Source organism: Chitinophaga silvatica (assembly GCF_003419895.1).
GTDB lineage: Bacteria > Bacteroidota > Bacteroidia > Chitinophagales > Chitinophagaceae > Chitinophaga > Chitinophaga silvatica.
In genome coordinates this window covers 403,701-461,371 of record NZ_QPMM01000006.1, presented here as the reverse complement: position 1 = coordinate 461,371, position 57,671 = coordinate 403,701, and the positions used below count along the sequence as shown (strand labels likewise).

52 protein-coding genes and 3 tRNA genes (2 of these 55 cut by a window edge) are annotated in these 57,671 nt (G+C 38.4%); 29 read left to right on the top strand and 26 right to left on the bottom strand.

Annotated features, from left to right (window positions below):
- The 4 genes in view from DVR12_RS13050 to DVR12_RS13035 are tightly spaced (at most 35 nt apart) and all read right to left on the bottom strand, a layout consistent with a single transcriptional unit that may run on beyond the window.
- Positions 1–389 carry the start of a proton-conducting transporter transmembrane domain-containing protein gene (locus DVR12_RS13050; RefSeq protein WP_199417097.1) on the bottom strand. Its footprint begins 1,102 nt before the window's first position, so only the first 389 of its 1,491 coding nucleotides appear in the window; it begins with the start codon at positions 387–389; the stop codon falls past the left edge of the window.
- A 35-nt stretch (positions 390–424) separates the two neighbouring features.
- Entirely contained in the window at positions 425–778 is a 354-nt protein-coding gene (locus DVR12_RS13045; protein WP_116976108.1) for a Na+/H+ antiporter subunit C, read from the bottom strand.
- A 1-nt stretch (position 779) separates the two neighbouring features.
- The gene (locus tag DVR12_RS13040) at positions 780–1,193 is read right to left on the bottom strand and encodes a Na+/H+ antiporter subunit B (RefSeq protein ID WP_116976107.1); all 414 of its coding nucleotides are present in this window, start codon (positions 1,191–1,193) and stop codon (positions 780–782) included.
- Positions 1,194–1,196: 3 nt separating this feature from the next.
- Complete coding sequence (locus tag DVR12_RS13035; RefSeq protein WP_116976106.1) at positions 1,197–3,503, bottom strand: putative monovalent cation/H+ antiporter subunit A; 2,307 nt, start codon at positions 3,501–3,503, stop codon at positions 1,197–1,199.
- A gap of 179 nt (positions 3,504–3,682) precedes the next feature.
- Between DVR12_RS13035 and DVR12_RS13030 the strand changes: the two genes are divergently transcribed.
- The 4 genes from DVR12_RS13030 to DVR12_RS13015 are packed head-to-tail and all read left to right on the top strand — an operon-like array spanning position 3,683 to position 6,264.
- Positions 3,683–4,141, top strand: coding sequence for a carboxymuconolactone decarboxylase family protein (locus tag DVR12_RS13030; protein WP_116976105.1), 459 nt, complete (start codon positions 3,683–3,685; stop codon positions 4,139–4,141).
- Positions 4,142–4,192: 51 nt separating this feature from the next.
- A complete protein-coding gene (locus DVR12_RS13025) occupies positions 4,193–4,534 on the top strand; it encodes a YciI family protein (RefSeq protein ID WP_116976104.1) in 342 nt (113 codons plus the stop codon).
- 2 nt (positions 4,535–4,536) lie between these two features.
- Positions 4,537–5,760 carry an RNA polymerase sigma factor gene (locus DVR12_RS13020; RefSeq protein ID WP_116976103.1) on the top strand — a complete coding sequence of 408 codons (1,224 nt, stop codon included), beginning with the start codon at positions 4,537–4,539 and terminating at the stop codon, positions 5,758–5,760.
- A gap of 36 nt (positions 5,761–5,796) precedes the next feature.
- Positions 5,797–6,264: a hypothetical protein gene (locus DVR12_RS13015; RefSeq protein ID WP_116976102.1), complete on the top strand. Its 468-nt coding sequence runs from the start codon at positions 5,797–5,799 to the stop codon at positions 6,262–6,264.
- Here DVR12_RS13015 and DVR12_RS13010 read toward each other — a convergent pair.
- Positions 6,248–7,801: an alpha/beta hydrolase-fold protein gene (locus tag DVR12_RS13010; protein ID WP_116976101.1), complete on the bottom strand. Its 1,554-nt coding sequence runs from the start codon at positions 7,799–7,801 to the stop codon at positions 6,248–6,250. The two genes, DVR12_RS13015 and DVR12_RS13010, sit on opposite strands and share 17 nt — an antisense overlap.
- Positions 7,802–7,956: 155 nt before the next feature.
- On the opposite strand from DVR12_RS13010, the gene DVR12_RS13005 reads away from it, so the two are divergent.
- Entirely contained in the window at positions 7,957–8,481 is a 525-nt protein-coding gene (locus DVR12_RS13005) for a GNAT family N-acetyltransferase (protein WP_116976100.1), read from the top strand.
- 8 nt (positions 8,482–8,489) lie between these two features.
- Here the strand turns inward: DVR12_RS13005 and DVR12_RS13000 are convergent, their stop codons facing one another.
- Positions 8,490–8,927, bottom strand: a complete 438-nt coding sequence (locus DVR12_RS13000; protein WP_116976099.1) for a GNAT family N-acetyltransferase — start codon at positions 8,925–8,927, stop codon at positions 8,490–8,492.
- A gap of 177 nt (positions 8,928–9,104) precedes the next feature.
- On the opposite strand from DVR12_RS13000, the gene DVR12_RS12995 reads away from it, so the two are divergent.
- The 4 genes from DVR12_RS12995 to DVR12_RS12980 all read left to right on the top strand — a co-directional run bounded on the left by DVR12_RS12995 (position 9,105) and on the right by DVR12_RS12980 (position 15,586).
- Positions 9,105–10,778: an N-6 DNA methylase gene (locus tag DVR12_RS12995; RefSeq protein WP_116976098.1), complete on the top strand. Its 1,674-nt coding sequence runs from the start codon at positions 9,105–9,107 to the stop codon at positions 10,776–10,778.
- A gap of 1 nt (position 10,779) precedes the next feature.
- Positions 10,780–13,581, top strand: a complete 2,802-nt coding sequence (locus DVR12_RS12990) for a BpuSI family type II restriction endonuclease (protein ID WP_116976097.1) — start codon at positions 10,780–10,782, stop codon at positions 13,579–13,581.
- Positions 13,578–14,678: a DNA cytosine methyltransferase gene (locus DVR12_RS12985; RefSeq protein ID WP_116976096.1), complete on the top strand. Its 1,101-nt coding sequence runs from the start codon at positions 13,578–13,580 to the stop codon at positions 14,676–14,678. Before DVR12_RS12990 ends, DVR12_RS12985 begins: the two co-directional genes overlap by 4 nt.
- A gap of 191 nt (positions 14,679–14,869) precedes the next feature.
- Positions 14,870–15,586 carry a hypothetical protein gene (locus DVR12_RS12980; protein ID WP_116976095.1) on the top strand — a complete coding sequence of 239 codons (717 nt, stop codon included), beginning with the start codon at positions 14,870–14,872 and terminating at the stop codon, positions 15,584–15,586.
- Here the strand turns inward: DVR12_RS12980 and DVR12_RS12975 are convergent, their stop codons facing one another.
- Positions 15,587–16,309, bottom strand: a complete 723-nt coding sequence (locus DVR12_RS12975; protein WP_116976094.1) for a hypothetical protein — start codon at positions 16,307–16,309, stop codon at positions 15,587–15,589.
- Positions 16,310–16,486: 177 nt separating this feature from the next.
- The gene (locus DVR12_RS12970; protein WP_116976093.1) at positions 16,487–17,170 is read right to left on the bottom strand and encodes a DUF4760 domain-containing protein; all 684 of its coding nucleotides are present in this window, start codon (positions 17,168–17,170) and stop codon (positions 16,487–16,489) included.
- A 385-nt stretch (positions 17,171–17,555) separates the two neighbouring features.
- Between DVR12_RS12970 and DVR12_RS12965 the strand changes: the two genes are divergently transcribed.
- The 3 genes from DVR12_RS12965 to DVR12_RS12955 all read left to right on the top strand — a co-directional run bounded on the left by DVR12_RS12965 (position 17,556) and on the right by DVR12_RS12955 (position 19,944).
- The gene (locus DVR12_RS12965) at positions 17,556–18,605 is read left to right on the top strand and encodes an ankyrin repeat domain-containing protein (protein WP_116976092.1); all 1,050 of its coding nucleotides are present in this window, start codon (positions 17,556–17,558) and stop codon (positions 18,603–18,605) included.
- A gap of 369 nt (positions 18,606–18,974) precedes the next feature.
- Positions 18,975–19,226, top strand: coding sequence for a hypothetical protein (locus tag DVR12_RS12960; RefSeq protein WP_116976091.1), 252 nt, complete (start codon positions 18,975–18,977; stop codon positions 19,224–19,226).
- Between the two features lie 4 nt (positions 19,227–19,230).
- Positions 19,231–19,944 (top strand): hypothetical protein, encoded by a 714-nt coding sequence (locus tag DVR12_RS12955; RefSeq protein ID WP_116976090.1) that lies wholly within the window; start codon positions 19,231–19,233, stop codon positions 19,942–19,944.
- 551 nt (positions 19,945–20,495) lie between these two features.
- On the opposite strand, the gene DVR12_RS12950 is transcribed toward DVR12_RS12955, so the two are convergent.
- Complete coding sequence (locus DVR12_RS12950) at positions 20,496–20,828, bottom strand: hypothetical protein (RefSeq protein ID WP_147323452.1); 333 nt, start codon at positions 20,826–20,828, stop codon at positions 20,496–20,498.
- 511 nt (positions 20,829–21,339) lie between these two features.
- Between DVR12_RS12950 and DVR12_RS12945 the strand changes: the two genes are divergently transcribed.
- Positions 21,340–21,750: a VOC family protein gene (locus DVR12_RS12945; protein WP_116976088.1), complete on the top strand. Its 411-nt coding sequence runs from the start codon at positions 21,340–21,342 to the stop codon at positions 21,748–21,750.
- Between the two features lie 264 nt (positions 21,751–22,014).
- Complete coding sequence (locus tag DVR12_RS12940) at positions 22,015–22,395, top strand: DUF5071 domain-containing protein (protein WP_116976087.1); 381 nt, start codon at positions 22,015–22,017, stop codon at positions 22,393–22,395.
- Positions 22,396–22,478: 83 nt separating this feature from the next.
- Here the strand turns inward: DVR12_RS12940 and DVR12_RS12935 are convergent.
- A tRNA-Pro gene (locus DVR12_RS12935) sits at positions 22,479–22,552 on the bottom strand.
- 171 nt (positions 22,553–22,723) lie between these two features.
- Between DVR12_RS12935 and DVR12_RS12930 the strand changes: the two genes are divergently transcribed.
- Positions 22,724–23,227, top strand: a complete 504-nt coding sequence (locus tag DVR12_RS12930; RefSeq protein ID WP_116976086.1) for a GNAT family N-acetyltransferase — start codon at positions 22,724–22,726, stop codon at positions 23,225–23,227.
- 50 nt (positions 23,228–23,277) lie between these two features.
- Here DVR12_RS12930 and DVR12_RS12925 read toward each other — a convergent pair whose 3' ends face one another.
- Positions 23,278–24,183, bottom strand: a complete 906-nt coding sequence (locus DVR12_RS12925; protein WP_116976085.1) for a glycosyltransferase — start codon at positions 24,181–24,183, stop codon at positions 23,278–23,280.
- A gap of 318 nt (positions 24,184–24,501) precedes the next feature.
- Here DVR12_RS12925 and DVR12_RS12920 point away from each other — a divergent pair, with 318 nt between their 5' ends.
- Both DVR12_RS12920 and DVR12_RS12915 read left to right on the top strand, forming a co-directional pair.
- Positions 24,502–24,846, top strand: coding sequence for a YciI family protein (locus DVR12_RS12920; RefSeq protein ID WP_116976084.1), 345 nt, complete (start codon positions 24,502–24,504; stop codon positions 24,844–24,846).
- Between the two features lie 5 nt (positions 24,847–24,851).
- Positions 24,852–26,099, top strand: a complete 1,248-nt coding sequence (locus tag DVR12_RS12915; RefSeq protein ID WP_233522384.1) for an RNA polymerase sigma factor — start codon at positions 24,852–24,854, stop codon at positions 26,097–26,099.
- Between the two features lie 110 nt (positions 26,100–26,209).
- On the opposite strand, the gene DVR12_RS12910 is transcribed toward DVR12_RS12915, so the two are convergent.
- The 6 genes from DVR12_RS12910 to DVR12_RS12885 form a co-directional block, all read right to left on the bottom strand.
- A complete protein-coding gene (locus DVR12_RS12910; RefSeq protein WP_116976083.1) occupies positions 26,210–26,620 on the bottom strand; it encodes an SRPBCC family protein in 411 nt (136 codons plus the stop codon).
- A 19-nt stretch (positions 26,621–26,639) separates the two neighbouring features.
- Entirely contained in the window at positions 26,640–27,149 is a 510-nt protein-coding gene (locus DVR12_RS12905; RefSeq protein WP_116976082.1) for an SRPBCC family protein, read from the bottom strand.
- Positions 27,150–27,151: 2 nt separating this feature from the next.
- Entirely contained in the window at positions 27,152–27,466 is a 315-nt protein-coding gene (locus tag DVR12_RS12900) for an ArsR/SmtB family transcription factor (RefSeq protein ID WP_116976081.1), read from the bottom strand.
- Between the two features lie 231 nt (positions 27,467–27,697).
- Positions 27,698–28,966, bottom strand: coding sequence for an aspartyl protease family protein (locus tag DVR12_RS12895; RefSeq protein WP_116976080.1), 1,269 nt, complete (start codon positions 28,964–28,966; stop codon positions 27,698–27,700).
- A 365-nt stretch (positions 28,967–29,331) separates the two neighbouring features.
- Positions 29,332–29,405: transfer RNA gene (locus DVR12_RS12890), tRNA-Pro, on the bottom strand.
- Positions 29,406–29,602: 197 nt separating this feature from the next.
- Positions 29,603–31,999 carry an ABC transporter permease gene (locus DVR12_RS12885; protein ID WP_116976079.1) on the bottom strand — a complete coding sequence of 799 codons (2,397 nt, stop codon included), beginning with the start codon at positions 31,997–31,999 and terminating at the stop codon, positions 29,603–29,605.
- A gap of 301 nt (positions 32,000–32,300) precedes the next feature.
- On the opposite strand from DVR12_RS12885, the gene DVR12_RS12880 reads away from it, so the two are divergent.
- Positions 32,301–34,034 (top strand): hybrid sensor histidine kinase/response regulator, encoded by a 1,734-nt coding sequence (locus DVR12_RS12880; RefSeq protein ID WP_116976078.1) that lies wholly within the window; start codon positions 32,301–32,303, stop codon positions 34,032–34,034.
- Here DVR12_RS12880 and DVR12_RS12875 read toward each other — a convergent pair.
- From DVR12_RS12875 to dnaA, 3 genes are all read right to left on the bottom strand, one after another.
- Entirely contained in the window at positions 34,019–34,969 is a 951-nt protein-coding gene (locus DVR12_RS12875; protein ID WP_116976077.1) for a terpene synthase family protein, read from the bottom strand. The genes DVR12_RS12880 and DVR12_RS12875 overlap by 16 nt on opposite strands.
- Before the next feature lie 429 nt (positions 34,970–35,398).
- Positions 35,399–35,487, bottom strand: a tRNA-Ser gene (locus DVR12_RS12870).
- A 481-nt stretch (positions 35,488–35,968) separates the two neighbouring features.
- On the bottom strand, positions 35,969–37,402 hold the full coding sequence (gene dnaA, locus DVR12_RS12865) for a chromosomal replication initiator protein DnaA (protein ID WP_116976076.1): 1,434 nt from the start codon (positions 37,400–37,402) through the stop codon (positions 35,969–35,971).
- Between the two features lie 552 nt (positions 37,403–37,954).
- Here dnaA and DVR12_RS12860 point away from each other — a divergent pair.
- From DVR12_RS12860 to DVR12_RS12845, 4 genes are all read left to right on the top strand, one after another.
- Positions 37,955–38,338, top strand: coding sequence for a DUF3127 domain-containing protein (locus tag DVR12_RS12860; protein WP_116976075.1), 384 nt, complete (start codon positions 37,955–37,957; stop codon positions 38,336–38,338).
- Between the two features lie 111 nt (positions 38,339–38,449).
- The gene (locus DVR12_RS12855) at positions 38,450–40,009 is read left to right on the top strand and encodes an NAD(P)/FAD-dependent oxidoreductase (RefSeq protein WP_116976074.1); all 1,560 of its coding nucleotides are present in this window, start codon (positions 38,450–38,452) and stop codon (positions 40,007–40,009) included.
- Positions 40,010–40,061: 52 nt separating this feature from the next.
- Entirely contained in the window at positions 40,062–41,003 is a 942-nt protein-coding gene (locus tag DVR12_RS12850; protein WP_116976073.1) for an ABC transporter ATP-binding protein, read from the top strand.
- A 14-nt stretch (positions 41,004–41,017) separates the two neighbouring features.
- Positions 41,018–42,328, top strand: a complete 1,311-nt coding sequence (locus DVR12_RS12845; RefSeq protein WP_116976072.1) for an ABC transporter permease — start codon at positions 41,018–41,020, stop codon at positions 42,326–42,328.
- Positions 42,329–42,345: 17 nt separating this feature from the next.
- Here DVR12_RS12845 and DVR12_RS12840 read toward each other — a convergent pair whose 3' ends face one another.
- Positions 42,346–43,293 (bottom strand): NAD(P)H-dependent flavin oxidoreductase, encoded by a 948-nt coding sequence (locus tag DVR12_RS12840; protein ID WP_116976071.1) that lies wholly within the window; start codon positions 43,291–43,293, stop codon positions 42,346–42,348.
- Positions 43,294–43,317: 24 nt separating this feature from the next.
- On the bottom strand, positions 43,318–44,310 hold the full coding sequence (locus DVR12_RS12835) for a sugar phosphate nucleotidyltransferase (RefSeq protein ID WP_116976070.1): 993 nt from the start codon (positions 44,308–44,310) through the stop codon (positions 43,318–43,320).
- A gap of 162 nt (positions 44,311–44,472) precedes the next feature.
- Here DVR12_RS12835 and DVR12_RS12830 point away from each other — a divergent pair, with 162 nt between their 5' ends.
- The 5 genes from DVR12_RS12830 to DVR12_RS12810 all read left to right on the top strand — a co-directional run bounded on the left by DVR12_RS12830 (position 44,473) and on the right by DVR12_RS12810 (position 49,346).
- Complete coding sequence (locus DVR12_RS12830; RefSeq protein WP_116976069.1) at positions 44,473–45,753, top strand: serine hydroxymethyltransferase; 1,281 nt, start codon at positions 44,473–44,475, stop codon at positions 45,751–45,753.
- 875 nt (positions 45,754–46,628) lie between these two features.
- Positions 46,629–47,462, top strand: a complete 834-nt coding sequence (locus DVR12_RS12825) for an ABC transporter ATP-binding protein (protein ID WP_116976068.1) — start codon at positions 46,629–46,631, stop codon at positions 47,460–47,462.
- 7 nt (positions 47,463–47,469) lie between these two features.
- A complete protein-coding gene (locus tag DVR12_RS12820) occupies positions 47,470–48,291 on the top strand; it encodes a hypothetical protein (RefSeq protein WP_116976067.1) in 822 nt (273 codons plus the stop codon).
- 13 nt (positions 48,292–48,304) lie between these two features.
- Entirely contained in the window at positions 48,305–48,688 is a 384-nt protein-coding gene (locus DVR12_RS12815; RefSeq protein WP_116976066.1) for a GntR family transcriptional regulator, read from the top strand.
- Positions 48,678–49,346 (top strand): hypothetical protein, encoded by a 669-nt coding sequence (locus DVR12_RS12810; RefSeq protein ID WP_116976065.1) that lies wholly within the window; start codon positions 48,678–48,680, stop codon positions 49,344–49,346. Before DVR12_RS12815 ends, DVR12_RS12810 begins: the two co-directional genes overlap by 11 nt.
- Before the next feature lie 117 nt (positions 49,347–49,463).
- Here DVR12_RS12810 and DVR12_RS12805 read toward each other — a convergent pair whose 3' ends face one another.
- The 4 genes from DVR12_RS12805 to secA all read right to left on the bottom strand — a co-directional run bounded on the left by DVR12_RS12805 (position 49,464) and on the right by secA (position 55,210).
- A complete protein-coding gene (locus DVR12_RS12805; protein WP_116976064.1) occupies positions 49,464–50,639 on the bottom strand; it encodes a M20 metallopeptidase family protein in 1,176 nt (391 codons plus the stop codon).
- Positions 50,623–51,063: an SPOR domain-containing protein gene (locus tag DVR12_RS12800; protein ID WP_116976063.1), complete on the bottom strand. Its 441-nt coding sequence runs from the start codon at positions 51,061–51,063 to the stop codon at positions 50,623–50,625. Before DVR12_RS12800 ends, DVR12_RS12805 begins: the two co-directional genes overlap by 17 nt.
- A gap of 32 nt (positions 51,064–51,095) precedes the next feature.
- Positions 51,096–51,764 (bottom strand): deoxyribose-phosphate aldolase, encoded by a 669-nt coding sequence (gene deoC, locus DVR12_RS12795; protein ID WP_116976062.1) that lies wholly within the window; start codon positions 51,762–51,764, stop codon positions 51,096–51,098.
- A 122-nt stretch (positions 51,765–51,886) separates the two neighbouring features.
- Positions 51,887–55,210 (bottom strand): preprotein translocase subunit SecA, encoded by a 3,324-nt coding sequence (secA, locus tag DVR12_RS12790; RefSeq protein WP_116976061.1) that lies wholly within the window; start codon positions 55,208–55,210, stop codon positions 51,887–51,889.
- A 540-nt stretch (positions 55,211–55,750) separates the two neighbouring features.
- Here secA and DVR12_RS12785 point away from each other — a divergent pair.
- Both DVR12_RS12785 and DVR12_RS12780 read left to right on the top strand, forming a co-directional pair.
- Positions 55,751–57,037, top strand: a complete 1,287-nt coding sequence (locus tag DVR12_RS12785; protein WP_116976060.1) for an MFS transporter — start codon at positions 55,751–55,753, stop codon at positions 57,035–57,037.
- A gap of 24 nt (positions 57,038–57,061) precedes the next feature.
- A protein-coding gene (locus DVR12_RS12780) for a Gfo/Idh/MocA family protein (protein ID WP_116976059.1) crosses the window boundary here: on the top strand, positions 57,062–57,671 show its 5' portion. It continues 554 nt past the right edge of the window; only the first 610 of its 1,164 coding nucleotides appear in the window; the start codon lies at positions 57,062–57,064; the stop codon falls past the right edge of the window.

Here is a 57,671-nt window from a genome sequence, read left to right as displayed (position 1 = left end):
GAAATAATTATCACTTCAAACCAAACATATAAATTGAAAATATCTCCTGCCAGAAATGCACCATTTAAACCTAACAGCAAAAAATGAAAAATCGGAAAGAAGCCATATTGAATACGTTGCCGGCTTATTCCCACCGTTGAATACATACTTACCGCCAGGCCACTGAAGCCGGTTAATAAAACCATGGTACTGCTAAAGGCATCTGAAACAAAGGTGATTCCAAATGGAGCCTTCCAGTTGCCAGCCTGCATTACCAGATACCCCCAATGCCAGGTCTTCGAAAACAAACCAATACTCAGTACTAATACCACCAAGCTCCCTAATACACTAATAATACGCTGAACAACTACCTTGCGCCAGAAAAAAATCAGTAGCACGGCTGTGAACATCTGAGCTATAATGGGAAGAATTATGTAGCGATCTATCATATACTTGTATCCGGTGTATTAAGGTCGTTCAGGTCATCTGTTTGTATAAGAGCATGTACTCTTTTTAGGAGTACAATGGCAAAAGATTGTAATCCAAAGCTGATTACTATTGCTGTCAGGATTAAAGATTGAGGTACCGGATCTGCATATATGCCTGTAAGTACTTTATCTGCATCTCCGATAATTGGTGGCTTACCTCTGGTAATTCCACCTAAAAGAAAAATCAGCATATTGGCACCATTCCCTAATAGAATCAGCCCTATCAGCAATTTAACCATGCTTCTTCTCAACATCATAAAAATGCCTGTGGCATATAATACTCCCACCAATATTAACAGCAATAGTTCCATATTATAGAATACTTTCAGAAATGGTAAACAATATGGTTAGTGTAACCCCTATCACTACAAAGAAAACACCTATATCAAAGAATAGTGGTGTACCAATAAGCCCGATAATCGGCACCTGAACAGACAACCACTCACCCGACATAAACGGTTTTCCTATGAGCATAGGTGCCAAACCACTCAGTAATGAAATAGCCAATCCCACCGGGATAAAGGCACCCGGAGGATATCGTAATAACTTCCTGGTATTCTGTAATCCATTCGCAAATGAATGTAATACAAATGCTATACTGGCGATTAGTCCACCTACGAACCCCCCCCCGGGCTTATAATGCCCACGCAGCAGAATAAATACTGCAAACAATAGCAAAAGTGGCAACAGGTAATTAGAAGCTGTTTTTAAAATAATACTTTTCATAATCTATTCTTTGGTGGTTGAGCTAACTCTCAGTTTCATTAAGCTATATACGCCCAGGGCTGCAATGGTTAATACTGTAATTTCTACCAGGGTATCAAAGCCTCTGAAATCTACCAGCATTACATTTACTACGTTTTTACCTTTCGCTAATAAATATGCATTCTCTGAGTAAAATTTACTTATATCCTTAGTAGTTGGTTCATTCATTACCTCCAATGCTATTATGGCAATTAATAACCCAAATGCAGTAGCTATTACAGAATCTCTTAGAATCACCCGCCTGTCATTAATTTTCAAAAACGGAGGTAACCTGAAAAGGACCAGTACAAATAATACAACCGTAAGTGTATCGATGGTAAACTGTGTCATTGCCAGATCGGGGGCACTGTATATTACAAATAACAGGCAAATGCAATAACCCACTACACTAAGACTGGCAACAGCGTTGATCCTTGAGGAAGTAGATATACTCTTCCAGATGGCAGCTATAATTATAAGGAATATCACAATGTCGTATGAACGAATATCAGATATATTCGTTTTAATATCGAAATGTACATCCACACCTGTGATTAACTTCATAGCCAGGAGGCAAGTAATAAAGACTATAATCACGCTGACGTATGAACGTAAAAATCCGTTATGGAACAGATTAGTATACCTGTTGGAAAAATGTATGAATGCTCTGCCTAGTCGAACCGTGAGGGCTTCAGGGCTTAAATGCAGCCACTTATCCGTTAGTGGAATATAACTTCTTGATGGTACAAATAAATAATATAACAGGCAGCCTGCAATAATAGTAACTATACTCAGTACTACTACCCAGTTAAAGCCGTGCCACAACAGTAACGGCGACAAAATGGTTGTTTCTCCCAAGGCTGTATACACTGGTCTGATCAGTGGCCCGTCAACCAGTGAAGGCCATATTCCTAATACAACTCCCAGCAATGCCAGTAGTAAGGGCGGAAGCCAAAGCCGAAAGCTGGGAATATGCAAATGCTGATGTACCCCCGATAGTTTTCCGGTGAATGGTCTGATACCTGCCTGGAAGCCGGCATAGAGAATTAATATATTGGTAAATAAAGCAATCAGGGTTAGAATAACTGCGATATATGGAGCATGGAATGTTGACTCATAGATTAGTTCCTTTCCAATAAATCCAAAGGTAAGAGGAATACCAGCACTGGAAAAAGCGGCCAACATACCCGCCAGGGCAACAGGCCACATTACTTTTTTAAGACCTCTTAACATCCCGATATTTCTTGTGCCGGTTTCATGATCCAGAATTCCTGCTACCATAAACAAAGCAGCTTTATAAAGAGCATGCACAAGTATGAATACCGCAGCAGCCAGTAAAGCATTGGAAGTGCCTATACCCAGTAAAAACACCAGGGTTCCTAAGGCTGCTATAGTGCTGTAAGCGAGAATCTCTTTCAAATCTATCCGCTGTAAGGAATGAAAAGCACTGTAGAGCATCGTAATACCGCCAACTATAATGAGCGTAGTACTCCAGGATGTAGTATGGCCCAGGATTGGAGTAAATCTTGCCAGTAAATAAATTCCGGCTTTCACCATTGTGGCCGAATGCAGATAGGCCGATACTGGTGTAGGAGCTACCATGGCCCCGGGCAGCCAGAAGTGAAACGGGAATTGTGCAGACTTCGTGAAAGCCCCCGCGAAGATGAACAAAATCATCCACCCGTATAATGCATGTTGCTGTAAGCTACCACCTGAGGCGATTAAGCTATTTATAGAATAAGTACCCGAAATACTTCCAATAAGGATAAAACCAGCCATTAATAAAAACCCACCCGCCCCTGTTATTGTTAATGCCATCAACGCATTACGGCGCGACTTTTTCTCTTCATTATTAAACCCTATCAGAAAATAGGAACTTATACTTGTAAGTTCCCAGAAGATGAAAAGGATGATCAGATTATCTGCCAGTACCATCCCTAACATGGCTGCCATAAAAATGCTCAGATAGCAGAAAAAACGATCCAGGTATTTGTTTCCTTTTAAATAATAGGAAGCGTATACAAAGATGCAGGTGCCAATACCGGTGATAAGCAAACTAAAAAGCATAGCCAACCCATCCAGCTTAAAATCAAGATCCACCCCCATAGATGTAACCCAGGGATAATGAAACCTAACCGGACCGGCAGCAACTACCGGGATATATGACATGAAATAAATAAAGAGTGCCAGGGGCAACAAAGCAGGAAACCACGACAGGCTATTTCGTACCAGCTTGCCGGATAGTAACGTCAGAAACGCAAATAAAAACCCCGAGAGAACTACTATGAGCATATCGATGTTTTTGGTGCTAGGTTAAATATAACAAAAGACTGCCAGAGTTCCATAAAAAAGAGATTAAAAATCAATTACTTAAATCGAACTTCTATTTTTTTTAAAAAATTTTTCGTCTATCTGTCCTATTTTCTTTTATCCGAGCATCTCCAATGTATAAAAACATAAAAACTAAGATTATGAAACAGAGATTAAATTTTTTCGCAATTGGTGGTCCGGTATTAAAAGCGCTTTATACATTAGGTAATGTTGCCGGTAAAGCAATAGATCAAAAATTGTTACATCTTATATATATAAGAGTGTCACAGCTCAATGGTTGCGGTTTTTGCCTGGATATGCATACGAAAGATTTAAGGGAAATGGGAGAAACAGAACAACGTATGCTCCTATTAGGTGCATGGCGTGAAGCAAAAGTCTATACCAACAGAGAGAAAGCTGCTTTAGCCTGGGCTGAAGCACTTACAAATCTGGCGCCGGACGGTGTATCTGATGAAGTATATAATACAGCGACTGAACATTTTACACCTGAAGAACTGGTACATCTTTCCAGTGCTGTAATCACTATCAATGGGTATAACAGACTTAATGTTGCATTCAGAACACCGGCTGGTGATTATCAACCTGGCCAATATGCCTAAGCTCACCAATTAATTATAATTTAGTATTCTAATACCCTCAAATCCTTAAGAATGGAAGAATTTGCATTACTCTTCAGACAGCAAGAGCAAATCGACAACACAGCATTATCGCCCAAAGAAATGGAAAAACTAGCCCAAAAATGGGAAAGCTGGGTAAGCAATCTGAAAGAACAGGATCGTTTTATTTGTAATACCCGCCTGGCTCCATTTGGGAAAGTACTTAAACCCGGGGGTATCGTAACAGATGGTCCGTTTGTTGAAATAAAAGAAAGGCTTGGTGGATTATTCCTGGTTAGAGCCGAAAATCTTGAAGAAGCCACAACACTGGCACACGGATGCCCAATCCTTGATATAGGAGGAAGTGTAGAAGTAAGACCATTGTTTCAATATTAAGTATGGGATATAACGAATCTCTTAAGCAACTTTTTCAAAAGGAATTTGCGAAAATGGTTGCTGTAATAAGTAAGAAATATGGACTCCAGAATATAACCCTGGCAGAAGATATTATCAGCGAAACATTTCTTACAGCCGCAGAATATTGGGGAATGAACGGAATGCCTGATAATCCAACTGCCTGGTTATATGCTGTGGCCAGGCAAAAATTAGCTTACCAATTCAGAAGGCAAAGTATTTATAATAGTAAAGTACTTCCAGCCATTAAACCCGAAGAGGAAGCAGAAGAAATGCAAACACCTGATTTCTCTCCTGAACAAATACGTGATAGCCAGTTGCAAATGCTTTTTGCCATTTGCAACCCGGCTATTGCCAGTGAATCCCAAATAGGACTTGCACTACGTATCCTTTGTGGTTTTGGAATTGATGAAATAGCCGAGGCATTTCTTACCAGTAAGGATACCATTAACAAAAGATTATACAGGGCTAAAGAAAAATTAAGAGAAGAAAAAGTAGATCTGGCTTTCCCAGATCCGGCGGTTCTACCAGCCAGACTACAAACAGTTTTGCGAATAATATATTTATTATTCAATGAAGGATATTATTCTCAAACTCAAAATGAAATCCTGCGGAAAGAGCTTTGTATAGAAGCCCTCCGGTTAGGATTGATGCTTACAGAGTATGCTCCTACCAATCTGCCGGAAACCCACGCTCTTATAGCACTGATGTGTTTCAATGCATCGAGATTGGATGCCCGTATAAGTAGCGATACCAGTGCTATTCTTTATGAGGAACAGGATGAAGACTTGTGGGATAAACAACTGATCCGCCAGGGGATAAGATATTTAGGATCTGCAACTACAGGCAGTGAACTAACCACCTATCACCTGGAAGCCAGGATTGCTTCCTGGCATATACAAAAAGAAGATACTCCTGAGAAATGGAATAGTATCCTTTGGTTATATGATCAGCTACTGCTACTAAGCTATTCACACTCCATTGCGCTGAATCGACTATATGCATTGTATAAGGCTAAAGGCAAGGCAGCTGCCCTTCCTGAGGTACTGGCACTTAATATGGAAAATAATCACTTTTACTGGCTACTGCTGGCCGAATTGCATCATAATGAACCACTGCAGCGCAGTTATTATGAAAAGGCACTACGTCTGGCCAAATCAGGAATAGAACAACAAGTTATCTCCAAAAAAATAGATCAGCTTTCTTAAAATATTATCTTTGGGCATACCAATATAATTTTTAAGATGTATCCTATCTTATTGGCAATACATTCGCTTATCCGCTGGCTGGTAGTTATATCTCTGTTTGTAGCAATTGTCAATGCATTCATCGGTTGGTTTAAGAACAGGCAGTTTAGGAACAAAGATCTTGCGATTCAACGTATAGCCGTTGAAGTGGCTCAACTTCAAATGCTGATAGGTATAATTCTATATGTCATTAGCCCAGTTGTGCGGTATTTTCTCACACATTTTAAGGAAGCTATCAAATTACGGGAAATCCGGTTCTTTGGACTCGAACATATTACCATGATGCTTACTGCAGTTATCCTCATTACAGTAGGATCATCTGTTTCAAAGAAAAAAACCAACGATTTAGAAAAATTTAAAACAGTAGCAATCTGGTATACAATAGCCTTCTTAATAATATTCTCCTCAATTCCCTGGCAGTTCTCGCCGCTGACGAGCAGGCCTTATTTCAGGGCATTTTTTTAGATGGAGAGCTGACATTATTATACTGAAGCGAAAATGGTATTCCTATAGGTAATTTTGCTAAAGTAGATTTATCCCCGAATGCCTGGTTCAGATAGGTGATAGACAAATTCTTATCTCCACCTTTATGAAGATACTCCAGTTTAAAATGATGGAATCCCTTGGCTAAAGGCAAAACATAAGATTTACTACTAAGCTTATCGGCAGGTTGATTGATAGTTAATAACAATTGGTTATCTACATACCATCTGGCAATATAGTCGGCATCAATAAAAAAAGTATAATAACCCGTATTTAAGCACTTCAGATATCCATCAACTTTACAAGCAAATGGAGTATTACCAGTATAACTATATACACTAAACGAGTTATCAGTAATCCCTTTACTCAGTGGTTTTAATGAATCAATAATCAAGGTAGTTGTGTCGTAATTATAAAAGGTATAATTAAAGCCACCAGCCTCTATTTTCGACGGAGGTACAATTGCCGAAAATATATTTCCTGATTTAAAAATTCCTTTCATCACCTTATCTTCACCATAATTCGAAAATTGTTTCATTGTAAGTATTGCGGGATTAGTTATCAACATCCCATAGTCGTATTTCTTAGAGTGTGGGGTAGGCTCGGCTCCATCTGTTGTGTATCTGATACCGGGATTCATTTGCAGATAGGTACTATACAGATAAATGGGAACAGGTTTATTCTGTGCTATAATTCCTGACAATGGAAAAAAATCAAGCATAAACGAGCTATAGCCAAAGTAGGTAAATTTTAATCCGTCATAGATATTTTTTAGCCTTACTGATCCATGATGTTCATCAGGGTTCTTTACAACCTGCCAACGTAAATATTCACTGGTTTGCTTGTTTAACAGGTCTTCCAGCTTCTTAATTCCAAAAGCTTCAAAGATCTGACCATCGCGGCCCCCGACAAAAAGAGTATGGAGCCTACTTACATTTGGGAAGCTTTGTTCTGCCAGCTTGAGAACAAATCCATCATTCCACCACAGTGCCGGATCTGAAGCTATAAAGCTATCAAAGATATCAGGATTTTTCAGGAACGTATATACAGTAAACAGTCCACCATACGAGTGCCCAAACAGGATATTTTTTCCACTGGTAGCATAATGTGCGTTGATATAAGGAATGATCTCTGAATTAATGACCTTAATAAAGTTATCAGCCCCTCCCGATAATGGAGAGCCCTCTACTTTCTGAGGTAGCAGATCCCGGTCTCTGGAATTTTCATTTTTATCGTACCAGTAAATATTCTTAATACCAATTACGATAACCGGAGGCATAAGTTCATTTTCCTGAGAGAAGGAAAGCACAGGTGGAATAAATCTACCTAACATTTCTCCATCCAATGCATAAACAACATCGTACTTTTTATCTTTACTATAATTGTCTGGCAGATATACTTGCAGGTATCGTTGTTCGCCAAGTATTTTGGAATAAACAGAATCTTCTTTCTCCTGTGCCAATAAATTGCCTTGCCATATTAACATGAAGAACAGAAGAGAAAAACAATAAGATTTCATGTCGATTTGTGCATTTAGTATAAAATGGAGTGGAACAGCAGAAAAGGTCAAATAGTGGTATTACTACAAAGTACAAAAGAATATCTATTTTTTCGATATCCTTTAAGGCTGTATATTTAATCAAGTTTTAATACAGTCATTAACAATTAATTACAATGATCATCAGGCGTGAAGAGCCCAAAGATTACCCAATTGTATTTACTTTACTTGAAGCTGCATTCAGAGATGAAATGCATAGCGATCATAAGGAACAATTTCTGGTCGAAAGATTAAGGAAATCGCAGGCCTTTGTAAATGAGTTATCTATAGTCGCAGAGCAGGATGGAGAAATAGTAGGATATATCCTATTAACAGAAATCGACATTCAGCAGAATGAAGAACTAACTCCTTCCCTTGCATTGGCACCAGTGGCTGTATTACCGACTCATCAATACAAGGGAATTGGAGGCCAACTAATTGAATATGCACATAATAAAGCAAGAAGCCTGGGCTATCAATCTGTTGTGGTATTAGGTCATGAAACCTACTATCCTAAATTTGGGTATCAACCGGCTGAAAATTTCGGGATAAGATTTCCTTTTGACGTACCTGCTGAAAACTGCATGGTACTTGAACTGGTACCAGGTAGCCTTAAAAATGTAAAGGGCCTTGTCAGGTATTCGCCAGCATTTTTTGAGTAGATATTATTTTATAATTCCATAAATAATATAGGAAATGGTTTGCCCATTCCATCTACAGCAGATCGACCAGTTACCTTAAAACCCTCGTGTAGATAAAATCCCACGGCTTGTTCGTTTTGCTCATTTACATCAACAGCATTAATGGCTTTTTCTTTTATCGCATATTGAAGTAATGCCTTTCCTATTCCTTGTCCTCTGACCACCGGATCAATGAACAACATCTCTACCTTGTTCTCAGCAATTCCAATAAAACCCAGAATTTCTCCACTGTCCGATTTCACACAAAATAGCTCTACAGCCTTAAGATATTCATTAAGGATTAGCGGCTTGAAAAACTGGATATCTGCCTCCGACAAAAAATGATGTGTAGCTCTCACTGAAGCTTCCCATACCTCAACTAACGCGATATACTCTTTCTCTGCTACAGTATTAATTATATGGATCATAAATGCAAAATTAATAAACTAAACAGGGTTACTTTTAGTAAGCGCTAAAAAATTTACATTTGTGTTATAAACGAGGTTTGTTTAACTTGAATGAATCAATGATTTTTTGGGAAAATACCAATAAAGTTTACATAGTCAATTTCCAATATATAATTTTAGCTAAAGGGATCACCAAACATGAGAAGGGCAGAAAACAGTACATATAACGAGGTAGGGGAAACAACTTCTTCAGCGATCAACATGGCTATACATTCCAAAAAAGAGGAGCTGCAGCAGTTAGCAAACCTATCTTCTGAGGAAAGAAAAAAGAAATTAGGCCAGGTATTTACGCCCAAAACCATTGCTCAGGTAATGGCTTCTATCATTAAAAAAGATCTGAAACCCAAACAGGGGGTTTTGGATCCTTGCATCGGCCCTAATACTTTTCTATCCTGCTTTTCCGATCTATCGTTTCAACCTTCCCTCATAGGAATAGAAATCGATAAAAATCTGATCACTCCAGCTACTGAAAGTTTTTACAAAGAAAAAAACAGGGAATTGGTATTAGATAACTTTCTAACCTATCCAATATCTCAGAAGTTCGACTATATCATTCAAAATCCTCCGTATGTCAGACAAGAGTTGCTCTCTAACGGGGTAAATACCAAAAAACTGGCAACTGAAAATATCGGAGAAGAATTATCAAAACAGATTCCTACCCAATCTAACCTCTACGTATACTTCCTGATAAAATCGATCCAGCATCTCAAGGATAAAGGAACAATGGTGGCTATTATTTACGATAGTTGGTTATACAGTTCCTTTGGTAAAGAACTGAAAAATATCTTCCTAACCCTTGGTACGCTGAAAAATATATACCATTTTAAACATAATGCGTTTGAGGATGCAGAAGTGGGAGCAACGATAATAGAATTCTGTAAAGAAAAGAAACGAAAAGGTCAGGCTGTTAGCTACTATGCTTTTGATTCTTTTCAAAGCATTACATCCATAAACGATTTTGACGCGTATACGCCCACAATAATACAGGAGAAGGATTTTCCTGATTACAATTTTAACAGTTGGAGATTAAGTAGTATTGATTTTGAAACCTGGATTTTTTCGCAGCTCAAAAGTATTTCGGATCAGCCTATTCAACGAGGCATTGCATCAGGAGTTAATGACTTCTTCCTGCACGACACCAAGCGCTTTGAGGAGTCTGTGCCTATCATCAAGGATGTATCGAAAGTTCCACTATATAGCGCAAAATCTCATACCGATTACTTACTGTCCATAAATGAGGAAGCCACTGGGGAAACAAAATCATATCTGGTTGAAGTGAAAGATATTATTACTAATTCAGAAGATAAGTATAAAGCGGTAAAGGATAAGATCAAGAGTGGTAAGAATTGGTATAAGATCAATCTGAAGAAGCCTGGTAACTTCATTTTCAACTATTACCTTCGAAAAAATATTGATTTCATTCTGAATGAACAACAATATTATGCCTCAGATAACTTTTATATTATGCAAATTCAGGAAGAGCCAGATGCACATCTTGCCATTCTGAATTCAAGCTTTACCAGAATCTCAGTATTACAAAAATCGAGAAGCCAGGGGAACGGATTGCGTAAAATTCAGTTATATGAATTTGCCGATGTTCCGGTTATGAATATCAATAAGCTTGCCCAGGATACTATCTCAAAATTAAAGTCTTCCGGCACTGAACTTAGGAACCAAAATCGCTACACCGGAAGAAACCACCAGTTAATAAGACAGATAGACGAAATACTGCTTGCAGAGTACAATCAGGTAGCATCAAATAAAATTACGTTGGAAGATTTGGAAACGGAATTAAAAAAATATATAAGTTGATATGCCACAATTATGGTACAATTATGACGAGGTAGCAGACTTCCATCCTCTTGTTGAGCAAGCCCTGCAAAATGCGCTGGTTAATAAGGGGTATAATAACATTGCCGAAATTGTTCATCATCCTTCTATCCCAAATAGTAGCATTACCCCCGACTTTGCAATAAGATTAAAGTCGAACCATCATTACATTTTTATCTGCGAAGTAAAGAGAACCGAAAGAGATGTTGAATCGCAACGCTACCAGAACCAGACAAGGTCTTATGTCACAGATGCCGGTCCGCACTGGGCGGTAGGCTACCATAAATATTTCTGTATTACAAATATTGAGCGGTTAATTCTCTTGGCCGATAGAAACGGGCCACTAATGTCCTGTGTCTTAAGGAATAATCCAATACAGAATCCTAAATTCAATCCGGCTACTCATGATGCAACAGACGCCGTAGCTGGTTTGCAAAATGCCTTTGAAACAATACTTCCTGTTATTTTCAACAGAACCAATCCAGACTGGGATAATAATTGGGAGCATATTATCGAAACATTCCATAGTAATTATATAGGTCTAAAAAGTACTCTTCATGGAAATTCAGAGCTTCCATTGTATGAGCTTTTCAGGCTCTTGGCTTATGCATACCTGAAAGACTACTATCAACAAAGGAATAGCCCTAATTCGGCATATTTCCGCAATTTCCCAACTGCTGGTACCAGCCTTTCCGACTTCATCAGGATATTGAGTACTAATTACACAAGGATAATGCAACTGGACTTTCGTCAGATTTTCTCTGATCATCCCAGTCAAAATCAGCGCATTTTCCCTAATAATCTTACCGATCAGCAGTTACAATATTTCAAGAATCTGATTCAGTGTCTTATCAACTATAATAGCCATGCTGTTGCCAACAACGATTCTCCTTCCTACTTTTTCAATTTACTGACATCCGGAATTTATGACAGAGATGAAATGCATAGTGAAGGAAAAATAATGTCGGACAGTGAACTGTCTAACTTACTGGCAGCACTGTGCATTGACTCAGATACCGCCAGGGTTTTAGATCCGGGATGTGGGGATGGGGCTTTATTGGATGCTGCATATGATCAGATTAGCCTGATTGCTTCTACAGCCAATAGAGTTAAGTCACATAATGAAATATTGTCGCAAGTCGACGGACTTGAAATAGATCCGTTTTTATCTCAGCTTGCAGCTTTCAGACTTCTGACTAAAAACCTGACCCAGGTAAATAATACAACCCAGGCAAACATCCAGATTGGGGATATCTTTCAAAATAGCAGGCCTTTACAATATGATGTGGTGCTTATGAATTCACCATTTCTCAGAAATGATAATCATAAAACCTCCATTTCGGGCGCTCGTAAAACAGCCATGATAAATGCCATACAGGCCACGGGTGTCAACTGTTTTGTATCTGATGCCCAGCAACCGAATTTATACTTTTACTTTGTAAATTATATATGGCACTATCTCAACAACAATGGGAAAGCCGGCATCATTTTAATGGCTAAATTTCTGAACAATAAGGATGGGGAGCATCTAAAAGCCTTTCTTTTAGATAAAGCCGAAGCTATTATTACCTATCCCCGTAAGTATTTCCAGGACTTTGCAGTAACTACCGCCATTGTGATCCTTAAAAATGGAAATAATTCGGCCAATATTTCCTTTCTCAAAATTGCTGACGAAAACATTTTATTAAATCCGGAAAGCGTTAAGTCGATCTTAAACACGCAGCAGGATACCGTTACCGCCTCCTACAAATTAAGCGTAGTACCAAGAACATCGCTCAATGCTGCCGATAATTGGAAGAACTATATTAATGACAGAAGGTATGAAGATGTTTACAATCTGCCATTGTTCAGAAATATAGATCATCATTTTTCGGTAATAGCCAGAGGAAATGCAGAATCCAATGGTGCATCCACTATTATTTTTCCAACCAGAGATAATCGCACTTCCAGCTACAAAGGGTATGGTAAACGGCCAGGTACCGCGCAGGCGAGTCAACCAAGAACCGAAATTACACTGCCAACTGCCCTGAATGGCCAAATAGGACACGGTATTCAAAATAATATGGTAAGGAGAAATTTTAGTCTCTCCTTAAACGACCTTAGTATTGATGAAGCATTTCATTTTCCGGGGAAATTCGACGACACTCAACCTTATGGCTTATTGCCACACCTGCAGGGTAATTCGGCGTTCGTGGAGTTCTACAATGATTGTATAACAGAGTTTACCGAACCAACCTGGAAGAAGGTAGTTAATAGTGCATTTAACAATACCCTAATACCAAAGATACTAATACCGCGGGCCGACAGAACCAAGCATGTTGTTTATTATAATCCACATGCCGTGAATATAACCCTGTCGAGCAATTTCTTTTATTGTAACGATTTACAGAATCATAATGTGAATGTAAATGATGAATTGCAATATCAATTTGTATCTTCGTTTTTACTTTCAGTATTTGGGCAGATTCAGTTCGAATTAAATGCTAGTAACCAGGAGGGTCTTCGCAAGCTCGAAGGTTTTCAGATCAAGCGATTCAGGATTCCGGATTTATCGAGTATCACGCAATCAGAAATTGATAATGTTGTTAACGAATTTCTTAGTCTGAATGCGGCAAATATTGAATTTAGTGGTGATGAAGGAACTAATACCCCAAGAAGAAACCTTGATATTGCTATAGGAAGCATTATATTTTCTCGTGATCATCTTGGTTTTAGAACTGTGGAAGAAATGGTAGATTATTTTGAATTATTCTTAGCAGATTTAGTAGAGGATAGAAGAATATGAATACGATAAAAGTAGTAAGTTTATTTGCAGGATGTGGAGGTTTGGATCTGGGCTTCAAACAGGCCGGATACGATATTATCTGGGCTAATGATTTCCTCAAGGATGCCTGTGAAACTTATAAGAAAAATATTGGTGATCATATCGTACATGGAGATATCAACACTGTAGATGTAAATAGTATTCCACAGGCAGATGTAATGATTGGAGGGCCTCCCTGCCAGTCTTTTTCTTTAGTAGGGAAACGCGATCCGAAAGATGAAAGATCCAATCTTGTTTGGTCGTACCTGAAAGTACTGGAGCATGTAAATCCGAAAATATTTCTGTTTGAGAATGTTACAGGCATTTCATCGGCTAAAAATCCTGATGGCACCAGAGTAATTGACAATCTGGTAAAAGCTTTTGAACAATTGGGTTACAGCATTACAGTAAATAAGCTGAATGCAGCAGATTATGGTGTACCACAAAGAAGGCAAAGGGTTTTTATTGTAGGTAATAAGATTGGGAAAACTATTGAAAAACCAGTTCCTACCAATTCGGAAGAAGGCGAAAAACTGCCAGGTTGGGTAAGTGCATATGATGCATTATCAGATTTATCGGAAACTTCAGAAACAGGTGTTTGTAAGTATATTCAAAGCCCGGTTTCGGAATATCAGAAATTAATGCGGCTTGCCACTACAGATAGCTATTCCCTTCATGTTACCCCATACGCCAGTGCCAAGGATAAAGAACTGATTAGTCATATACCTCCGGGTGGCAACTATGTAAATGTACCTGATAGTGTGGCAACCAAAAGGATTTTAAACTTCAAGAAAACAGGAGGCCGTACTACCACATATGGCCGTTTAAGTGAAGATAAGCCTTCATATACGCTAAATACACATTTCAACAGACTTAATGTAGGTTGTAATATTCATTATAAAACAGAAAGACTGATTAGCTTAAGAGAGGGCCTTAGAATTCAATCTTTTCCTGATGATTTTGAAGTGCTTTCTTCCAACAAACGTAATTATTATGTTCAGATTGGAAATGCAGTACCGCCAATGCTGGGAAAGGCGTGGGCTGACTATTTTAAGCTGTTTTTATCTTCTAATAAATAAAGGTTTTAAACTGAAAAAGCCAGGATGGTGTTCTACTATCCTGGCTTTTTTGTTGCCTGATTATCGAGCCCTGATCTTAGGTAATTGATAAAATAATAATTCTTACTTTAGTTGACCACAAATATGACAGAATCCCTGATTTAGAAAAAAATCGATTGGGAATGGTTAAATGAAGGAGACCAATAAATCTAATGATAAGAAATATATTCACTTTAGCAATACTCACATTGTTTTTTGTTGCTTGTAATTCTCAGGTAACATCAACCGTAAAACTTCAGCCAACTAGTGTAATTGATAAGCACCAGGGTGCCATTGATAAATTTTGGAAATGGTTTGAATCAAATGAAAAGGAACTACGAAATTTCCAGCGCAATCCCGACAAATATCTGGGGCAGGTTCTTGATAGTGCAGAAAACATCGAAGGTGGCCTGGCAATTGAATTTGAGCCACCTGCCAATAACACCATTAATGTAACAATTTCAGCAGATGGTAATAGAGACTTATTTCCTGTTGTTCAGAAAATAGTAGAAAGTGCCCCTAAAATTAACGGCTGGACCTTTGTAGCATTCAGGCAAAGAATACCAATAGAAAAAGTTAAAGGGATGAATTTTGAGGTGAAGGGTACAAAACTGAGCCCGGACAACATGAAATTCTACCCGATCATTACAGGCGATACACTCGACCTTATTATCTATGCTAATAACATCACTGAAGAAAACTATAACCAGGCAGCATATTCGAGCCTCCTGCTTGTAGACAATATTTTAGGCGAGTACGATTGTGTTATGAAGGTTCGACATTTCGATTTGCAGAATACACCAACAAAAAAAGAAGAGCTGAAAGACTTATTACCGTTACTCGACCTGGCGGAATTTGTTGATAATTTTCAAAAAACTAAACGTCCGTAATTACTTTACCTCCATGTATTTTACGTCCATGGCATTGCACCAATCCTTAACTTGTAAAGGTTTAACTTTAGGATTGGTGTAAACGCTGTCGATATACTTAAACTGCTCGTCCGATAGTAATATTATTTTCCCATCATTTCCTCCACCTACAGGATATAAACGATCTTCTTTATTTTGTTGTGCTAACTGATCATTTATAATCTCTACAAATCGTTGTACTGCTTCATTCCAACCATACCCTTTAAATCCTTTAAAGACGGTATATTTTACCCTATTAATTGTAATTGTTTGATCTGAAGACAAAGAAATTTGGTTGTAACATTCATAGTGATCATTTACTTCAATGGTTAATCCAATTTTTGCAAATATTGGTTTCAAATCATTAAGCATACTAATGAACCCACCATGTTCAAAAAGATCTTCATTATCGCAGAAGTAATATCTGTAATCTTTAGCACGCGGCAGTACATCATCCCAGATCATTGGAAATTCACCTGCCGGATCATACTCTTCAATCATATTCTTTTTAAGAGAATCCACATCTTTTGGATCTGCATATTTGAAATATCCAAGCTCGGCAAGTCGGTTTATGAATTCTGTAGCCTCTTTATTGGATTGAATGGTTATTGAAGGTTGATCATTTTTTGATTGTTTACGTTTAATGGGCCATAGGTAGAAGACAATAATTAGTATGGCTATTACAAAGTATAATATTGAATTCATAGGGCGATTCTTTGGCCGATTCAAATTTCAATTGGATGAAATAATACGCATGTTTTCAAAACAATAGTAAAAAAGGCAAGAATTGGTGTTCCCAATTCTTGCCTTAAAGAATTTATCTGAAATGATAACAATTTTTATATTTTATCACCTACAGTCATATTAATTTAATTGAATAAATTAAGAAATAATTGTCGATTTTTTTACGCCTACTTCAACCTCAGATTGGAGATTTGGCCACCACTCCTCTGCTAAATTAGTAAAATTTATCCAAATAGTGTCTCTGTTTCTTTTTCTTCTATAATATTGGATAAAATAATAATAATCAACATAATATATTTCAAATATATAAGAGAAAAATTCAAATATGAATTGTTTGTCTATTAATCCCTTATGTACTCCTACTGAAGTACTTTCAAAAAAGTTAAAAATTCCTTTTAGAGAGGCTCTGAATTCCTGTTCACCTTCAAAGTATTTATCAAAAGCCTCAACAGACCTCTCAGCCATAGCCATAAACCTATTTTCAAAGTCTATGCTTGTTTTCTGATAATCTCTGAGCGGGGCCTTGTGCCATTCATTAGCAGTATTAAAAGTCAAAATATCCTTTGCTGTTTTATAATCATTTATGGTTTTGGATGCAGAAAATTCATAGTTCAGAGCAGTAAAAAAAAGAGTGATTGTAAGCAATAGACTTGTACAAATTTGAAAGGTATCTTTTGCTATCCACTTACAAGAGAAATATACATAACATCCCAATATCGCAATTGCAAATATTACAAATGCACAAATGATATAACGATTCTTGAGCACCCATGGGCCTATTTTCTCATACCACCTTGGGGTAACTTTATTTACTGAGCTCATAACGTAAAAACTAGTAAGTATTTGAATAAATGATATTGAATTCTCGTTACTGGGGAAATTTATAACTGATAAGAATATATTGCATTACTCTTTGTACGCATAGTCATCTAATATCAAGAAGTTAAGGGATTAACTTCGCTATTAAAGATACTATTTAGTTTTGATAAACCAGAGCTCAAATACATCATTTAAATATGATTGCAGATTGCGAATATTCTATATTTCGTTTTGATCCATCAATTAATCATTTGTAATGATTAATTGATGGATCAAATAATAATCCTCACCGCATCAAATTAAGATTATATTATGCATTATATAAATGCTCTAGTTTTCTTTTTATTACTATTTAAAACAATTATTTTTCGGGAACAGACATTTTAATATGGCAAAGAAAAAAATAACACTGCCCAAAGATTTCGAGGAGCTTCTTAGTAAAGGCGACCTTCAGGAGCTGAAAGAGGTTTTTAATAAATGTGAAATAGATGCACGTGGAGGCTATGGAAAACAAACAGCATTGGCATATGATAATTGTCCACATTCTCTCGCAAAATGGTTAGTGGAACAAGGTGCAAACTTAGAAGCTACAGATACCTGGGGCAATACTGCTCTTCACAATCGTTCCCGTAGTTACTTTGGTAATATAGAAAGCTTATTGGAATTAGGAGCAGATGTCAATAATGGCGGTAGTTCTGTGGGTACTCCATTACATGCCGCCGCAGATTCTCATAACGTTGAAAACACGAAACTTCTGCTGGCTCATGGTGCAAAACCAGATACTCTAAATTCAGATAAACATACTCCCTTAGATCAAGCACTGAAGACTTGTAGCAATATAGATATTGCCAATACCGTTAAACTGGCTCAAATATATCTGAATACCGGAATTCGAATTACTTCCCAAATGCAGGAATCTGTTATAGAAATCGGCAGCCGATTTGAATTCCACAGAGCTAATTTTAATAAGGCTGATGTTGATGAAGTAAGTAATGCACTGGAGGAGTTATACAAACTTTTTGAAGTGAGCCCAGTTCCCAAACGTATTATGCATGACGGCAAGTCTTTAATTACAATAAAAAAAGAAGCCTGGCAGGATCAGCATCAGGAACTTTGGGAACTCTTGGTTCCTTCCAGTGGTGCTACTGAAACTATGCAAGGCGAAGTTACCAGAATCTCAGGGAAAATTGCATATGAATTGGAAGACAATGGAGGAGTAAACTGGGATAGTGATTATAAAAAAATGGCTGATGCTTTTCTTTCATTTTTAAGGCAAGGAAAACAACTTCCTGCTAAAGAACTGGCCGAAGCTGAAGAAATAGTAGCAGCAATTAAACGAAAAGCAGGCAACTCTGCCAGACTATGTGAACTTGGAGTAAAATGGGTAATAGAAAACCCAATGCCAATAAAACTTCCAAAGATGGAATATAAACGATAAACATTGTAATGACGGTATATAGCAGTCGAAGGCCTATATTTCTTTAGTCACTTATAGGCATTGATCTAATAAACCAGGAATGGGAATCTCAACATCCAGAGCAACCTATTTCTGGTTTTTTATTTAATTGGGAACCTTGAAAAAAAGTCTATTATTTACCACTAACCTACCAGATAAAAAGCAGATCTTTGTAAAAAGACCCCTGTGTGGTTTGGCCCCAAAAATCAGAACAAATCAAAGATCACTATAGCTCCATAAAAATTCAGCAGATCAAATCGTTACATAAATTTTGTTTTCTAATCAACATCTTTCAGTATATATTTTTCACATTATTTCAATTATATGTAATCATTTAAATTATAAAATTTTATGAAAAAGGCGATTTGTTTATTGATGTTAATGACAGTATTTGTTTTTAGCTGGTCATCTGCCCAAACAATTAAAAAATATAAATCAACAGCACAGGATTCATCGAGTCGTCAGATTGAACGGAAGGGAGGTGACAAGCAATCAAAAGTATCGAAAGCATCTGAAGTTGAACTAAATCCACAGCCTTTGCCTCCTGTAGCTCCGGATAAGAATAAGAACAAGCAAAATAACAAAAAGAAAAAAACAATGTAATAAAATGAAATCAAATACCGCTATACCTTACAGCCGTATAAGTATGTTATTTGTACTTATACTGGTTGTGCTTACCTGGGGTTTTTACAATACTTATCTTATTTTCTTTCCTTCTTTTAAAGGATTTAAATTTATACAACATTTCCATGGAGTTATAATGTTGGCATGGATGATCATGCTGATCATCCAGCCGCTTCTCATCCGTTTTGGTAAGCTATCACTTCATAGAGTAATCGGGCGGTCGAGTTTTCTCCTTGCGCCACTAGTAGTAATCTCTATATTTTTATTAGCAAAAATGGGCTTCAACAGGTCAGAACCTCCTCTGCCCTATAGCGTGAAAATAGGAGATATTGTGTTACCTATACTAAGTATGCTCGCTTTCGCTCTGTTTTATAGTCTTGCGATCATCAATCGTCGTTTTACGTACAATCATTTACGTTATATGATTGGTACAGGTGTTTTGATGATTGGGCCTGGACTGGGCCGGGCGCTTACAATTTATTTTCATATTTCATTTCCAATGTCGGTTACCTATGTTTTATTGTTGATAACTGTAATTACTGTAGCGCTGTTACTAAACGATCTATTAAGGAAAAATAACTATACTGCGTTCGCTGTTATGTCTGTGGTTAATCTGATCGTATTTCTTACCTACGAGCTGAGAATGGAACAACCGTGGCAAAGCATTGGAGGATTTATAGCAACAAACTTTTTTTAATGGTTAGCGGAAGAATTATTTCTTTTTACTTATTTTACAATATATCCCTAAGTTCAATTACCATATGTACATATTATGGTTGCAGGTTTTCGCCTACTATTTATCTGAAGCAATATTTCTAATATGAATATTAACGATAAAAATATAGAAGTACAACTAAATAATGGTGATATCTTTCTGGTTAACTTAAGGTGGTTTCGCGGAGCGAGCCGATACAACAATGGAGCTACTCGTTTTAACAGAAAATATCAGTGCCGGTTAATAATAGGAAGGGCGAAACAACTTAGTATTAAAAGATTACAACCTTGTTAAGTTGTGCAAGATTTATTTTACTAATACACAATTGACAATCGAAATATAAAAGCTACTAGCATCATTCCTTATACCTTTGTTGAAAATAGCATTCACAGCAGAAAGCTTGAGATAAACAGGCTTTCTGCTGCGAAAGAAAAAGAGTAGCAAGTAAAATAATAACCGTTAAATGCTACACCACTCCCTGAAGAAAAAGTACCCCTTCCCTCAGCTGATACCTTCTCTTCGCTTCGTTCTCCTCACCAATTAAACTCACCATTTGGTTTAATGTCAGTGGTTGTTTGCCATAGTTCCTTATCACCTTCCGTAACAACCTGATGGAGGTTAATAGGATGTTCCGTACCAGTTGTTTTAGTAATCTGTAAACGGTTAGTAGCTCCTACTGAGTACTGCTTTTCTATTTCCGTCTGCGTCCACCGTTCACCTTTTACAAAAAGAATCTCCTGGCGACCGGGCCATACAGAAATTCTTGCGTGAAAATTAAGAGGTCTTGCCTCGAGTGAAATAATAAAATTGCCCTGCCGTTCAATGTGGATGCGGGCCATTGGGGTATAATGCTTGCTATTTGTCATAGTTAAAATGGAGGGGTTAAAAAATGTATTAAATTAAATAGCGGGTAAATCCTGCAGAAATTAGTAAGAGTAGAGCAGCAACTAAATGCTATTTTTTTGAGGGATTAGTTAGAAATATGAGAGATATTTATCTTCAATAATCAATGCCATTTTGGATAAAGACCCAAATCTTTAATCTGTTTATAAAGGTCAAAAAATAGTTAAATTTAAAAACAGTATAAATACGGTATTTATGCACGAAGAATATGTCAGAATTAGGTGCCATTTTCAAAAAGCCTTATTTCTCATGCCTCTTTATGCTCCAATCTTCTTTGCACAAACCACTTGTAATTGATATTATTGAGATCCAGGATAAAGACTCCACGGCCCGGCATTTGCTGGTAGATTTGGTAATTATATAAATATTACGGCACACTGCTGACATAGGGCTGTCACCTGGGCAGAATACCTTTATGCTATTCTAAACAAAGCAGAATAGCTTTATGTTATTCTAAACAAAATAAAATACAATATGAACTTATCCTCCATCCGTATTATTACTGCTGATATTAAACGCCTCGTTAGGTTTTATGAGAACGTCACTGGAATGCCTTTTACTTGGTATACGGATAATTTTGCTGAACTACGTACATCACTTGGGGCCCTGGCTATAGGAAGTACACATACTTTAGCTTTTTTTGGAGGAGATAATGTTGCCAGTGCCTCCAACAACAGGTCGGTTATAATTGAATTCCAGGTTGATGACGTTGATAACAAATACCAGCAGTTGACCAACATACTTGGTGAAGAAGTTGTACAAAAACCCACCACTATGCCCTGGGGCAATCGTTCACTATTATTCAGAGATCCCGATGGTAATCTGGTTAATTTCTTTACTCCGATGACGCAAGAAGCAAAGAACAGATTTGAAACAAAAATCTAGAGAAGAGCTTACAGCGGATTGTAACTATAAGTATTGGGAGAGCCCAATAGCTGATTGCTGATGACCACCCATTTTCCTAAGAGAAGACAAATAGGTATAAAAAAAATAGCTTTTGGCAGGAGCCAAAAGCTATTTTTTTTAGTCGGGGTGTCTGGACCGAGTTCGAACCTTTTGGTCGAAGATTTGATGAAAATAGGAGTTTTGAATTTTGGCTAAATTGTAATTTGTGAGCCAACCTGTTACCTAATATAAACTAAGATCAAAATGGACATCCAAGAAATGATCCCTAAACATAAGGACGACCAGAAAGTAATTGCAGAGCTTAAAAAACTTTCATTTGAAGAAATAAAGCCTATTGTTCCCGACTTATTGACATGGCTTCAAGATATCAATTGGCCAATAGCCAGACACATTGCAGAAGTTCTGGAGCCGTTTTCAGATAAATTGGTTCCTGACATAGTTGAGATTTTGAAAACAAACGATGGTATTTGGAAGTTATGGATATTAGTAACACTTGCAAGGAAAACTAAAGACGAAACTTTATTGAAAGAAATTGAACGAATTGCAAAACATCCAACAAAAGACGAAATTGAAGAAGAAGTTAACGTTGAAGCTGCAGCAATTTTGAATGGTGACTATATTTAAAACTTATTCTATAAACAATCTGAAATCTTCGAACTAAAAAGCGCCTTCAAATCCAAAGACTTGAAGGCGCTTTTACTTTTCAGTCGGGGCGGCAGGATTCGAACCTGCGGCCTCCACATCCCAAATGTGGCGCGATACCGGGCTACGCTACGCCCCGTCGACTTGTTTGTGGGATGCAAAGGTAGGAAATATTATTTCATAAAAACAAGTATCTGTAAAAAATTATTTCAATCTATTTAATTCTAAAAATCTGATATGGTCAAAAATAAAAAAACTGAATCTGTTTTATTTTAAATCTTTCATAGATTTTTGTTTAAAAATTTAGGCTATGAAAATTATTAATACAGTGCCTTCCGACATCGATGCAATTATTGATATCCTGAATGCCGGAACTCAATATCAGAAAGAAGTAGGAGGTAGCCAATGGTTAGGGTTCGATAAAAAACTACTGGAAACAGATATCGCTGAAAAACGTTCCTGGAAGATTGTGGAAGATGATACCATTGCTTGCATTTTCGCTATTACATTCGATGATCCTTTGATCTGGCAAGAGAAAGATACCCCTGATGCCATTTACATTCATCGCATATCCGTACATGCCAACTATCACGGTAAAGGCTATGTGAAAAACATTGTTGCCTGGGCCCGCGAATATGCAAAAAGTCTTAATAAAACGCTTGTCAGAATGGATACTACAAGTGGCAATGATAGGCTGAACAATTACTACGTTAGCTGCGGGTTTAACTATCTGGGGGTTGTTCCTGTTGCTGCCCATGCCAGCTTACCGGCACATTATGGCGGACATTCCAGTCTTTTCGAATTAACGGTATAACTGAATAAAAAAAGCAGACCAATAAGCCTGCTTTTTTATTTTTATTATACTTACTTCACCAATTTATAGTTTTTATATTCTCCGATTCTCCAACCCGTTATCTTTTCAATCTCATACAACATTCTATGTCGGGGTGTAAATGATCCTCTGGTTGCATCATACTTAAATACCCAATCCTGTGCAGCAATCAATTCTTTCATGGTTGCCGGGTGGGTTCCGATGTAGGGCGACAAAACATCAATTACACTATGGAAATCAAAAGAGATTTCCTCTTTATAATCATTTACACTCGCCTCATTAGGATTGTAATAGCTATGAAACTTCTTTACTTTTCCACCTAATAAATATGGATTACGGCAGTAGGAATAATGGAAAACACGTGCGTTCAAAGGTTTTACCTTCAGTTTAGTACCCTTCTCTGTGCCACTATGGTAAGCTTCTTCTGAAGTATACTTTCTGAATCCTTGCGAGTCGCGGTACGAAAAGGCCGCCGGATCGTTCCTTAATATGCGTATTTCCCTGCTATGCCATCTGCGAGTGGTACCAATATGCTTATAATCACCTACAAAATGGAGGTATCTGAACAGGAAACCATCGATATCTTTATTCTCAAAATTATCGATCATTGCCTGTTTAATTTCAGGAAGATCATCTTCATGAATTACTTCATCAGACTGAATATGAAAAGCCCAATCGCCAGTAATGGCTTTTAAACCAATATTAGCCTGCTGTGCAAAGATCTTTCCACCCTGGGTTAGCTTTGGATCCCATTCTGTATCAATAATTTTGATCTTTGGATCACCGATAGCCTCAATTGCTTCGCGTGTACCATCATTGCTTTTGCCTATCACAGCAATAAACTCATCGCAAAGTGGCAGCACAGATTTAATGGATTGTATTACAGGATAGCCATATGTAAAGCTATTACGCATGTAGGTGAACCCGCTTACTTTCATCGTTGGTAGGTTTTAGGTTTTTAGTTGGCATCGCAAAAAAAGAGGATACACCGCAGTGTGACAATTAAACCCTCTAATGTGTGACAAGTATTAGTTTCGCATAGTTATTGCAAATTTAAACTAATATGTTCTTTTATCAACCAATTGATAGTAAGACTAGATAAATTTTAACGATAATTAACTGAGTTTTATATTAAATAATATCATACTACTATAATAAGCTCAGGTGATTTGTTAATATTTCAGATTATTTGAAGGAAATTGTCCCAAATCGAATATCTCGGTCGTCATTTCAATGAAACAAAAACTTGAAAGACTATGAAAGAGTTCTTATTAATCTTCAGAAACAGCACTAATCCACATGCCAATCCATCTCCTGAACAAATGCAGGAAAGAATGAACTGGATGGCGAGCGTAGCCGCTCAAAATAAATTAGCAGATAAAGGGAACAGATTATCTGCTACCCAGGCTAAAACCGTAAAGCCTGGTAATGTGGTAACAGACGGGCCATATACTGAAATCAAAGAATTTATCAGTGGATACATGATTGTAAAAACTGAAACAATTGAAGAGGCAATTGCAATTGCCCAGGAGAATCCAATTCTAAAGGATGGTGGTAATGTGGAGATCAGAGCAGTGCTTCAACCTAACGAAAAAAACTAATGTAAGTGGAGGAACAAAATACTTCATTTCATCAGCTCTTACCCAATCTGTTTAGATTGGAATATACTAAAATGACGGCCGTAATCGGCCGTCATTTTGGTCTGCAACACATTGCCATTGCAGAAGATATTGTGAGTGAAACATTTTTAATTGCCATGAATTCCTGGGCAGAAAAGGGCATTCCCGAAAATCCAACCGCCTGGCTTTATACAGTCGCTAAAAATAAACTGAAAGACTATCTAAAGCATGAAAAGATTTTTAATGATAAAGTATCTCCTGTGCTTCAAGCTGCTTCACAATCGGAGTTACCCGAAGTTGAATTCAGCCCAGAAAATATCAACGATAGCGTACTTGCTATGATCTTTGCCGTTTGCTCCCCCATTAATCCTCCTTCTTCTCAAATTGCGCTGGCTCTGCAAATCTTATGTGGATTTAGCATTACAGAAATTGCACATGCTTTTTTATCTAACCCTGAAACTATCAGAAAAAGAATACAAAGGGCGAGGAAACAACTTAGAGAAGACAATTTTGAGATTAAAACACTGGAGAAAGAAGCACTGATTTCAAGGTTAGCAGCTGTACATACAACCATATATCTTCTTTTTAATGAAGGGTATTTATCCACCTCTGAAAATCAGGTAATTCGCCAGGATTTATGCTCTGAAGCTATACGTCTGGCCTTAATTCTTACTACCAATAATATTACCAATACACCGGCAACCAATGCACTGCTTGCCCTACTTTGTTATCAGAGTTCCAGATTACAGGCACGTCTCAATGCCGATGGAGAATTGATCTTATTCGACCAACAGGATACTTCATTATGGAACCAGGAATTAATTACACAAGGACATCATTTTATTATAAACGCCTGTACCGGCAACGAGCTATCTAAATACCATCTGGAAGCAGGAATTGCCTATTGGCATACTACAATCGGAAATAAAAATAAATGGGAAAATATTTTATCGCTTTACAATGAATTACTTCTAATTGATTATTCCCCTATTACAGCATTAAACAGAACTTTTGCCTATGCAAAAGTATATGGTGCTGAAACTTCCATTCAGGAAGCATTGAAGCTCAATCTTTCAGATAACTATTACTACCATTCACTACTGGGTTATCTCTATAGCGAAAATCATGTACAGTTAGCCATTTCACACTACCAAAAAGCGAAATCCCTTACACAGTCTCCGGCCGAAATAAAAGCTATTGATAAAGAAATTCAAGCTTTAAAAAATTTGTTATAATAATTCAATTTGACATTTTCAGTAGTAAGTTTATGGAAAGTAGATCAAAATAAAAAAGGTAAGTAGACATCTACATACCTTCTCTAATTATCAAAATAAAACATCCTTAATTAGTTTGTTTCTGCATATTTTTTGAAATTATTAAGAATTGCCTGCCAGCCACCTTTTTGCATTTCAATAGGGTTCTCAGTTTCAGGATCAAATTTTACAATAACTTCAGTTTGCTGACCAGCAGGTTTGAAATCAACTGTTACTTCACGGCCATTTGGCATTGTATAGGTGAATGATTCACCATCAACAACCTCATTATAAGTAGCTTCGAAATCAAAACCAAAGCTCCCATCTTTTGCTTCCATTCTGGCCGAATATTTTCCGCCTACTTTCATATCATTGGAAGCTGAAGGACACTGCCAGGAAGGATCGGCAAAGTTCCACTCCGTTATGTGTTCTGGCTGTGTATAATAGTTCCAGACTTTCTTAACATCTGCATTAATAGTAGCATTAACAATTACTTTATTCATAGTTGATAATTTTTATGGTTTATTTTCTACCAGTTAGTTTTTCTAACAGGTTATCGAGTTTTTCTAATGTTGCAATCATTCCCTGTTCCATACCCATTTGAATAACCTGCTCCAGATCGGAAAGAGATTTGTAGGTAACAATGGTTTCCACCAAAGCATTTTCACCTTTGTCTGTAAACGTTACCAGCCATTCTGCACGAGGAAGTGCCGTATTGATTTCACCAGCTTCATTACTGAAAGCATCTAATGCAGTGTAGTAATCAACTGGTTTAATTTTCAAATAATCTGTCAATCCCCAATATTCGGTACCGTTAGGCTCCACCATTGCATAATGCCAATGACCACCTTCGCGGAAGTCCATCGACTTAGTCTTTGTTGTTAATGGAGCTGGTGCAAACCATTGATCAAGAAGCTCGCTTTTGGTATAGCAATCCCAAACCAATTCACGGTCAGCCAAAAACTCTCTTCTGATGGTAAGCGTATTCTTTTGCTTGTCTGCTACAAAATCGAATTGCAGATTGTGTTTCATTATTATTTCTTTTTAATAGTGGCTAAAAGTGCATCGAGCTGCTCGAAGCGTGTTTCCCAAATCTTTCTGAACTGTTCTAACCATTTATCTATTTCCTTCATTTTCTCTATTTCAAGTAAATAGTAAATTTCCCGGCCCTGATGCTCCTGCTTCACTAATTCGCATTCAGTCAATATTTTCAAATGCTTCGAAACCGCTTGCCGTGTCATATCAAAATGCTCCGCAATTGCATTAGGGGTCATTGCCTGTAATGCAATTAATACCAAAATGGCCCTCCGCGTCGGGTCTGCTATTGCCTGAAATATATCTCTTCTCATGGTATGCCTTTTATAAGCAACTAATCAGTTGCAAATATAAGCGCAACTTTTCGGTTGCGCAAATTTATTTTTATGTAAAGGAAAAAGGGTCGCGATTTCAGGTATTGTAGTTCTCTCTTGAAATAATAAGAGAGGGCACTCAAATTACTGCTGAGATATCCTCTCTTATTACTTACAACTATGCAATTATCAATTCATAACCTCACAATACATTCGCTAAGTGCCAGAGATCTATTTCAACATTTTCTTTCTGATTATCCAAACCCCAGCAAGTAAAATGATCAGCAATAAGATTATTGAAATTGTCCAGCCCCCCAAAGAATTGCCTTTATCAGGGGCATACAACAAGCTATTGGGCTTTAGATAAATATATCCATTCCTATTATCCAGAAACACATTAAACCTTTTTAGCAGGCTGTTACCTATCAAGCCCCTTGAATTACCATCCTGGTGCGCCTTTTCCAACACTGCATTAACATTGGTAAACAAATGCCCACCCACCTCGAAACCAGGCAATATAAGTTTGTTGCCCCGCAAGCTAAAAGCCTTTTCTACCTTATCTCTTAGCTGATGCTTTTTGTACAGATCTGAGGAAATTCTCAGGTAACCAAAATAACCCGTATCAAACATATACCAATCGGTATACAAGTTTCCATTTACCTTAATGCTGGCCTGTATAAAAGGTACCACTCCTCCATCTAAAATTATGTTATGCCTGGTATACTTATCTCCAATTTCAGGCATAGTATCATGTATCACCATAATACTGCTGTCGTAATTCAACTCAATTACCTTATCCTGAAATAAGGTATTGCCCAGCAGCCCATCTTCACCACGGTCCATATTATCACCCACAATCAATGTAATGTTATTTGCCCAGCGCATCGGTCCTACTACCAGTGTATTTTTACTGCTGGTAGGTACTTCATTGCGGCCGTCAGAATTGATCAGAAAAGTTTTTCCGTCAAAGTCCATTTTAATCTTATCAACAGATCCTTTTTTAATGATACTACCACCTGCTCCCAAATCAAACTGAAAATTTAAAGGAGCTGAATTATTAATACTTGCCTTAATAAAAATCTTATCATTCCGCCCAATGGTCATCGGTATGGTATCACTTTTCTGTTCTGTACTTTTTCTACTACTGGAAAAATGCAGCAAATTATTTTCCATTGCCAGAATCCGGGTATAACAACTGTCTTTGTTATTTAAAACAATGATAAAATCGTAAACTCCAGCGTATTGGGTATCAAAAGCAATAGAATCAATATCGGTACGGAACATTACACGGTGCGGCTTATGCGGAATGAGTACATGATACACATCGGGCTTTTTCTCCGGCAGAAGCCCCCAGGCACCCTTTCGGAAATCATCTCCATCAATCACATCTACTGCCCTGGAAGTTGCCTTTATTATGGGCAAATTGTTTTGGGCCTGAACAGCTATTTGAGTCAGAAGCAACACAGAAAAAACAATTGCACTAAAATTGAATGATTTCATAGTTACAAATTTAAGTACTGGTTTAGGGATTAGGCTTACTCAACAATTGTAAATACACAAGGCAATTGGCTCAATACATCAGAAATAGGAGTGATAATCAAAATATGAAAATACTTTTAAAGGAGCAATATCAAAATTTTGAGGATTAGTGCGGGGAATATTAGATATCAAATATGAAAAGATGTCTTGTGGTTAAACGGAAGTGCACGCAAATTTTGACAAGGATAGAATTTTAGGAGGGCTAAATATAAGAAGCGAGATTCTTCCCCTATGGAGGTGTGGTTGAATCTGATTGAAATATTGAGGCAGACTGGAAGTAAATAAAAAAGGACAGGAAAGTAATAATACTTTCCTGTCCTTTTCAGTCGGGGCGGCAGGATTCGAACCTGCGGCCTCCACATCCCAAATGTGGCGCGATACCGGGCTACGCTACGCCCCGAAAACTATACTCGATCGCATTTTGGGCTTTTTCGACTGGCCTATTGCCTGTCACTGCTTCAATTGCGGAGTGCAAATGTATGAAAATGTTTTACATAAAAACAAATTTGCCTGATATTTTTCGCATTACATTTTCAAGTCATCTACCTAAACCCTTTACTGCACTACATTTGGAACGAATATTTTTTTTATAAATTTTTATCCTTCTGTCTTTAAACTCTGTATTGGATTTGAGCGGGCTGCTTTTATCGACTGAAAGCTCATAGTAATAAACGCCACAAAAACCGCAATAAAACCGGCCATTGCATAGATCCACCAATCCAAAGAAACATGGAAAACGAAGTTCGATAACCATTGGTGCATTACCCAACCAGCGATCGGGAACGATACCAGAATGGCAATTACCACCAGTAGCAGCAAATCCTTGGATAACATTCCTACAATACTAACTACACTGGCTCCAAGTACTTTTCTGATCCCAATTTCCCTGATTCGTTGCTGAGTTGCATAGGCTGTTAGCCCGAATAGCCCCAGACAGGAAACAAGGATAGACAGTACGGAAAAGATATTGAATAATTTACCCATTCGTTGCTCCGAATAGTATAAATGCTCCAGATCCTGATTGATGAATCCCATGGTAAACGGATAATCACCAAATGTTTTATTGAATGCCACCTGCAGTTCCGCTTTTACATTTTCTACGTTGCTAATAGGGGTTCTTACAACTACATATCCTGAATTACCATTAAAATCTCCCGAACTGGCATTGTGCATAAACAATGGTTGAATTGGTTGCTGAATCGCTTTAAAGTTGAAATCATTCAATACGCCTACAATTTCACCAGTTCTGTTATCTATCGTTAGTTTCTTACCTATAGCCGAATTCGCATCAACATTCAGCACCTTTAATGCGGTTTCATTTACAACATAATTATTTTCATCGGCTATGTCATCCTTTCTAAAGAACCTACCGCTTTTCAGGGTCATTTTAAACGTCTTCATCACATTATAATCTACCCACATCCGGGAAAACAGCGGTCGGAATTGCGGATCTTTTCCATCCCAATAAACCGACTGAGTTCCGGTTGTCAGGTCTGTTGGCAGGTGACTGACAATGGTAACATTATCCATATCAAGCTTTTCACTTAATGCAGCTCTGAGTGATTGATTATGTTGAACCAGATTACCCAATTTAGGAATGGGAACATATACCAGATCATTTTTATTATATCCTATATCTCTGTTTTGAATGAAACTCAGTTGGCGGTAAACAACTATAGTTCCAATCATCAAAATAATAGCAATAGAAAATTGCGTGACAATCAGACTGCTTCTAAACAATGAGCCCTTATTGCTCATAGCCTTTGCACCTTTAAGTACTTTAACAGGCAAAAATGAGGATAAAGCAAAAGCCGGATAGCTACCAGCAAGTATACCAATGCCAATAGCACCAATGACCAGGGTACACAAAAACCTGAAAGTGATTAAATGCATAGAAATACTTTTGCCGGTAAGCTGATTAAAAACAGGCAATAGAACAAATGCCAGAAATAACCCTATAAGTAATGCCACCAACACCAGTATCATCGTTTCTGTAAGGAATTGGAAAATCAGTTGATAACGTTCGGCCCCAATAGCTTTTCTTAGCCCTACTTCTTTAGCCCGGCCGCCTGAAAGAGCGGTAGACAAATTCATGAAATTTATACAAGCTATTAGCAAAATGAAAATGGCTACAAGAGAAAAGATATTAACATGCTCCCTGTTTCCAATTCCTTCCACATCCAACATTAATCCAGGATGCAAATGAATATCAGAGAGAGATTGCAGGCTTAACGTTGCTTTTGTATTTGTGATATCTTCTTTCTTATGAATACTCATTATTCGTTTCTCCAAAGCACTTAATTCTTTGGCAGAACGATTGAAATGACCATTTAATAGCAAGTAGGTAAATACGTCGTAATTCCCCCAGGCCTGCGCCTGATTCATGGTTTTCTCATATAATTGAATAGGCAGCAGCATATCGAATTGTAAATGAGAATTAGAGGGCACATTTGTCAATATACCTGCTACCATTAAATCATTTCCTGAATAATCATTATCAACATGCAGCATTTTACCTATAGCATATTGAGGATCTCCAAAATACTTTCGGGCACCGGCTTCTGTTAACAACACTTCCCCTGGTTTGGTAAGATTGATTTGCTCTCCGGCCAGCATCGGAAATGTGAATACCTTCAGAAAGTTGCTATCAGCATAGAGGATATGTTTGTCTTCATACTTTTTAGCCCCCACTGTCACCATTGCTTCCAGCGACACTACCCGGGTGGCCAGGTCTACATCCGGCTCTGAGGCTTTTACAGCCATTGCCAGGGGAATAGGAACCAAAGCTGCTTTTACTTCATTTATTTGGGCAGTAATCCTAAATATCCTATCCGTGTTTTTATGGAACTTATCGAAATTTATTTCATCTGTTACCCATAAATAAATCAGTGCACTACATGCTATGCCTGTAGATAATCCAATAATATTCAAAACAGAAAACAACTTATTTCTGGATAGATTGCGGATAGCTATTTTAAGATAATTGGATAGCATGACTTATTTTTTTGTTTTTGCATACACCTACAATGCCAGGATATATATCATTAATTAAAAAATAATTAGACATATAAAAATATTCACAATTGTTCATTTCTGGTACATTGGCTGTTCATTTTTTATTCATCCTTTATCGTCAATCATTAATCTAGTGATTTTTAGTATCTTATCGCCACTTTATTGAAAACCGATTGGATTTGGACACCCAAAGAATGAATTTAATAATTACTATCTTAGTAGAATCGTTATTACTGATTCCTACATTGTATTTGAAAATTCCAAAAAAATCACCCTCAAAATGAGATTAGGTATTCTTGGAAAACCCGTTCTGGCAGGAACTGAAGGCATGAAGAATCAGGCCAATAAAAAGTCAGTGATGATCATTAATTCACTTGCTTTAATTGTTGGCGCTATGGTAGTAGGAGTAGGCTCCTATTTTTACCAATTAACAGGATCTTTATTGATACTTATTCCTGTGCTTATTGAAACCTGCAGTTTTTTATCCGTAATTTTCCTGAATGGCTATAAGAAATATGTAGAAGCTAATCTTGTTATGCTTGTTGTTCATTGCATTTTTGCTGTCTATTGGAGTATCGTACTGGATGCAGCTATTTCAACAGAACTTTTAAGTGCTTTTCTGTTCCTCATTATTTTTCACCTCAGTGGTACTTTTATTGTTTATCAAGAGAAAAAGATCGTCGTCGTTTGTATGGCTTTAGTAGTAATCCTAAGTATTGCTGTGCAGTTTAACCGGAGCTATCATTTTATCACCCCTCTTGCAATTAGTCCGGCTATTCAATCAACCATGCGAGGTACCACTTCTGCTGCTTTCTTTGTTTTGATTGCGCTGATTATGGCCACTTACCTAAACAAAATACAGGTTTTACTATTATCTGAACGTCAGCTTAAAGAAGTTTCCGAACGAAAAAGTGCTTTTCTGAGAGAAACCTTTCATGAATTAAGAACTCCGTTAAACGCCATATTCGGTAATGCTCAATTTTTACAGCAACGTAAAAATAGTTATAGTCAACACGAAAAACAGGAAATCGAAAACCTGTATGCCGCCTCATATATAACCAGAAACATTGTCAACAATGTATTGGATATGTCGCGTATAGATTCGGGGAAATTTTATGTTTTAATAAAAGAGCCGGTAAACTTAAAAGAATGCATTACACTATGTGTTGCAATGAACAGTTACCTTGCCGCCTCAAGAGGGATTGCTATTAATATTAATTATTGTAATCAGCTTCCTATAGCTATTAATAGCGACAAATTATTGCTCACAAAGATTTTTAACAACGTACTTTCCAATGCTGTTAAATTTGCTCCGGATAACTCTACCGTTCTGTTCAGCTGTTTCGCAGATCAACAACTAATCGTTTTTGAAATACAGAATGAAGGTGCAATAGAACCAGAAGTCTCCGATAAAATTTTTGATGCTTTTGTAACTACCCGTAGCCAGCTCTCCGAGGGCACAGGACTGGGTCTGGCAATTACCAAACATCTGGTAGAATTATTTGATGGTAAGATAATGCTGGTACCCAACAATGAAGATCTGACTATTGTAAGATTTAATATTCCACTGGAAATAGCAACGGATGCAGTATCTGTCAGTCATGCATTTGAATATCGCAAGAATTGTTTCTTCGGAGCCACAGCTGTGGTAATTGAAGATGACTTACCAAGTAGTACTTTATTAAGAAAAGTATTGGTAGAAATGGGAATTCAACCAATTATTTGCAGCGATGCAAACGAATCTATAACCCTGATTAAAGAACACAGGCCTACTGTTGTCATTTCTGATCTGAATATGCCTGGGATGTCTGGAAAAGAATTGCTTACTCAAATCAATATCAGTAAAGAGCTAAAAGGCATCCCCGTACTTATTGTGTCCGGAGACGCCTTTAGCACTGTAAAAGATGAATTACTGGAAGCCGGTGCAGCAGCCTTTATTACAAAACCAGTACACTTTAAGGAATTGTATCAGGAGCTGTCGAAACAACTTCCGCTACGTTATGCAGCAGTATAACGCTTGCTTTCTATCGTAGCCCAGTCGTAATATCCTCTTAAAATTTTTTTCAGACCTAATACGTATTCATCTACCTGGGTATTAATTGCCGGGCTCCAGAATGGGAGTTGTGAGCAGGCTATTTCCAGCTTTTCCAGATACTGATCGTGCTCATTTATCACATAACTAAATGCTTCATCTTCCGATATTTTTAATTCATGCTGAGCAATGAAGATGAGATTCAAACCTGTTGTTTCCAGATTCTTCTCACGGTGAAATGAATGAACATCATTACCTAATCCGCCAACCAGGTTTAGAATAAGTTCTATTTCCTGCATTACCGGATGTAAGTATACTTCGTCAGGTAAATTCAAACGCTGAAAAATAGCAACTAACGGAAACATAATAGAGAAGCCGGTATCTGGACGTACTTTGAAGTATTCGTCGACCGACGGCAGATAATTCATGGTTTGCATATCCAGTTCATAGAAACATTCTCTCAGGTAAGTAACAATATGCTTACACAATAATTGATAAAGAAATGGAGTACTGATGGCATTGAATCTTGCGAGCAAGTCTATCAGGCTTGTACTGAAAACATCATCTTTAAACCTGGTTCCTTTGTTTTCGAGGATATCAATTAATCTGTATAACAATACCTCCATTGCAATAGCTTCTTCTTTATTGCTGGATGCGCGGTCGCATTTATCATCAACCGAGAACAACCAGGTGAGTAAATCGCCTGCCAGGCATAAGTCATTAAACCCTGCATCGGGGTATTCGCGTGCTCCTTGCATTCCGAATTGTGCTTTTTGATACCATAGCAAAGGTTTTACAGACGGTAACAAATTGAATTTTTCAGCAAAAGTAAGGGTGTGAGCCTGTACAGCTTCTGCATAAGGACTGATTTCGGTGATTCCAGGAAATTCGACATAGTTTTTTTCAAGAACTAACATAATAGAAAAATTAAAAGGGTGAGAAATTATTGTGTTGATAAAAGAAAAAGCAAGTACAATAACTACCGGATAATTGACCTATTTGCAACAATCATGAAGAACCTATCTATAGTCTGATGAACATTTCCAAATCAGATACTATGAGTTGTGAATTCCTGTTATTTATTCGATACTTCCGGGCTTAATACGGAACAGACACTATGACAATAATTTGTTATTCATTTGCCGGTAAGCAGAGTAATGGTATATTTTGGATACATGAAAATAGTATATATATCCTACATTCTGTGGAGATTAACTATTGGTTAGGATAACGGATAAGGATAATGGAAAAGTGTATGCAATTCATTTGAATAATATAGTTGATATAATTTGGGGTAGATATAAAACTAAAAAAGGACAGACTTGCGTCCATCCTTTTAAAGCTTGCGGTGAGGGAGGGATTCGAACCCTCGGTACAGTTTAACCCGTACGACGGTTTAGCAAACCGTTCCTTTCGGCCACTCAGGCACCTCACCGAAAATCCCTTTGTGTATGTCTCTGAAGGGGTTGCAAAAATAATCAAAGTTTTATATTCTCCAAAAGCATTTTCACTTTTTTGGAAAAATTTTTTCTTTTTGCCCGCTAAGAAATCAATAAAACCAAGCTACGTAAGGGTTTTAGAGCATTAATAGTGTTATAATAAAGAAGCATAAGTTTTTTAATACTTTCTTAAAACCTTAGCATTCTTTGTTTTCTATGGTCTTTTATAAGCAATCTGGATGTTTAAAGCAAAGAAAGGTTTTAATCAATTTATAGCATTAGAACAAGATTATTAATGCTTACGTTTCTCCAGTTCCATTTGAGCAATTTGGATTTTTTCTTTTTGATCCCAGAAAGAAAAGAAGGGTTTCAGAGCATTTATAGCTTTATAAAAAAAGAAGCATAAGATTTTAAATCTTATGCTTCTTTTTTTCTTTACTCCTTTGTGAGCAATAAGGTTCCAGGGCTAAATACAGGCTACATAGCAGCAAGTTGTACTTTCTGTTGTAATTCAATCACGCTATCGCGGAAGTTATTATCTGTATCCATCAGGTCTTTAACAGTTTGGCAGCTGTGAATAACGGTAGTATGGTCACGGCCTCCAAAGTGTTCTCCAATGGTTTTTAGTGAATTCTTTGTAAATGATTTCGCAAGGTACATTGTTATCTGTCTGGCTTGTACTATTTCACGCTTACGGGTTTTCTGCAACAGTTTATCGTAAGGCACATCAAAATATTCACAAACCATTTTCTGAATGCTTTCGATGGTAATTTCTTTGGAAGAAGTTTTAACAAACGACTTCAATACACGTTTCGCCAGTTCCAGATCAATTTCTTTGCGATTCAGGGAAGATTGGGCAAGTAATGAAATGAGAGCGCCTTCCAGTTCTCTTACATTGGTTTGAATATTATAAGCCACGTACTTTACCACCTCTTTAGGCATTTCCAGGCCATCGTTGCGCATTTTCATTTCCAGAATCTCCATTCTGGTTTCGAAATCAGGCACCTGAATATCGGCGCTTAATCCCCAGCGAAAACGGCTCAATAATCTTTCCTGCACACCATCTAAATCTTTCGGTGCTTTATCTGATGTTAGGATCAGTTGTTTACCGGATTGATGTAAGTGGTTGAAGATAGCAAAGAAAGCATCCTGGGTTTTCTCTGCTCTTGCAAAAAACTGGATATCATCTACGATCAATACATCTATCAGCTGATAGAAATGAATAAAGTCGTTGATAATATTGTTTTTTGAGTGATCAATAAATTGGTTAATAAACTTTTCGGCACTAACATACAGAACGGCTTTATTGGGATGTATACGTTTTACATCATTGCCCACTGCTTGCGCCAGATGCGTTTTACCTAAACCTACTCCCCCATATATAACAAGAGGGTTAAAAGAGGTACCACCGGGCTTTTCTGCGACAGTTTTACCAGCGCGACGAGCAACTCTGTTACTGTCACCTTCTACATACGCATCAAACGTATAGTTAGGATTTAGCTGCGAATCGATCTGTACGCGCTTAATTCCTGGGATTACAAAAGGGTTCTTAACCGGGTTATGAATGGTTAAGGGGAAATCTACTTCATTGTCTTTCTGAGGTTTGGTAAACTGCGTAGGCATGTTTACTGTTTTGGGATGTTGATGTGGTGTACCATTCTCTACTACAATGCGATACTCCAACCTGGCTTCTTTACCTAATTCTCTTTTAATTGTTTTCCCTAATAATCCCACATAATGCTCTTCCAAATATTCATAAAAGAATTGGCTGGGGACCTGGATGGTTAAAACATTGTTTTCAAGTTTAATGGGTTTAATTGGTTCAAACCATGTCTTAAACGGCTGCCATTCAACTATATCCCTAATTATATTAAGACACTTTTCCCAAACTTGTTCGCAAGTTTTATTCATTGAGATAAAAAAAATTAGTTGTTTCTTAATTAAGGATGCTTAGTTCTCGAATTCCTAATCTCTCAACCAGGATGTTGAAAAATTTTCAGACAGGACGACGAATATCTGTAGAAAATGTTGAAAAAAAAAATTTATCTACCCTTGTTTATATTCTCCTAATTACAGTATTCCTAAACTCCTTCTTATTAGCATTACCATAGTCCTATTACCGCCACCAGAAAGGATTTCATCAATGTTCCCCTCTTGCTAAACAGGTCATTTACCATCGTTATTCTCCTTTTTATCCAATTATGGATATATAACAGATAAAATAATATCGCAGATGCCTTCTTCGTAAAAGATTGTTCACTTTAGTAAGTTGAGATATTAACACTTTTCACGAAGAGGGTGCAAAACTATGTTAGTATCTCCATTTAAAAAAATGGATTTAAGTCTATTAACAATCAAACTATTTTTTTATATCCGCGCGCCCGGTTATTATTAAAAATATTTTATGCAAGCATCCACGAATACCCTTATCTTTGACCCTTCTGAATTTAAAATAATTTTTCTATGAGTTTTGAAATTACCGGAAAGCTGATTGTGAAGTACAATACGGTGCAACGTAGCGAAACTTTTAAAACAAGAGAATTCGTTATAGAAAAGTCTGACGACATCAACGGCCGTGTTATTAACAACTATATTAAGTTCCAGTCGGTACAAGATCGTACTGGTATCGTTGACCGGTTCAATGAAGGTGAGAATGTTAAAGTTTATTTCAATATCAAAGGTACCAGATGGGAAAAAGATGGTAAAGTAAACTACATCACTAACCTTGATGCCTGGCGTATGGAGTCTGTAATGGCCGCTCCGGCTCCCGGAACTGATCCAATGCCTAATTATAGCGCTCCTCAAATGCCCGCTGGTGGCGATGGTGGAGACGACCTTCCGTTCTAATTACACACAGATTACTGGAAAAATAAATGTATTTAGGGATTTGAAATGCGCTAGTTTTCACGCATTCCAAATCCCTAAATACATAATAATATTTTAGGATAAACACCTAACATGATTCAACAAATCTCCCTCAAACTCTTACCTGCCAACGCAGGTAATCATACACATATCCTACAGGCAGCAGCCAATGAACTAAATGTCAAACCTGCCGCCATCACCGGATTCAATCTACTCAAACGCTCTATTGACGCCCGCTCCAGACAAGTATATTTTATACTTACCCTACAGGTATTCATCAATGAACCCTGGATAGTAAGGCCGCATCTTCACCCTACCTATCACTCCCTACCAGCCAATGCCCCGTCAGTTATTATTGTCGGAGCCGGCCCTGCTGGCCTCTTTGCTGCACTACGCCTCATAGAAGCCGGCATTAAACCCATCATCCTCGAAAGAGGTAAAGATGTACGCGCCCGCCGCCGCGATCTGGCCGCACTCAATAAAACCGGTATCGTAAACCCCGAATCTAATTACTGCTTCGGCGAAGGTGGCGCCGGTACCTACTCCGATGGTAAACTTTATACCCGCTCCAATAAACGTGGTGATATTAATCGAATCCTTAACATATTCGTCTTTTTTGGCGCCGATGAAAAAATAATGATCGATGCTCACCCTCATATTGGTACCAATAAACTCCCACATATCATCACTGCTATGAGGGAACAAATTATCAATAGTGGCGGAGAAGTTCATTTCGAACAAAAAGTAACCGATATACTTATTGCCAATAATAAAGTCACCGGTGTAACTACTGCAACCGGCCAAACTTTTCATGCTGCCGATATCATCCTGGCAACCGGTCACTCAGCAAGAGATATATTTACACTACTACATAGTAAAAATATCCTCCTGGAAGCAAAACCATTTGCTTTAGGTGTAAGAATTGAACACCCACAGGAAATAATAGATAAAGCTCAATATCATTGCGATCTGAGAGGCGACTTCCTTCCACCGGCCAGCTATAGCCTGGTAGAACAAGTGGAGGGCCGCGGCGTTTTCTCTTTCTGTATGTGTCCTGGTGGCATTATTGCTCCAGCATCTACCGACCCGGGTGAACTGGTGGTAAACGGATGGTCGCCCTCCAAAAGAAATAACCCTTACGCCAATTCAGGTATGGTCGTAACTGTAGATGAATCCGACTTTACTCCATTTGCCAAACATGGCCCTTTAGCTGCTATGTACTTCCAGCAAATGGTGGAACAAAAAGCATTCAATGCAGGTGGTGGAAATTTTGTTGCTCCGGCACAACGAATGACAGATTTTGTACAGAAAAAAATCTCTTCTTCTCTTCCCGATTGCTCTTATCTGCCTGGCATTCATTCTACCGATCTTCGTTCCGTTTTACCCGCTAGTGTGCATCAACGCCTGGGCCCTGCCTTAAAAGCATTCGGCAAAAAAATGAAGGGATATTATACAGAACAGGCAGTACTTGTAGCCACCGAATCCCGGACTTCTTCACCTGTACGCATCCCTCGCAACAACGATACTTTGGAACATCCTCAAATTGCCGGCCTTTACCCTTGCGCGGAAGGTGCTGGTTATGCCGGTGGTATTGTTTCTGCTGCAATGGATGGAGAACGCGTTGCTGCTGTTATTGCCGAAAAATTAAAGTAATAATCGTCTAATATTTACTATCTTCTTAACAGATTAATTGCTAATTTCCAGTATGAACTTACTCGAAGTATCGCATCTCAAAAAGTATTATGAAACCCACAAAGCCGTAGATGATATTTCCTTCTCCATCCAGCAGGGAAGCATCTTTGGGCTGCTGGGCCCAAACGGAGCCGGCAAAACTACCTTGTTACGAATGCTAACAGGCATCTTCTACCCCGATGAAGGCAAAATTACATTCAATGGCCATCCATTTGATCCTGAAAAGGATATTCAATATATCGGCTATATGCCGGAAGAAAGAGGCCTATATAAAAAAATGATGGTTGGCGAGCAAACGCTCTATCTTGCCCAACTAAAAGGCCTCAGTAAAAAAGAAGCTACCAGCAGTATAAAATATTGGTTCGATAAATTCGATATCAACTCCTGGTACACTAAAAAGGTAGATGAATTGAGTAAAGGAATGCAACAAAAAGTGCAATTTATTTCTACTGTGTTGCATAAACCTAAACTCCTGATCCTCGATGAACCATTCACCGGATTAGACCCCATCAACTCAGAGATGATCAAACAGGAAATCTTCAACCTTAGTAAAGAAGGTACTACCATCATCTTTTCTACCCACCGTATGGAACAGGTGGAAGAAATCTGCGACCATATTATGCTGGTTAATAAAGGGCAGAAAATACTCGATGGAAGTGTTGCCGGAATCAAACAGGAATTCAAACAAGGCCTCTTTAAAGTGGGTTTAGGTACTATGCCTAATCCGGCACAAATGGCTACCTGGCATTTCAATATTATCGAAACACACGATAAGGCATTTACTGTAAAACTGAATGAAGATAGTACTACTAACGATATATTACTACACTTCATCCGCCAGGATATTCCTGTTACTTACTTTGAAGAAATACTTCCAACCATTAATGAAGTATTTATCAAGCAGGTAAAACAAACTGAAGAAGCCGACCTGAAAACAGCACCTGTTCTTTCCTGATTACAACTTGACTTATGAACAAAATTCTTATCATCATAAAACGGGAATTTCTTACCCGTATCCGTAAGAAATCTTTTCTGGTTACTACACTCTTAGTTCCACTTGCTTTTGCAGCAATGATCATTGTTCCCATTTTACTCGCAACAGGCGATAATGAGAAAAAACGTATTGCAGTAATTGATCAGAGCGGGCTATTTGAGAATAAATTCCCGGACGAAAAAGGAATCTATTTTAAATATCTACCTGCAAATCAATCGTTCGACAGCCTGAAAGCCAATTATGAGAGCCAGGGATTTCAGGGTGTTTTATTCATCCCGAAATTTGATCTTGAAAGACCATCCGGTTTTGAATTCTATAGTAAAGGACAAGCAAACATTACGCTCGAACATGAAATCAATAAACAGATTAATGATGTAATAGAAAACAAAAGACTGGCAGAACAGGGGCTCGATCCTGCAAAATTGAAAGAGCTCAGATCGGATGCTGAAGTTGTATTCAAAAATGGAAAGGAAGATAAAAAAGGTAGTTCGCTTGTAGCTTATGGTGTTGGCTATGCCAGTGGCTTTATTATTTACTTTGTGTTGCTGTTGTTTGGTACTACGGTAATGAGAGGTGTAATGGAGGAAAAAGTTAACCGTATTTCTGAAGTAATGGTTTCCAGTGTAAGACCATTCCAGCTCATGATGGGCAAAATTGTTGGTATCGGAGCTGTTGGGTTGCTACAATTTTTGATCTGGGGCGTATTAATTACCGTTATTTACACGATTATTATTCCTTTATTTATTTCACCTGAAGTTATGCAAGCCGCTTCTCAGGGCACTTCCACTGTAGATCAGGCAAAAGCTGCTGAAATGGTAAAAAACATCAGCCAGGTAATGGGAAGCATCAACTGGGGCTTATTAATTCCATGCTTCTTCCTTTATTTCCTGGGCGGTTATTTATTCTATTCTTCTCTTTATGCGGCTGTAGGTAGTTTAGCCAATGAAGATGCAACTGATATTCAACAACTTTCTTTCCCTATTACTGTTCCAATCATTATCGGAATTATGATTATGATCAAATCAGTACAAAATCCAGAAAGTTCGTTGGCCGTTTGGGGATCAATTATTCCATTCACTTCCCCTATAGTAATGATGACAAGATTACCATATGGAGTACCGGGTACAGTACCTTACTGGCAATTAGGGTTATCGTTTATTTGTCTGATCGGCGGATTTATTCTGACTACCTGGTTAGCTGGTAAAATTTATCGTACAGGGATTCTGCTTTATGGTAAGAAAATCACGCTGAAGGAAGCCATGAAATGGATAGTAAAAAGAAACTAAATAAAACAGGGATTTTGTTAATCAACAAAATCCCTGAATTTTTTTACGGTAGTCTGAAACTCTTGCCAGATCTCTTCTACAACTTCTCCGGCAGGCTTTATTTCTGTTATTAATGAACTAACCTGGCCTATTTCCAGTTCCCCTTCTTCAAGGTCTCCTTCAAACATTCCGGCTTTCGCTCTTGCACGACCTAATAAGGTTTTTAGTGTTTCAATATCTGCCCCGTTATTTTCTGCGGTATGCACCGCCTCATAAAATGCATTCTTTAATAGTCTGACAGGTGTGAGCTTTTTCAAACCCACCATAGTATCACCTTCTTTAGCATTTACAACTGCCTGTTTGAAGTTTAAATGCGAAGAAGCTTCAGGAGTAGCTACAAATCTACTACCTACCTGCACACCTTCTGCTCCTAGAGCAAAAGCGGCTGCCATAGCTTTTCCTGTGGCAATACCGCCAGCGGCGATTACAGGAATTTTTACCTGTGCTGTTACACCGGGTATTAAAACAAGGGTAGTGGTTTCCTCGCGGCCATTATGCCCACCGGCTTCAAAACCTTCTGCTACTACAGCATCTACGCCGGCAGCTTCACTTTTAAGAGCAAAAGCAGTACTTGAAACTACGTGCACTACTATGATACCGGCAGCTTTTAGTGTAGAAGTCCAGGTTTTTGGATTCCCTGCAGAAGTAAAAACTATAGGAACTTTTTCTTCAAGAATAATCTGTACCAGCTTATCAATATCCGGATACAACAAGGGAAGGTTTACTCCGAATGGCTTATCGGTTGCTTGTTTACATTGTTGTACATGATATTTTAAAACATCAGGATACATACTACCGGCGCCAATGATGCCTAATCCGCCAGCGTTACTTACTGCACTTGCCAAACGCCAACCGCTGGCCCAGATCATGCCGGCCTGAATAATGGGATATTTGATATTGAATAAAGAAGTAATCCTGTTTTCCATATCAACGAATATAGGAAAAGTAGCTTATCCCAGATCTATTTCCGTATTATCACCGATATTAAGGCTTTGGCTAAGACCTCTGATATTGGCATCGCTACCAATGAGGGAAGATTTTAATACAACTTCGTACAGATTACTGAAAGAGCCAATGATAGAATCTTTAACTATGGAGTAGTTGATAACTGTATTATCTCCAACTGCAACATTAGGCCCTATAATAGAATTTTTGATATTACATCCTTCACCTATACTTACCGGCGGGATGATAATAGTATTTTCATATGGTAATACAGGATTGCTGGCCAGTTTATACTTCTTCAGTAATATAGCATTGGTTTCCAGCAAGGTATCTTTTCTTCCGCAGTCGAACCAGTTGGATACTTTAAATCCATTAAAACGCACACCATGTTCTATCATGCATTCCAAAGCATCGGTAAGCTGAAATTCATCGTGTGATTTTACTTTATTATCTATATTGTTTTGAAGACAATCGTAAAGTTGTTTGGTTTCTTTAATCTTATAAACACCTACCAGCGCCAGATTAGATTTAGGAATCTGAGGTTTTTCTACTACTCTGGTAATTTGTCCGTCTTCATTCAGTTCCGCTACTCCGAAATTACGGGGATCATCTACTTTTTTAAGACCGAGCATGGAGTATGGAGAGGCTATCAGCTCTTTATAGTCGGTTTCTGCGATAGTATCACCTAAAACGATTAATACTTCATCGTTGCCAACAACTTCTCTTGTTAATGCTATAGCGTGTCCTGTACCTTCTCTGCTATTTTGCTGAACGAAATAACAGGTAAGTTGAGGATATTTTTTTTCTACGTAGTGCTGTATTTTTTCACCCAGGTATCCCACTACAAAAACAAATTCTGTAATTCCGGCATCAACCAATTGATCAATAATGATACTAAGAATGGTTCTGCCAGCTAAAGGTATTAATGCTTTGGGCTGTGTGTAGGTGTGTGGGCGTAATTTTGTACCTGCCCCTGCCACTGGTATTATTGCCTTCATCTATAATTGTCGTTAGGATTATGTTGCTCCCGAATGGCGCGAAATTATGACAAATTAAGAAGATTTAGGGATTTTGGGGGTAATGATGCTGTTAAGAAGTTAAAAAGCTTCAATTGCATTTGATCAGGCTTTATTCTATTTTTGCACCAAATTTTAGGCATCATGCAAAGAGACCAGCAAATATTTGATTTAATCGGCCAGGAATTGCAACGTCAGCGCCATGGCATTGAACTGATTGCATCCGAGAACTTTACCAGTTTGCAAGTTATGCAGGCAATGGGAAATGTGATGACAAATAAATATGCCGAAGGGTATCCTGGCAGAAGGTATTATGCAGGCTGCGAAATAGTAGACCAGAGCGAACAACTCGCAATTGACAGGGCAAAACAAATATTTGGAGCTGCTTATGTGAACGTACAACCTCACTCAGGCGCTCAGGCTAATGCAGCTGTTATGCTGGCCATTTTACAAGCAGGAGATAAAATATTAGGTTTAGATCTGAGCATGGGCGGGCACCTGACCCATGGTTCATCTGTAAACTATTCAGGTAAACTGTATCAGCCTCACTTCTATGGCGTAAATAAAGAAACTGGATTAGTTGAATACGATAAGATGGAGGAAATCGCTAACCGCGAAAAACCTAAATTGATTGTATGTGGTGCTTCTGCCTATAGCCGTGATTGGGATTACAAACGTATTCGTGAGATTGCAGACCAGGTAGGTGCATTTGTATTGGCTGATATCGCTCACCCTGCCGGTTTAATCGCTAAAGGATTATTAAATTCTCCATTTGCTCATTGTCATTTCGTTACTACTACCACTCACAAAACCCTACGTGGTCCTCGTGGTGGTATGATTATGATGGGTGCGGATTTCGAAAATCCATTTGGACTGAAAACTCCAAAAGGCGAAACCCGTATGATGAGCTCATTAATTGATACTGCTGTATTCCCTGGAATTCAGGGTGGTCCGTTGGAGCATGTAATTGCTGCTAAAGCAGTTTCTTTCTTCGAGATCTTGTCAGACGATTATACCGTTTATGCCAAGCAAATCCTGAAAAATGCTCAGGCTATGGCTAAAAGCTTTGTTGATAAAGGTTACCAGATCATCTCCGGCGGTACCGATAACCACCTGATGCTGATCGACCTTCGCAATAAAAACATCTCTGGTAAAAAAGCTGAACAGGTATTGGTACAGGCAGATATTACTGCCAATAAAAATATGGTGCCTTTCGATGATAAATCAGCTTTCGTTACTTCAGGTATCCGTGTAGGCGTTCCGGCTATTACCACACGTGGACTGAAAGAAGAACATATGGGCCAGATCGTTGAGTGGATCGATCAACTGTTGATGGATGCAGACAACGAAGCGCTGATCAAAAATATCAGAGGCGAAGTAAATGGCTTTATGAAGCAATTCCCGCTTTATCCTGAGTTAGGATAAGCTTTGCCATAAGGATTTTAGAAAAGAGACTGTTTCAGTAATGAGACAGTCTCTTTTTGTTTTTTTAGGTTGATAGGGGAATGCAGGTAAATGAGGCATTGATTAATACAAAACTTCTTCGACTGCAAGAAGGTAGGAAAACCCAATGCTATTGGGTTAAGGTAAATAGGCCCTGGTTTAATTATCTTTAAGTGAATGATGAATTTCCTGTACTGTAGACTGGGCAGGGGTAAAACCCTGCCCCTACAGGGTTTCATCGAAACCAAATTTTCATCTGGTAGATATATTTCATGTTAAAAGTCGATCTACTAATTTCAATTCTGTAAAGGAACAATTCTACAATATAGAAACTGCAATTCGCTGAAACCCTGTAGGGGCAGGGTTTACCCCTGCCCAGTCTACAGTAAAGGAAACCAGTCATTTAAATTGAAATTCAATATTCAATCAACATCCTTCCACTTAACTTAATAGCATTGGGTTTACCATGCCCAGTCTACAGTAAAGGAAACCAGTCATTTAAATTGAAGACAATATTCAATCAGCAACCTTTCCCTTAACCTAATAGCATTGGGTTTATCCCAATGCCTACCATCAGCCATAGAAAATAAATCCAACAATTAAAGATCAAGAATTCATGAAATCTATTGATTTAAGTAAATAATAAGGATAACACTAAGTCTTGCATAAACTTTAAATAATACACCTTCATCAACCTAAAAACCACGCTCCACAAGACAACTTCAAGTTCACCCTTAAAAATTTCTTCCCGCTACAGATAAGCATCTAAGCCTAATTCCTGATTTTCTGTTTGGAAATCTAAATAAGAGTTCTACTTTTACAGTGTATTAGTTAAGTAGTACACTAAATCGCTAAATATGATCAACATAAAATCTCTATCGTTTAGCTATCGAAAAAAGAAACCTCTATTCCAGGATCTTCAACTATCCTTAGAAGCTGGACATATCTATGGTTTACTAGGTAAAAACGGAGCTGGTAAATCCACTCTCCTGAAACAAATAGCAGGCTTGCTATTTCCCGATAGCGGTACCTGTGAAGTAATGGGCTATTCTTCTGCCAACAGGCAACCCAGCTTCCTGCAGGAAATTTTTCTGGTGCCTGAAGAGTTCTATCTCCCTAAATTCAGTGTTCAGAAATATGTGAACATTTACTCTCCATTTTACCCCAATTTCGACAAAGCTGCCTTCTTCCGCTATTTAAAAGAATTCAACATCCCACAAGACCAGCAATTAACAGAAATGTCTTATGGCCAGAAAAAGAAAGTGCTGATCAGCTTTGCCCTGGCCACCAATACAAAAGTGTTGATTATGGACGAACCCACAAATGGTCTCGACATCCCTTCTAAAAGCCAGTTCAGAAAAGTAATCGCCTCTGCTGTAAGTGACGACAAATGCATTGTCATCTCTACTCACCAGGTCAGAGATCTCGACAACCTCATTGATAGCATTGTGATAATAGACGATCACAAAATTGTTTTCAAAGAAGATATACAAACAGTAACGAATAAACTAAGCTTCAGAACTGTAACAAGGTTGGAAGAAATTGAAACTGTTTTATTTGCCGATAGTTCTTTACGTGGTCATAATATCATTACCCCTAATACAGGATTTGATCACAATAAAGTAGATATGGAATTGCTGTTTAATGCGGTTCTTTCCAATCAGAAACCTATACAAGAAATTTTCAACTAATTAGCATATGCATACAAATAATTTCTTTCAGCCTACCCGCATGCTGCTCTATTTTAAAAAGTATGCTACCGATAATCTGAAGTTCTATATCCTGGGAGCCTTGGCTACCTTTGGAATTATGACCGGTATTGGCGCTTTTGGTGTGCTCGTTGCCCACACTACTTATACCAGCACCACCAATATCATACCCTTTTACTACATAGGTTTATACCTGGGTAGTGCATTGCTTACCAGCAGATCTTTCAACGAATTTTCCTCTAAAGAAAAAAGTATAGATTTTCTAATGCTGCCAGCATCACAGTTCGAGAAATTTCTCACAACGTTCCTGATCACCGTAGTTGGTTACTTTATTTTCTATCATATCAGTTGTTTTCTATCACTCAATATAATAGAAGGCTTACAGAACATGAAGTACAATAATCAGGTTAAACTCGTGCATGACTATGAATTTCTGTCAAACTACCGAGAGTATTGGTATTACGGTTACTTCCTGCTTCAGGCTATAATTCTCTTAGCGGCCACCTGGTTCCATAAGTATACCTTAATAAAAACAATAGTTTCCCTGTTTGTTGTTTTACTGGCTGTTGCATTGGTTCACTCCTTTATTATTCTGTGTTTATTTGGTACTGAAGGCGAAATGTATAAAAGAACAGCTCCCTTTTTCTTGGTTGGTAAGCAGATTTATAATCTGTCAAACAACTCCTCATACACGGAAATCTATATAATTCCTGAATGGCTAAGAAACACTTACCTATTCATCGTCAAATTCATAGTAGGCCCTGCACTTTTAGTTCTAACCTACTTCCGTTTAAAGGATAAAGAAATTTAAAACTATTTGAGCCATGGAATTTAAAGATACACAAGCAATCTACCTCCAAATCGCTGATTATATCTGCGAACAGGTATTGCTCAACAAATGGCCTCCTGAAGAACGCATACCATCGGTCAGAGAATTGGCAGTTGCATTGGAAGTAAATCCTAATACCATCATGCGTACCTGTGAATTGTTGCAACAACAGGAAATAATTCACAATAAAAGAGGTATAGGCTACTTCATCAACACTGATGCCATTCAGAAGATTAAAGAATACAAGAAGGAAGCATTTATAACTAATGAACTTCCCAGCTTCTTCAGGAACCTTTATTTATTAGGAATGAATCTCGATGAACTGAAACCTCACTTCGAGAAATTCAAACAATCAAAGTTCAACGAACATGAAAACTAGTAGTAAATTAATCATAGCTTTTGGGAGCTGGCTATTTGCAATGCTCCTGTTTTCAGCCATCATTTTAAGGGTGAATTACAGCAAGGGTATTACCAATGTGGATAAATCTTCCACACGAAGAAACAGAGAGCCGGAAACAGTTCAGCCCTTTCATGCTTTAGTATTCAAAAATGGTATTCTACAAGATAAAAGCAAAGATTTTGTATACGTGGATTTGAAGCAAGCAGACAATTATAGTGTAGATGGATTAACTAAAGATGAATTCTATTATAAAGGCGATACTCTTGTAATAGAAAACAGTAAAAATATTTATGTTTCAATAACCGCTCCTTCTATTAATTATATAGAACATAAGGGCCAGATGTGGTATCTGAAAATTGTAGATTTTAATAAATTATCTGCATTAAATATTGTTGCGGAAGACAATACATATACTGTATTAGAAAACTCAAAAATTCAGCTCCTGAACTACAAAGGCAAAGTCTCTACCAAACTATTTGTTGAATTTCCAAATACTGTTGATTCAGCCAATTTAGAACTTACTAAAGGTTCACTGACATTTAAAGCAACTAACAAATATGCTGATTTAAGGCTGGATAGTATGTCAATTTTGGAACTGAATGGCGATATTTTACAATCAATTAAATCATTCAAATAATAAGCAATAAACTTATAAAAAACAGCAATAGGTTATCAAACCAATCGTCTAAAAAATTAGAAAAGAATCATAAGCAAAAAAACGTCCTGATTTCTCAGGACGTTTTTTTTATATCTTTTAAAATTGAGTAGCCAAATATGCCATAGTTCCCATTCCTATTTCTATAGCTTTTTCATCTATGTCAAATGTTGGAGTATGTACACCGGATGTAATTCCTTTTGCTGCATTTCCTGTTCCTAGCCTGAAAAAGCAGGCCGGAACCACCTGAGAATAGAAAGCAAAATCTTCTGCTCCCATCCTTATTTCAGTATCTCCTACATTTTCAGTACCCATATATTCTGTAGCAAAATCTATTGCTTTATTGGTCACTGCTTCATTATTATAAAGAGTAGGATACCCAACTAATATTTCAATATCAATCTCCGCACCCATTGCTTCAGCAATTCCAATAGCCTGTTTGCCGATCAGTTCATGAGCTTTAAAGCGCCATGTTTCATCCATAGCCCTGAAAGTACCCATCAGCTTTACCTCACTGGGAATAACATTAGTAGTAAACCCACCATTGAATGCACAAATTGATAATACTGAAGGAGAAAATGGATTATTGTTTCGGGAGATGATTTGCTGCAAACTTACCACTAACTGTGAAGCTACCAGGATGGTATCCACTGTCAGGTGAGGCTGAGCGGCATGGCCACCTTTACCTTTAACTGTAATATAGATTTCATCTGCACTGGCCATATATTTACCAGGGTGAAAACCCAGCTTTCCAACTTCCAGTGAAGGATGCACGTGCAAACCTAAGATGGCATCGGGGCGGGGATTCTCTAATGCGCCTTCTTCAATCATGATACTGGCACCCCCCGGATGTTTTTCTTCACCTGGTTGAAACAGCACCTTTACGGTTCCTTCAAATTGGTCTTTAAGTTCGTTCAGGATTTTTACTGCTCCTAAAACGCAGGAAGTATGCACATCATGTCCGCATGCATGCATTACGCCCTGATTGGTAGATTTATAAGAAACATCATTTGCTTCAGTGATAGGAAGCGCATCGATGTCGGCACGTAGTGCAATTGTTTTGGATGCAGGATTATTTCCTTCTATCAGGGCAATAATACCTGTACCGGCTATACCAGCATGATATTTAACCCCATATTCCTTCAGCTTTTCCTGAATAAATGCTGAAGTGTTATATTCCTGAAACGATAATTCGGGATGGGCATGCAAGTGGCGTCTGATGGCTGTAACCTCCGGGGCATAAGCCTTCGCCAACTCTTTAATACGGTTCTTCATTCGATAGTTCTTTGTCTGGAGTCACGTTAATAATTGCAGGTACTACAAATACACCGCCTGAGAAGAGATCCGATAATTTATCACGTAATTCCGTCGCTTCTTCTCTTGATCTAAAATCACCAACGCGAACTTTAAAATAGGGAGCCTGATAATCGAGATAGGTACGGTAGTCTGGAAACAACTGCATTACTTTAGCTTTTGCGTCGTTGGCATCTCCACGTTTATTGGTAGAAATCACCTGTACACGAAAACCGGATTGGTTGCGGATAGCCAGGTTATTGATATAGATTTGCTTTTTAATCAGCGCATCTATTCTATTATCCTTCACTACTCTTACATTCCCGTTTGAAGCCGTTTCATTATCCTGGGCCATGGCAAGGCTACTAATCAATAAACAACTTGCCAGGATGAATAATTTTTGCATGAATACTGTATAATTAAATAAAATGAATAATCTTATTGTGCTGTTCCTTCTTTGCTCTCTTTCACGATATTAACACTGGCACTTGCTCCAATGCGTGTTGCACCCGCTTCTATAAGCTCTTTCGCAAAAGCGAAGGTACGAATACCTCCCGATGCTTTTATCTGAATATTGGCAGGAAGATTTGCTCTCATCAACTTAACAGCTTCAATTGTAGCACCTCTTTCGGCGTAACCAGTAGAGGTTTTCACAAAATCGACCCCATATTTGCTGTACAGCTGGCAACATTTGACGATCTCTTCTTCCAATAATATGCCACTTTCTATAATTACTTTAATTACCTTTTTCTTCTCACGCACAATGTACATGATATTAGCAATCTCCTTTTCGAGATATTCCCAATCATTATTCTTAATAGCAGAAATATTGATTACCACATCCAATTCATCGGCCCCGTCTACAATTGCCAAAATCAGCTCGGCAACTTTAGCTTCTATAGCAGAATAGCCAAATGGAAAACCGATTACGGTTGCGATCTTAGTATTGGTATTCCCTAAAAATTGCTGGGCGATTTTAACATATAGAGGAGGAACACAAGCGGCGGCAAAATCATACTCTACACACTCCATGCATAGCTTTTTCACATCTTCGAGAGTAGTGGTAGGTTTCAGTACGGTATGATCTATGGTTCTATTGATATTCATGCAACAAAAATAAAGAAATTAGGCCGGATGGCACCAGGCCCCTATAAAAACGGATCGCAATCATGCTACCAGCCGATTGCGATCCATTAAGAATATAGAAATCAATGATTACGGATTAAAACCTACAGGTCTTTACCGTGACATTGTTTGTATTTTTTACCACTACCGCAAGGGCAAAGGTCATTACGTCCGATTTTCGGGCCCTGGTTACGGACAGGCTCAGATTTTACTTCTTCAGCCGTCTGATATTCAGCACCATGACCATTATGTTGAGGCTGAGCATCCATATCTTCATGAGTAGCACGCATACGGCTCATATCAGTTCTTTCTTCATGAGCTTCGCGGATTTCAGGTGCTTCTTCTCTGGAGCGGCTTCTCATTGGAATACCACATTTGGTTAAGAAAGCAACGATATCTCTGCTGGTTTCGCCATCCATGCTTTTGAAGAGGTTAAAGGCTTCGAACTTATAGATCAATAATGGATCTTTTTGTTCGTAAACAGCACTTTGAACTGATTGTTTCAGATCGTCCATTGCTCTCAGATGCTCTTTCCAGGCTTCATCTATCAGTGCAAGGGTAATACTGCGTTCCAGGGCATTCCTGGTTTCCAGACCATGAGATTCCACAACTTTCTTCAGGTTAGCCAGCACGTTTACACCTTTCTTACCATCGGTAAATGGAATAGAAATGTTTTCGATGTGGTGACCTTGTTCGTTGTAAATATTCTCAATTGCAGGAAGAGTATTAGCAATCAGATCATTGATTTTGCGCTGATAGTTTTCTTTCCCTTCATGATACAGTTTGGATGCTGTAGCCTGCAGATCAGCTTTAGCCAATTCTTCAGGAGTAATGGAAGTATCGATAGAGTAGTTCATGATCACATCCATTTTGAATGCTTCATAGTCACCACTTTCGCGATGGGTAGTTACCAGGTTTTCAGCAACATCAAAGAACGCGTTATCGATATCGATAGCCAGACGCTCACCGAACAATGCGTGGTTACGTTTTGAATAAATTACAGTACGTTGTTTATTCATTACGTCATCATATTCCAGCAAACGTTTACGGATACCGAAGTTATTTTCTTCTACTTTTTTCTGAGCTCTTTCGATAGAACGGGTGATCATGCTGTGCTGAATCACTTCACCTTCCTTATAGCCCATACGGTCCATCAATCCGGCAATTCTTTCAGAACCGAACATACGCATCAGATCATCTTCCAGGGAAACGAAGAACTGAGAAGTTCCCGGATCACCCTGACGACCGGCACGACCACGTAACTGTCTGTCTACGCGTCGGCTTTCGTGTCTTTCTGTACCGATAATTGCCAGACCACCAGCTTCTTTTACGCCAGGTCCGAGCTTAATATCCGTACCTCTACCGGCCATGTTTGTAGCGATAGTAACAGCGCCTGGCAAGCCAGCTTCGGCTACTATTTGTGCTTCACGGGCGTGTTGTTTCGCGTTCAATACATTATGAGGAACCTTTTCGAAGGTCAGCATTTTGCTAAGCAATTCGGAAACTTCTACGGAGGTAGTACCTACCAGTACAGGGCGTCCTTTGGCTTGCAGTTGTTTAACTTCTTCGATAACGGCTTTATACTTATCGCGTTTGGTTTTGTAAACCAGATCTTCAGCATCATTACGGGAAATTGGTAAGTTCGTTGGAATGGTTACCACATCCAGTTTGTAGATTTCCCAGAACTCACCAGCTTCAGTAGAAGCGGTACCGGTCATACCAGCTAATTTGTGGTACATACGGAAGTAGTTCTGCAAAGTAATTGTAGCAAATGTTTGAGTAGCTGCTTCTACTTTTACATTTTCCTTTGCTTCAATAGCCTGGTGTAAACCATCGGAATAACGACGGCCATCCAGGATACGACCTGTTTGTTCGTCTACGATTTTTACTTTTCCATCCATCACCACATATTCCACATCTTTATCGAAGAGAGTATATGCTTTCAACAATTGTTGAACGGAGTGGATACGATCAGATTTAGCGGCAAATTCCTGTAACAGGATATCTTTACGCTGCAATTTCTCTTCAGGAGATACTGACAGTTTTTCAATTTCTGCCAATTCTGTACCCACATCTGGCAGAATAAAGAAGTTTGGATCTTCACCACCTTGAGTAATCAGGTGAATACCTTTTTCGGTAAGATCTACGCTATTATTTTTTTCGTCGATTGCGAAGTACAAACCTTCATCTACTTTAGGCATTTCACGTTGCTGATCTGCCAGGTAGTAGTTTTCAGATTTTTGTAAAAGCACTCTATGACCTTGTTCGCTGAGATATTTGATCAGGGCACTGCTCTTTGGCAAGCCTCTCCATGCGCGCACCAGGGCCAGACCACCGGTTTTAGGGTCATCTTTTCCTTCAGCGATCAATTTCTTAGCTTCCTGTAAATATTGGTTAGTAGCTTTCTTCTGCATTTCAACCAGGTATTCGATACGAGGTTTTAATGCATGGAATTCCTGTTCTTCACCGCGGGGGATAGGACCGGAAATAATGAGTGGAGTACGGGCATCATCTACCAATACGCTATCCACCTCATCGACCATTGCGAAGTGGTGTTTACGTTGTACCATTTCATCCGGGTTATGCACCATGTTATCACGGAGATAATCGAAACCGAATTCGTTATTGGTTCCGTAGGTGATATCCGCCATGTAGGCATTACGACGTTCAGGAGTATTAGGCTGATGTTTATCAATACAATCTACTGTGATATCCAGGAATTCGAAGAGAGGGCCATTCCATTCAGAGTCACGACGTGCGAGGTAGTCATTCACCGTTACTATATGCACCCCTTGTCCGGCTAAGGCATTGAGGTAGGCAGGGAGGGTAGAAACCAGGGTTTTACCTTCACCCGTAGCCATTTCAGAGATTTTACCCTGATGCAATACGGTACCACCGATCAGCTGAACATCGTAGTGTACCATGTTCCAGGTAACCATGTTACCAGCTGCATTCCAGCTGTTTTTCCAGGTAGCCTGGTCGCCCTGAATAGTTACATAGTCTCTTGTAACCGCCAGTTGACGATCCAGATTGGTGGCAGTTGAAGTAATGGTTGGATTCTGAGAAAAGCGGCGTGCTGTTTCTTTTACAACAGCAAATGCTTCAGGGAGCAATTCTTTAAGAATTACTTCCAGTTGTTTATCGCGGTCTTTTTTCAGTGTATCTATTTCCTGATAAATGGCGTCTTTTACGGTAACGTCTTCTTCTGTATCGGCAGCAGACTGTTTTTGTGCAATTTCTTTATCTATTTCTGCGAGATGGGCAGCAATACGTGCGCGGAAGTCCTGGGTTTTGTGGCGCAATTCATCGATAGGCAGGGATTGAAGTTTTTCATACTCCTCATTGATCTGCTGCACCACTGGAGAGATGGATTTGATATCCCTCTCTGATTTATTCCCCCCAAATAGCTTTGATAAAAAACCTAACATGTTAAATGTTTAATTACGAATAACGATTTAATTTCTTGTAACCTAATCCCTTCCAGACCAAAACCAGTCGTTCTACTGCTTTAATGGCCTGTGGCGGCGGGCTTAGTAGTTGGATAGATGACATCCAGAGTACTCAAATATTGTGCTTGTAAAGACAGACTGTCAAGGTGTCAGTTTTTCAGCCGCCTGGCAAGGCCTGTAAAAGTAGGAATAAATTCGGGTTTTTCAGGCTGTTTTTACCTGCTTTTTAGAATTTAAACAGCTTAATTAACAATACGTTGAGATTTGACGGAATGGCTGCTTTTTGGCCGCATTTGGTTAACCGCTTATCAAAAAATATGACCACTCCCCGAGGTGCAATTATAAAATAACACGGGTGCTAAAACAATTCATTACAGTATAATATGAAAATTTTCAATTTTTTATGATTTCACCCATACAAAAAGCTAAAAATATGAAAATACTTTTTATAAATTTAAAGGTTTAACACTGTTTCTATCTATCACTTTAACCAAACACTTAACCAAAAAGTCCACGTTTATGGCAAACTCAATTCAACCGCAAAAATTATTCGTTGCCAGCTGTACGGCCTTGCTGGTAACATCCTTATCCTTTGGTATCCGTGCCGGCATCCTTGGCGATCTGGGCGTTTTGTTCCACCTGGATGTTAAACAACTGAGCATCATTGCCTCTACTGCCTTCTGGGGCTTCCCGCTGGCCGTGGTAATCGGAGGGTTTATTGTTGACATAATCGGCATGAAACGCTTGCTCCTCGCAGCTTTTGTTTTACACCTCCTGGGAATTGTGCTAACCATAACCGCAAGTGGCTTCTGGTCTTTATTCATTTCTACACTTTTCATCGGAATGGCAAATGGTACTGTGGAAGCTGCATGTAATCCACTGGTAGCAACCATTTTCCCTAATAATAAAACTACTAAGCTCAATCACTTCCATCTTTGGTTCCCTGGTGGTATTGTGGTAGGTACCCTGTTGGTGTTTTTGATGAAGAAAATTGGTGTGACCTCCTACCAGCTTCAGGTAGCAACTATGCTTATCCCTACCGTAGTTTATGGTTACCTGTTCATGAAACTCGATTTCCCGGTAACCGAAAGAGTAGCTTCAGGGGTTTCTACTTCCCAAATGTACCGCTCCATATTAAGCCCACTCTTTATTGTAATGTTTATCCTGATGTTTGGTACAGCTATTACCGAACTATTTACAGGACAGTGGATTGAAGTACTCCTGAAAAATGTTACTGAAAATTCAATTCTTATCTTAGCGTTAACTGCTGGTGTTCAAACCCTTGGCAGAGCAGTAGCCGGACCGGTTGTACACCGTATGTCACCAACCGGAGTTTTATTGGTTTCTGCAATATTTAGCGCTTTGGGCTTATATTTACTCGCCAGTGTATCCGGAAGCATGGTATTCGTAGCTGCTTTCATCTTTGGAATTGGAGTTACTTACTTCTGGCCAACTATGTTAGGATTTGTATCAGAAAATATTCCTGAATCCGGAGCGTTAGGTATGAACCTGATGGGAGGTGCCGGAATGTTCGCTGTTTCTATTTATATGATTTTCATGGGAGGTTTTTACGATGATATCATTGTTAAAAACTTACCAACAGGTGCAGCTGTAGACCTTTACCGCTCCGCTGCTGCCGGTACTCCTGAAGCCGCAGCTTTTGCACAAGCGACTTCTGTTGCCGGTCCGGAAATCATTAAAGCAACCCTGGTAATTCCAATTATTCTGATTGTAGCATTTACCGGATTATTCTTCTATATGCGCAATCGCAGGAAAGAACAAAAAGAACAGATTCAATTAGCTTAATTTAAAAAAACGATAATTGTAAATATGACACGGAAACTTAGAATGGGAATGATCGGAGGCGGTAAAGACGCCTTCATTGGTGCAATCCATCGCATTGCTGCCAATATGGATGGATTAATTGAATTGGTGGCGGGTGCCCTCAGTATCAATAATGAAATTGCGGTTGATTCAGGAAAAATGTTATTCCTGGATCCGGAACGCACCTACCTCGATTTCAAAACCATGCTGGAAAAAGAGGCTGCAATGCCTGCTGATAAAAGACTGGATTTCGTTACAATCGTTACTCCTAACTTCGCACACTTCGAGCCTGCCATGATGGCGTTAGACAAAGGCTTTAACGTAGTAATAGAAAAACCTATTACTTTCTCGCTCGATGAAGCTAAGAAGTTGAAGGAAAAAGTAGAAGCTACTGGTCTTACTCTTTTACTGACTCATACCTACACCGGCTATCCAATGGTGAAACAAGCCAAACAAATGGTAAAAGATGGTGCTTTAGGTAAAATCCGTAAAGTATGGGTAGAATATCCACAGGGTTGGCTGAGTAAAATGAGCGAAAGAGAAGGAAATGCTCAGGCAGCGTGGAGAACAGATCCTACTAAATCCGGTAAGAGTGGTTGCATGGGCGACATTGGTA

Coding starts and splice junctions, on each gene's coding strand:
- DVR12_RS13045 (WP_116976108.1), bottom strand. CDS start 778: ATGGAACTATTGCTGTTAATATTGGTGGGAGTATTATATGCCACAGGC.
- DVR12_RS12960 (WP_116976091.1), top strand. CDS start 18,975: ATGAAAAAGGCGATTTGTTTATTGATGTTAATGACAGTATTTGTTTTT.
- DVR12_RS12835 (WP_116976070.1), bottom strand. CDS start 44,310: ATGAAGGCAATAATACCAGTGGCAGGGGCAGGTACAAAATTACGCCCA.
- DVR12_RS13025 (WP_116976104.1), top strand. CDS start 4,193: ATGGAAGAATTTGCATTACTCTTCAGACAGCAAGAGCAAATCGACAAC.
- secA (WP_116976061.1), bottom strand. CDS start 55,210: ATGTTAGGTTTTTTATCAAAGCTATTTGGGGGGAATAAATCAGAGAGG.
- DVR12_RS13020 (WP_116976103.1), top strand. CDS start 4,537: ATGGGATATAACGAATCTCTTAAGCAACTTTTTCAAAAGGAATTTGCG.
- DVR12_RS12940 (WP_116976087.1), top strand. CDS start 22,015: ATGGACATCCAAGAAATGATCCCTAAACATAAGGACGACCAGAAAGTA.
- DVR12_RS12930 (WP_116976086.1), top strand. CDS start 22,724: ATGAAAATTATTAATACAGTGCCTTCCGACATCGATGCAATTATTGAT.
- DVR12_RS12965 (WP_116976092.1), top strand. CDS start 17,556: ATGGCAAAGAAAAAAATAACACTGCCCAAAGATTTCGAGGAGCTTCTT.
- DVR12_RS12995 (WP_116976098.1), top strand. CDS start 9,105: ATGAGAAGGGCAGAAAACAGTACATATAACGAGGTAGGGGAAACAACT.
- DVR12_RS12955 (WP_116976090.1), top strand. CDS start 19,231: ATGAAATCAAATACCGCTATACCTTACAGCCGTATAAGTATGTTATTT.
- DVR12_RS13000 (WP_116976099.1), bottom strand. CDS start 8,927: ATGATCCATATAATTAATACTGTAGCAGAGAAAGAGTATATCGCGTTA.
- DVR12_RS12785 (WP_116976060.1), top strand. CDS start 55,751: ATGGCAAACTCAATTCAACCGCAAAAATTATTCGTTGCCAGCTGTACG.
- DVR12_RS12875 (WP_116976077.1), bottom strand. CDS start 34,969: ATGTTAGTTCTTGAAAAAAACTATGTCGAATTTCCTGGAATCACCGAA.
- DVR12_RS12860 (WP_116976075.1), top strand. CDS start 37,955: ATGAGTTTTGAAATTACCGGAAAGCTGATTGTGAAGTACAATACGGTG.
- DVR12_RS12815 (WP_116976066.1), top strand. CDS start 48,305: ATGGAATTTAAAGATACACAAGCAATCTACCTCCAAATCGCTGATTAT.
- DVR12_RS12850 (WP_116976073.1), top strand. CDS start 40,062: ATGAACTTACTCGAAGTATCGCATCTCAAAAAGTATTATGAAACCCAC.
- DVR12_RS12980 (WP_116976095.1), top strand. CDS start 14,870: ATGATAAGAAATATATTCACTTTAGCAATACTCACATTGTTTTTTGTT.
- DVR12_RS12950 (WP_147323452.1), bottom strand. CDS start 20,828: ATGACAAATAGCAAGCATTATACCCCAATGGCCCGCATCCACATTGAA.
- DVR12_RS12945 (WP_116976088.1), top strand. CDS start 21,340: ATGAACTTATCCTCCATCCGTATTATTACTGCTGATATTAAACGCCTC.
- DVR12_RS13010 (WP_116976101.1), bottom strand. CDS start 7,801: ATGAAATCTTATTGTTTTTCTCTTCTGTTCTTCATGTTAATATGGCAA.
- DVR12_RS12925 (WP_116976085.1), bottom strand. CDS start 24,183: ATGAAAGTAAGCGGGTTCACCTACATGCGTAATAGCTTTACATATGGC.
- DVR12_RS13030 (WP_116976105.1), top strand. CDS start 3,683: ATGAAACAGAGATTAAATTTTTTCGCAATTGGTGGTCCGGTATTAAAA.
- DVR12_RS13035 (WP_116976106.1), bottom strand. CDS start 3,503: ATGCTCATAGTAGTTCTCTCGGGGTTTTTATTTGCGTTTCTGACGTTA.
- DVR12_RS12820 (WP_116976067.1), top strand. CDS start 47,470: ATGCATACAAATAATTTCTTTCAGCCTACCCGCATGCTGCTCTATTTT.
- DVR12_RS12800 (WP_116976063.1), bottom strand. CDS start 51,063: ATGCAAAAATTATTCATCCTGGCAAGTTGTTTATTGATTAGTAGCCTT.
- DVR12_RS12895 (WP_116976080.1), bottom strand. CDS start 28,966: ATGAAATCATTCAATTTTAGTGCAATTGTTTTTTCTGTGTTGCTTCTG.
- dnaA (WP_116976076.1), bottom strand. CDS start 37,402: ATGAATAAAACTTGCGAACAAGTTTGGGAAAAGTGTCTTAATATAATT.
- DVR12_RS12855 (WP_116976074.1), top strand. CDS start 38,450: ATGATTCAACAAATCTCCCTCAAACTCTTACCTGCCAACGCAGGTAAT.
- DVR12_RS12900 (WP_116976081.1), bottom strand. CDS start 27,466: ATGAGAAGAGATATATTTCAGGCAATAGCAGACCCGACGCGGAGGGCC.
- DVR12_RS12975 (WP_116976094.1), bottom strand. CDS start 16,309: ATGAATTCAATATTATACTTTGTAATAGCCATACTAATTATTGTCTTC.
- DVR12_RS12830 (WP_116976069.1), top strand. CDS start 44,473: ATGCAAAGAGACCAGCAAATATTTGATTTAATCGGCCAGGAATTGCAA.
- DVR12_RS12840 (WP_116976071.1), bottom strand. CDS start 43,293: ATGGAAAACAGGATTACTTCTTTATTCAATATCAAATATCCCATTATT.
- DVR12_RS12920 (WP_116976084.1), top strand. CDS start 24,502: ATGAAAGAGTTCTTATTAATCTTCAGAAACAGCACTAATCCACATGCC.
- DVR12_RS13005 (WP_116976100.1), top strand. CDS start 7,957: ATGATCATCAGGCGTGAAGAGCCCAAAGATTACCCAATTGTATTTACT.
- DVR12_RS12985 (WP_116976096.1), top strand. CDS start 13,578: ATGAATACGATAAAAGTAGTAAGTTTATTTGCAGGATGTGGAGGTTTG.
- DVR12_RS12910 (WP_116976083.1), bottom strand. CDS start 26,620: ATGAATAAAGTAATTGTTAATGCTACTATTAATGCAGATGTTAAGAAA.
- DVR12_RS13040 (WP_116976107.1), bottom strand. CDS start 1,193: ATGAAAAGTATTATTTTAAAAACAGCTTCTAATTACCTGTTGCCACTT.
- DVR12_RS12845 (WP_116976072.1), top strand. CDS start 41,018: ATGAACAAAATTCTTATCATCATAAAACGGGAATTTCTTACCCGTATC.
- DVR12_RS13015 (WP_116976102.1), top strand. CDS start 5,797: ATGTATCCTATCTTATTGGCAATACATTCGCTTATCCGCTGGCTGGTA.
- DVR12_RS12970 (WP_116976093.1), bottom strand. CDS start 17,170: ATGAGCTCAGTAAATAAAGTTACCCCAAGGTGGTATGAGAAAATAGGC.
- DVR12_RS12825 (WP_116976068.1), top strand. CDS start 46,629: ATGATCAACATAAAATCTCTATCGTTTAGCTATCGAAAAAAGAAACCT.
- DVR12_RS12810 (WP_116976065.1), top strand. CDS start 48,678: ATGAAAACTAGTAGTAAATTAATCATAGCTTTTGGGAGCTGGCTATTT.
- deoC (WP_116976062.1), bottom strand. CDS start 51,764: ATGAATATCAATAGAACCATAGATCATACCGTACTGAAACCTACCACT.
- DVR12_RS12905 (WP_116976082.1), bottom strand. CDS start 27,149: ATGAAACACAATCTGCAATTCGATTTTGTAGCAGACAAGCAAAAGAAT.
- DVR12_RS12805 (WP_116976064.1), bottom strand. CDS start 50,639: ATGAAGAACCGTATTAAAGAGTTGGCGAAGGCTTATGCCCCGGAGGTT.
- DVR12_RS12885 (WP_116976079.1), bottom strand. CDS start 31,999: ATGCTATCCAATTATCTTAAAATAGCTATCCGCAATCTATCCAGAAAT.
- DVR12_RS12990 (WP_116976097.1), top strand. CDS start 10,780: ATGCCACAATTATGGTACAATTATGACGAGGTAGCAGACTTCCATCCT.
- DVR12_RS12880 (WP_116976078.1), top strand. CDS start 32,301: ATGAGATTAGGTATTCTTGGAAAACCCGTTCTGGCAGGAACTGAAGGC.